Raw genomic sequence first — 45,233 nt, forward strand, 5'->3', positions numbered from 1 at the left:
GCACACACCCCTGACCCCCGTGTTCGTCGGCCTGCGCATCGGCCTGCACGTGCTGGTCGCCGCGCTCCTCGCGCTCGTGGTGCTACGGGTGCTGCTCGTCCCGTCGCCGTTCGGCTGGGTCGCGCTGCTGCTGGCCCTCCTGTTCGCCGCCGTCTACGTCGCGGGCGCCGTCGTCGCGCGCCAGTCCGCGGACCGCCGCCGGGTGGGCGGCGTGCTGTGGATCTCGGCACTCACCCTGGTGTGGGTCGCCCTCGTCTTCCTCGTGCCGGAGGCGGCCTACCTGGTCTTCCCGCTCTTCTTCCTCTACCTGCACGTGCTGCCCCCGAGGATCGGACCGGTCGCGGTGGTGGTCGCGACCGTCGTCGCCATCGTCGCGCTCGGCCTGCACTCGGGCTTCACTCTCGGCGGCGTCATCGGGCCGCTGGTCGGCGCGGGGGTCGCCCTCCTGATCGGCCTCGGGTATCGCGCGCTCGCCCGGGAGTCGGCCGAGCGGGAGGCCCTGCTCGCCGAGCTGCTGGCGACCCGGGACCGGCTGGCCGCGTCCGAGCGCGAGCAGGGCATGCTCGCGGAGCGCTCCCGCCTGGCGCGCGAGCTGCACGACACCGTGGCGCAGAGCCTGTCGAGCATCCGGCTGCTGCTCTTCGCGGCGGAGCAGGCCGACGACGGCCGGCCCGGGATCGAGCACGTCCGGCTGGCCCGCGAGACGGCGGCGGACGCGCTCTCGGAGACGCGGCGCTTCATCCGGGAGCTGACCCCGCCGTCCCTCGACCAGGGCCTCGGGCCCGCGCTGCGGCGGCTGGGGGACCAGTGGACGCGCGACGGACTGACCGTCACCGTCACCGCCGTGGTCGACGACCGCATCCCGATGGACGCGCAGACCGCGCTGCTGCGGATCGCCCAGGGCGCGGTGGCGAACGTCGCGCAGCACGCGGGCGCCGCGAACGTGCGCATCGAGCTCGAGGCCGACGGATCCCGCATCCGCCTGGTCGTGGCCGACGACGGGTCCGGCTTCGACCCTGCCGCCGCGCGCGCCGTCGCCGCGTCGACCGACTCGTTCGGGCTGCGCGCCATCCAGGAGCGGGTGGATCAGCTCGGGGGAGAGCTGCGCATCGACAGCGCTCCGGGCCGCGGCACGACCCTCACGGTCACGCTCGGGACGGGGGAGCGATGATCCATGTCCTGATCGCCGACGACCATCCGGTCGTGCGCGCCGGCCTGCGCGCGCTGCTGACGGCGGCGGAGGACGTGACCGTGGTCGGCGAGGCGGCGACGCCGGACGAGGCGGTCCAGCTCGCTGAGCGGCTCGCCCCGGAACTGGTGCTGATGGACCTGCAGTTCGGCGAGGCCGACACCGGAGCGGATGCGACCCGCCGTATCCGGTCGCTGGATGCGGCGCCGTACGTGCTCGTCCTCACCAACTACGACACCGACGGCGACATCCTCGGCGCTGTCGAGGCCGGAGCGAGCGGCTATCTGCTGAAGGACGCGCCGCCGCACGAGCTCGTGGCCGCCGTGCGGGCGGCGGCGCGCGGGGAGAGCGCCCTCGCCCCCGCCATCGCCGGCCGCCTGCTCGCCCGGATGCGCGCCCCGCAGGTGAGCCTGTCGGCGCGCGAGATCGAGGTGCTCCAGCTGGTCGCGGAAGGCGCGTCGAACGGCGAGATCGCGGCGAGACTGCATGTCACGGACGCGACGGTGAAGTCCCACCTCGTGCACGTCTTCTCGAAGCTCGGCGTCGGTTCGCGGACGGCCGCGGTGGCGGAGGCGCGGGGGCTGGGCATCCTGCGCTGACGCCGGCCGAAGCGAATGCGCTCGTTGGCTTTTCGTTGCGCATGGCGGACAATTGGGGTGTGACGTCGGCGGGGCGGACGGTAGCCCCCAGCCGAGCGACGGCCCGTCGGCGTCTCTCGACCGGAAGACCCCGGCTTTCCCGCGGCGATCAGCGCAGCGCCATCCCGGGCACGCGGCGGCGGATGGCCTCGAGCGTCGCCTCGTCGGAGACGCCCTGCCAGTCCCACCGCGGTGTGTACGGTGCGGTGAGGGCGGTGACCTCGTCATCGGTGAGCTCCACGTCCAGGGAGGCGATGGCCTCGTCGATCTGCTGCGTGGTGTTGGCGCCGACCAGCGGAGCGGTCACGACCGGCTGGCGGTGCAGCCAGGCGAGGGAGATGGTCGCCCGGCTGACCCTGTGCGCTGTGGCGACCTCGCCGACCGCGTCGATGATGGCGTGGTTCGACTCCTCTTCGGCGGGCGTGTAGAGCAGGTCGGCGTAGTCGCCGTCGCTCTCGGATCGCACGGTAGTGCGCGCCTCGTCCCAGGCGCGGGTCAGACGGCCCCGGGCCTGCGGGCTCCACACGATCGTGCCGACGCCTTCGTCCAGGCAGAGCGGGATCATCTCGCGCTCCTCCTCGCGGGCGAGGAGGTTGTAGTGGTCCTGCATGCTGACGAACCGGGCCCAGCCGTGCTGCTTCTGCAGGTTGAGCACCTTGGCGAACTCCCACGCGAACATGGACGACGCGCCGAGGTAGCGCACCTTGCCCGCCTTGACGAGGTCGTGCAGCGCCTCCAGGGTCTCCTCCAGCGGGGTGGAGTGGTCGTTGCGGTGGATCTGGTAGAGGTCGATGTAGTCCGTGCCCAGGCGGCGCAGCGAGTGGTCGACCTCGGTCATGATCGCTTTGCGGGAGAGGCCCCGGCCGTTCGGCCCTGGCCGCATCGGGTGGCGCAGCTTGGTGGCGATGACGACGTCGTCGCGGTCGGCGAAGTCGGCGAGCGCCCGGCCGAGGATCTCCTCGCTCGAGCCGTTGGAGTACATGTTGGCGGTGTCGAAGAAGTTGATGCCGGCTTCCAGCGCGTGCTTGATGAGCGGCCGCGCCTCTTCCTCGCCCTTGGACCAGACGGGGTGGCCGCGGTCGGGCTCGCCGTAGGTCATCGCGCCGATCGCGATGGGGGAGACGTCGAGGCCGGTCGTGCCGAGCTTGCGATACTGCATGGGATCTCCTTGCGGGTATAGTCGGAGAGTTCTCCGCTTGTGGGAGGGACGCTACCGGAGAGTTCTCCGTTTTGCAAGAGAGGATGGCGCATGGCACCGGAATCGTCGTCGGGAGGTCGCCGATCGGACGCGCAGCGCAACCGCTCCCGCATCCTGGAAGTTGCTTACCGGGCGTTCTCGGACGACCCTGACGTCTCGCTCAACTCCATCGCCAAGCTGGTCGGCGTCGGCGCCGGCACCCTGTACCGGCACTTCCCGACCCGCGAGGCGCTCCTGCTGGCGGTCTACCAGGAGGAGGTCGAGCAGCTGGTGGGCTCGGTCGATCGGATGCTCGAGCACGAGGAGCCGCTCGACGCCTTCCGCTCCTGGGCGAGGAAGCTCGCCGCCTACGCCCGGATCAAGCACGGCATCGGCGAGGCGCTCACGAGCCCCGAGGCGCAGGAGGTCATCGGGGCCACCTGGACGCCCGTGAGCCGGGCCATCGCGCGACTGCTCGCCGCGGCCGCCGAGCGCGGGGAGGTGCGCGAGGGTGTGGATCCGGACGATGTCATCCTGCTGCTCAGTGCCCTGTGGCGGGTGCCGGAGGGTGAGGCGGGCCTCGCGCAGGCGGATCGGCTGCTCGAGCTGATCGTCGACGCCCTCCGCCCCCGAACTGGGGTACAAGTCCGTCCTCCAAAGTGAGGACAATTCAGGAATCCCGAGGTAGCCTGACGAATAGATGAGCAAAGCTCACCTCCAAGAACCCGACGATGCGTCCCCGATCAGACGCGAAGGAGGGATGGGGCCTTGGTCTCCTATTCGGTTCACCACCACCACCATCACCACCCGACGGCCCGGCGGCCGCACCACGCGTGGTTCGTCGCGCTGGCGGCGGTCGTCGTCGCCGTGGCGGTCGCGGTCGTCGTCGCTGTGGGAGGCGGTGCCGTCTACGTCGGCTCCGTCGCCTCGACGTTCGACTCGCACGTCTCGCACATCCAGCGCGCCTTCCCCGCCGACACCGTCCGGCCCGCTGCGACCTCGACCGGGGCGATGAACATCCTGCTCCTCGGGTCGGACTCGCGCGGCGCCCCGACGGAGGTCGGGCAGACGGGCGTCTCGAACCAGCGGGCGGACACGATGATGCTCGTCCACATCGACGCCGACCGGCGGAACGTCTACCTGATCTCGATCATGCGCGACCTCTGGGTGCCCATCCCGGGCAACGGCACGGCGAAGATCAACGCGGCGCTCGCCTGGGGCGGCACGCCGCTGGTGGTCCAGACCGTCGAGCAGCTGCTCGGCGCCCGCATCGACCATGTCGCCATCGTCGACTTCGCCGGTCTGACGAACATGACGAACGCGCTCGGGGGAGTGGATGTGGACAGCCCGGTCGCCTTCACCACCGTGAAGTCGCCGCACTACAGCTTCGTCAAAGGGATGAACCACCTCGACGGGGCGCAGGCGCTCGCCTTCGCCCGGGAGCGCTACGCGTTCCCGACGGCCGACTACCAGCGCGTCGCCGACCAGCAGGCCCTCATGCGCGGTTTCGCCGCCAAGCTGATGAGCCTCGACGTGCTCGCCGACCCCGGCAAGGTCACCTCGTTCGCCGCGGCCGCCGGCTCCTCCGTGAAGGTCGACCAGGGCTTCGGCATGCAGGAGATGCTCCAGCTGGCGGCGAGCATGCGGCTCTCGGGTGCGTCGAGCATCCACTCCTTCACCCTCCCGACCGCCGGGACAGGCACCTCGGCGGACGGTCAGTCGATCGTCAATGTGGACCAGGGCGCGGTGGCCCGGCTGCGGACGGCGCTGGCCGACGACGCGCTCGCGTCCTTCGGCGGTTGAGCGTGCCACGATGGGTGGCATGGAGACGACGAATGCACGCCTGCCGCGCTACCGCCTGCTGACCGGCGTCGACGACTCGGTGTTCTGCGAGCGCGTGTCGCAGGCGCTGGACCTCGGCTACGAACTGCACGGCGGCCCGGCCCTGACCTGGAACGGGACGACGGGCTACGTGGCCCAGGCCGTCATCTGGCGCCAGGAGGGTCCGACGCCGGAGAAGTGACCGGGAGATTCGAACGTTCGACTGCTCGGTTCGGCGTCGCTGGCGCTCAGTCCGTGTGATCCCGCCAGGCGGCGAGCACGTCCGCGGCCGGACGGCTCGCGATGTCGGCGCGCACGGCGGCGAGGAGGCTGTTCGCCTCCTCCGCCCCGCCGGCGTCCATCCGGTGCAGCTCGTGCGAGCCGCTCCGCAGCACGAGGTCGAAGTCGCCCGTGTGCTCCGCCGTCCCGTCGAAGAGGGCGGAGACGACGCCGCCGATCATGCCGATGAGGCGGCCTGTCCGTCCCTGGCGGCGGGGCTCGAGCGTCGCGGTCAGCATGCGAGGTGCGCGCGGATCAGCCGTGGTTGACCTGGATCTGCCCGTTCGCCGCCGCATTCGCGAACAGGACGAGCACGAGGATCAGCCAGAGCACGGTGATGACGACGGCGACGAAGCCGATGACGATCCCCGCGATCGCGAGTCCGCGACCGCGCTCACCGGTGCGGCGGATCTGCGACAGCGCGATGAAGCCGAGGATGATGCCCAGCAGCGAGACGAAGAAGGAGCCGACGAAGCCCACGATCGCGAGGACATTCCAGCGCTCGGAGGTGGGGCCCGGGTTGGTCGCAGGCTGGACGGGCGGGAACGGTGCGGACACGGGGATCCTCTCCTCGGGGTCGTGATGGGGCCACTCTGTCAGATCGCCGGCACAACGGCCGGCGCCCCCGGAAGCCCGAATCCGAGGGCGCCGCTGAGCCGCTACGGGGGGAGGCGGCTCCTGCAAGTCTTCGGGTGTCCCACAGACGCCGCCCCGGCTCGTCACCAGGGTGGCGTCCCCAGCGCGGGGGCGTCGCCGCGGTCCGGGTGGTTCAGGGGGTGAATCGGAGGGTGAATTCTCCGCCCGACGGGGGTGCCGGTGGCGGAGGGGTGGAAGGTCGGCGTGCTTACAATCGGGCGTGGAAGGCGAGAGTTCCGGGACGGGCGCACGCCCCGAGCTGCCCGGTGCCGTACGGGCCGCCGACGAGCTGCTCGAGCTCGTGGAACGGGGCACGACCCGCATCCCGCCGCTCCTGCTGCAGCACGTCGCCCTGTTCGACCCGGCTTCCGTCCCGCGTTCGCGCGGTGCGGCCAGCCGGCGCCTGACGGCCGCCGTCATCGTCGCGCTGACGCGGCTCGGTCGCCTGGACGCCGCGGTCGAGCAGGCGCGACGCGAACTGGGGGCCGTCGGCGCCCTGCTGGAGGGACGCGGGGTCGAGAGCGCGGAGGCCGTGCTGTGGTCGGCCGTCGCCGAGGCCTTCGCTTCGGCGGGGTGGTCCCGCGAGGGCGCCTCCGCCGCATTGCGCGCGCTCGACATCGCGGACGGCGGGTGGGTCGCCGGCCGCGCCCGCGCCCTCCTCGCGGTCTGTCGCGCGATGAACGGCGAGTACGTCGGCGCCGAGCGGGTGATCCGGGAGGGCGGGATCGCCGACGACGTCACCCGAGGGGACGCTGAGGCGACGGTCAACGACTATCCGTTCTTCCTCGCTGCGATCCTGGTCGCGTCGGCCGCGTTCGACGGCGCCCGGCTGCGGTCGCTCTCGGCGCGGGTGCGTTCGATCGACCCGGAGGACGAGACGATGGAGGTCACCGCCCGGGCGGCGGAGGCGATGGCACTGCTGGTCGAGGGGCGCCTCGACCAGGCCGCCGCGGCCGTGGCGGCGATCACGCACGGCACGGCCGTCGACCAGCGGCAGTACATGGTCCGCGGGTTCGCCCTCGGAATGCAGGCCGATATCCTCCTCGCTCGGGGCGATCCGCGTCGAGCGCTGCGCCTGCTGGAGGGCGTGGACTCCACCGGGAGCCACTCGCTGTGCTTCGACATGCAGCGCGCCTCGGCACACCTCCAGCTCGGTCAGGAACGGGAGGCCCTCGCCGCGACGGCGGGGTGTATCCGGGTGGGGGCGGAGCACTGCCTGCGCACCCTGCCGCCCATCCTGCTGCGCCGGGCGATCGCGCTGGAGCGGCTCGGGCACGAGGCGCGAGCGGATGCGGCGTTCGCGGAGGCGTTCCACCACATCCTGTCGTCCGGCTCGGCGACGCCGCTCCTGACGCTGCCGCGCGCCGAGACGCTGAGGCTGCTGCACCGCCTGAGGGAGGCGAATCCCGACCTGGCCGCGCAGGCCGCCGAGATCGCGGCGCGGGTCGAGGCGGTGCCGCGCGATCCGGAGGAGCCGCCGTCGCTGCCGAGGCTGTCGCCGCGGGAGCAGGCGCTCGCCGAGAGGCTGCGTTCGGGCGCAACGCTCACGCAGATCGCCCAGGACGGTCACGTGTCCATCAACACCATCAAGTCGCAGGCGCGCAGCCTCTACGCCAAGCTCGGTGTCTCGGGCCGCGACGAGGCCGTCTCCCTCCTGGAGCGCCGGGGCTACTTCTGACCGGCGGCCGGCGTCGGGGTCAGCGGGCGAAGGCGATGGCGACGACCACGGCGATGCTCACCACTGCGGCCACAGCGACGAAGGACGCCGTCGCCGCGATGAGCACGCCCTCCGCCACCGGTGCGAGATCGCCGTCGGTGAGCAGCCGGCGGTGATGGCGCCGGTAGCGGAGCTGGATCGCGCACAACAGGGCACCCGCCGCGGCTACACCGGAGAAGCCGAGCAGCGCGGCCCACGGCCCGAGCGTCTCCGGCAGCACGCGGGCCGCGACCAAGGAGCCGGCGAACAGTGCGAGCCCGGTCCTGCGCCAGGCGAGCACGGTGCGCTCCGGCTGCAGGCCGGGATCGAAGAGTTCGCTCACCGGTAGACGACGCCGAGCAGCACAAGGACGCCGACCGCCAGCACCACGACGGTCAGCACCAGGGTGAGGGGTGCGCTGGGAAGCGGGGTGCCGGCACGCAGGGCGCGCTCCGTCGCCTTCCAGCCGATCCAGGCCTGGAGCGGGGTGAGCAGGCCGGCGACGAGGAGCAGGAGCGACGCCGTGAGGCGGAAGCCGGGATGGATGCCGAGTCCGAGCGCCTCGAGGGCGACGCCGCCGGCGAGCAGGGCCAGGCCGGTGCGGATCCAGGCGAGGAACGTGCGCTCGTTGGCCAGGCTGAAGCGTGCGTCGGGCTCCTCGCCCGTGGCGAAGACGGAGGCGGGGAAGCGTCGAGCGGCGCTCACGTGTCGGCCGGGCGTTCGGCAGCCGGCTGCAGGAACGCGGCCCGCCCGGGAGCGCAGCAGTCCGCCGGCTGGTCCGAGGGCTCGACGGTGGGGGTGTCGTCGTCGGTCATGATGGTCCTTTCGGTCAGGCGCCCAGCGACACGGTGCGGAAACCGGCGTTCGACATGGCGGAGTCCGGCGTGTTCTGGGAGCGCGCGGAGTTGCGGTAGCGGTTGCAGTACGAGTCGTGGCAGAGGAACGAGCCGCCACGGAGGACGCGCTGCTGGCCGGAGACCGGCCCGGTCGGCGATGTCTCGGGCGAGACCGGGTAGTACCCGGGGTCGTACCAGTCCTGGCACCACTCCCACACGTTCCCGACCGTCTGGTAGAGCCCGTAGCCGTTCGGCGCGAAGTGCCGGGCCGGCGCGGTGGTGAGGTAGCCGTCCTCCAGCGTGTTCGTCGCCGGGAAGTCGCCCTGCCAAATGTTGCAGTTCCAGGCGCCGTCGACCATGAGGTCGTCTCCCCACGGGTACCTGGCGCCTTCCAGGCCGCCGCGCGACGCGTACTCCCACTCCGCCTCCGTCGGCAGTCGCCGGCCGGCCCACGCGCAGTAGGCCTGCGCGTCGTTCCAGCTGACGTGCACCACGGGGTGGTCGCCGAGACCTTCGAGCGTGGAGTGCCGGCCTCCCGGGTGCCGCCAGTCGGCGCCGGCGACGCCCATCCACCACGGCGTCTGCGGCGGCCGGCCGAGGATGTCCTTCTCGTCGCCTGCGAAGGCCAGATGGAAGACCGCCGAGTACCCGAACACCTCCGACTCGGTTCGATAGCCGGTCGCGTCGGCGAAGACGGCGAAGTCGTCGTTGGTGACGGTGTGGACGTCGATGCCGAAGGCGGGCAGGCTCACGCCGTGCAGCGGGCGCTCGCCGTCGGCGGCGCGGCCGTCGCCCGTGCGGTCGCCCATCACGAACGATCCCGCCGGGATGTCCGCCTGTGCGATGCGGTGCTGTGCAGTCGTCATCTCACCGGCCGACCGGCTGGGCGACGGCCCGTTCGCGGACCGAGCGTCGCTCCCGGATCAACTCGCGCAGCTCTTCCAGGCGCGCCACGAGCGTGTCCATGGCCTCCGCTCCCGCCTCGTGCTGGTGGTCCTCGATCGCCGAGGCCAGGTCCACATCGAACCCGGAGTCGGGATCGGCGTGGATGGTGCGATCGCGGAACCGGTACTTGGCGATCTGCCGCCTGCGGGAGTCGATCTCGGTCGTGATGAGGTCGATCGCGGCCTCCTCGTCGAGGAAGCCGGAGAAGAACAACCGGGCACGGAACTCGTAGTTGACCGCCTCCAGCGTCGGCTGGAACGGGCTGGTCAGCCAGTGCATGAACACCTCGCGCCCGAGAGGCGTCGTCTGATAGATCTTCGCGTCCTGCGCCCCCGGCCGGGTGCTGACGGTGTAGGTGACCCACCCGCGCTCGGCCATCTGGCTGAGGGAGCGGTAGATCTGACTCATCTGGGTGCGCGGGCGCATGAACACGCCCTCCATCTCCATATACCGGGTGAGGTCGTAGCCGGTGCGCGGTCGCACGAGGAGGACCCCGAGTAGCAGGTGCTCCAGTTTCATGGCGTCCCCTCTGCGTCGATGGACTGGCGGATTCCAGCGTAAGCCGCCGGTGAGCCGTGAGGAAAGTATTCCACAAATCTAGTTTTTTTTACTCAACTTGTGGAATCCTCCGCGAAAAGCTGTTACCTTCGCCGGAAGGTCGGTCCACGGTGGACCGCACGGCACCGGAAGAGACAAAGATGTTCAACTTCAGGAAGCGATTGGTGACGGCGCTCGCCGCGTCCGCGATCGCTGCGATCGCACTATCCGGCTGCAGTCCAGCAGCCTCCTCCGCCGGCTCGTCCTCGAAGGCCACCGGCGGGACGCTGACGATCGGCACGATCGTGGCCTCCACCACGTTCGCCGTAAACAACTCGGCCTGGGCGAACGAGTCGCCCTACCTGCAGGCCGTCTACGACACGCTCCTCCACGCCGATCCGGACGGGACGGTGAAGCCGTGGCTCGCGACCAAGTGGTCGTACAACGCGGACAACACCGTCCTCACCATGAAACTGCGCGACGACGTGACGTTCACCGACGGCACCAAGTTCGACGCCGATGTCGCCGCGAAGAACCTCCTCCGCTTCCGCGACGGCACCTCCCCGCAGAAGGCGTACCTCGCCACCCTCGCGGACGCGAAGGCGGTCGACCCCACGACGCTGCAGCTGACCCTCAGCGCGCCGAACCCGTCGCTGCTGTCGTTCCTGTCGCAGAACCCCGGCCTCCAGGAGAGCCCGGCGGCCTTCGGGACCCCGGACGAGAAGACGACGCCGGTCGGCTCCGGCCCGTACGTGCTCGACAAGAAGGCCACCGTGGTCGGCTCGACCTACGTGTTCACCAAGAACCCGAAGTACTGGGCGCCGCAGCAGCAGCACTACGCCAAGCTCGTCATGAACGTCTACTCGACCCCGACCGCGATCCTCAACGCCATCAAGGGCCGCCAGATCAACGGTGCACCGCTCACCGACAACTCCACCATCCCCCAGATCAAGGGCGCGGGCTACGCCGCCAATGGCCAGCAGCTGAACTTCTTCGGCCTCCTGCTGTTCGACCGTGCCGGCACGACGACACCGGCCCTCGGCGACGTGCGGGTGCGGCAGGCGATCAACTACGCGTTCGACCGCAAGGCGATGCTGAAGGCGATCGGCCAGGGGTACGGCACGGTGACCTCCTCGATCTTCTCGCCGGACTCCTCCGGCTACGACAAGGCGATGGACGGCTACTACACCTACGACGTCTCGAAGGCGAAGGCGCTGCTGAAGGAGGCCGGTTACGGAGACGGCCAGATCACCCTCACCATGCCCACCTCGTCGGGCTTCACCCCCGCCACCTACGCGCTCACCAAGCAGTACCTCGGCGACATCGGCATCAAGGTCGACGAGGTCAACGTCGCCCCCACGAGCTTCCTCGGCGATCTGCTGGCCGCCAAGTACGGCAGTACCGTCATGCAGCTGAAGGCCGCACCGACCACGTGGGAGACCCTCACCCTGGACGTGCTGCCCAAGGCCGGCTGGAACCCGTTCCACACCACGGACCCCACGGTGGACTCGCTCGCCAAGACCATCCAGAGCGGAAGCAAGGACGACGCGGCGAAGGCAGCGAAGCAGCTGAACGAGTACATCGTCAAGCAGGCCTGGTTCGCGCCCTGGTACCGCCCGCAGCAGACCTACGCGACCGACCCGAACACCTCGGTCCAGACCCAGACCGGGAACGCATACCCCTACCTCTGGAACTTCGTTCCGAAGAAGTGACGCTCCGGGGCGGGGGTCCGCGCCCCCGCCCCGGCCGTTCGAAGGACTCCCATCATGCTCGCATTCATCGCCAGACGGATCCTGTCCGGCGTCGTCCTCGTGGTCGCCATCTCGGTGATCGCGTTCCTGCTCCTCTACGCCGGCGGCGGGGACATCGCCCGCCGGCTGCTCGGCGAGGACGCGTCCGCCCAGACCGTCGCTCAGAAGGCGCACGAGCTCGGCCTCGACCGCCCGCTCTTCGAGCAGTTCGGGAGCTGGGTCTCCGGCGTCTTCCACGGCGATCTGGGAACCTCCTGGTTCACCAGCCAGCCGGTGGGGGATGCCATCCTCAGCCGGCTCGCCGTCACCCTCTCGCTCGTCTTCGGCGCGACCATCCTGATCGCGGTCGTGTCCGTGGTGCTCGGCGTCCTCGCCGCGACCCGGGGAGGCTGGATCGACGGACTGGTGCAGGTCATCTCGCTGATCGGCACCGCCATCCCCGGCTTCCTCATCGCCCTCGGCCTCGTCGTGGTGTTCGCGATCAATCTCGGCTGGTTCGCGCCGACCGGGTACGTGCAGTTCGGCGACTCGCCGCAGGGCTGGATCGCATCCGTCACGCTGCCGGTCATCGCCCTGTCGCTCGGCGGCATCGCGGGGGTCACCCAGCAGATCCGCGGCTCGATGCTCGACTCGCTGCGCCAGGACTACGTGCGCACGCTGAAGAGCCGCGGCCTCTCCACGCGATCGGTGGTGCTCAAGCACGCGCTCCGCAACGCGGCAGGCCCGGCGCTCGCCGTCCTCGGCGTCCACTTCGTCGGTCTCCTCGGCGGCGCCGTCATCATCGAGCAGATCTTCGCGATCCCGGGCGTCGGCCAGGTGGCCGTGACCGCGACTTCCCAGGGCGACATCCCGCTCGTCATGGGCCTCGTGATCGCCACGGGGATCCTCGTCGTCCTGCTCAATCTGATCGTCGACCTCGCCCAAGGTTGGCTCAATCCGAAGGTGCGCCTCTCATGATCGACCCCCTCGCCGCGGATCTCACGGAAGAGATCCACGCCGCGGCCACACGCTCGTCGCGGTCGCTGCTGCGTCGTCTCCTGAAGAAGCCGATCGCGGTCGTGTCGCTGTCCTTCCTCGTCTTCATCGTGCTGCTCGCCGTGTTCGGGCCGCTCCTGGCTCCGCACGACCCGGATGCCGCCTCCGCCGTGGACGTGCTCGGGCCGCTCAGCCCGGCGCACCCGTTCGGCACCGACAGCGCGGGACGGGATGTGCTCTCGCGCCTGCTCTACGCCACGCGCTTCAGCATCGCCGGGGCGGCCCTCGCGCTGGTCGTCGCCGCGATCGTCGGCGTGACGGGCGGTCTCATCGCCGGCTACTACGGCCGGTGGTTCGAGGGACTGTCCTCGTGGGTGGTCGGCCTGCTCCAGGCCCTCCCCGGCATCGTGGTGCTGCTCGCCGCCCGGGCCGTGCTCGGCCCGTCGCTGTGGACGTCGATGGCCATCTTCGGCGTGCTGCTCTCGCCGGCGTTCTACCGCCTCGTCTACTCCACCGTCTCGGCCGTGCGGGACGAGCTGTACGTCGACGCCGCCCGCGTGTCCGGGCTGACGGACGCCCGCATCATCTCCCGGCACATCCTGACGGTGGTCCGCGGCCCGGCGCTCGTGCAGGCCTCGTTCGTCGCCGGGATCGCGATCTCGATCCAGGCGGGACTGGAGTTCCTCGGCCTCGGCGATCTGTCGATCCCCACCTGGGGATCGATGCTCAACGAGGGCTTCTCGAACATCTACACCGACCCGACGCTCATGCTCTGGCCGAGCCTCGCCATCGGGCTCACCTGCGTCTCGCTGGTCCTGCTCGCCAACGCTCTGCGCGACACGCTGGAGCAGAGCGGGCGGACGCGCCGTCGTCGGCGCCGGACCGCCGCCGCGGTGCCGGTGATCGAGCGTCAGCCGGTCGTGGTCCACGGCGCCGACCACCGCTTCGACGAGGCGGAGGTGCTGCTCTCGGTCGACTCGCTCGCCGTCGGCTACGCGCAGGAGGACGGCTCGGTGACGACCGTCGTCGAGGACGTCTCCCTGACCGTCCACCGCGGCGAGGTTCACGGGCTCATCGGCGAGTCCGGGTCGGGCAAGACCCAGACCGCGTGGTCGGTGCTCCGTCTGCTGCCCGACGGCGGCCGGATCGTCGGCGGCTCGATCACCTTCGAGGGACAGGACCTCGCCACCCGCAGCGAGGCCCAGATGCGCGGCCTGCGCGGCCTCAAGATCGCCTACATCCCCCAGGAGCCGATGTCGAACCTCGACGCCTCGTTCACGGTCGGCAGCCAGCTGGTCGAGCCGATGCGGGCGAACCTCAAGATCAGCAGGGCGGAGGCGAAGAAGCGGGCGCTGGAGCTGCTCCGCCGGGTCGGCATCCCGAACCCGGAGCGCACCTTCAACGCCTACCCGCACCAGATCTCGGGCGGCATGGCCCAGCGGGTTCTCATCGCCGGCGCCGTCTCCTGCGACCCCGACCTGCTCATCGCGGATGAGCCGACCACCGCGCTCGACGTGACGGTGCAGGCCGACGTGCTCGACCTGCTCCGGAGCCTGCAGAGCGAGCTGCACATGGGGATGATCCTCGTGACGCACAACTTCGGGGTCGTCGCCGACATCTGCGACACGGTCTCGGTGATGCGGTCCGGCCGGATCGTCGAGACCGGACCGGTACGCGACCTGTTCGCCCGGCCCGAGCATCCCTACACCCGATCCCTTTTCGATGCGGTGCTGGAGGAGACCGGGACGTCGGTCGACGCAGCCACCCCGCCGGAGACCGTGGACACGAATGGAGCACTCCGATGAGCGAGACCCTCGTCGACATCCGGGACGTCGTCGTCGAGTACCCCGCGAAGGGCCTCGGCAAGAAGCCCTTCCGCGCCCTCAAGGGCGTCTCCCTCGACATCAAGGCGGGCGAGACCGTCGGGCTGGTGGGGGAGTCCGGCTCCGGGAAGACGACGCTGGGCCGGGCGCTGCTCGGCCTCGCGCCGGTCACCGGCGGCTCGATCACGTACGACGGCCGCGATCTCGCGACGCTCTCGAAGAAGGCCAGGCGCGGCCTGGCGCACGAGATTCAGGTCGTTTTCCAGGATCCGTACACGTCGCTGAACCCGTCGATGACGATCGAGCAGATCCTCATGGAGCCGCTGACCGCCCGGGACATGCCGGCGAAGGACGCCCGTGCGCGGGTGCGCAACCTGCTCGACGAGGTGCGGCTGCCGAGCAACGCCGGGCAGAGGCTACCGCGCGAGTTCAGCGGCGGCCAGCGTCAGCGGGTGGCCATCGCCCGCGCGCTCGCGCTGCAGCCCCGCCTGATCGTCTGCGACGAGCCCGTGTCGGCGCTCGACCTGTCGACCCAGGCGCGCGTGCTCGAGCTGTTCAAGGAGATCCAGGAGCGCACCGGGGTGGCCTACCTGTTCGTCTCCCACGACCTGGCGGTGGTCCGCCACCTGAGCCACCGGGTCGCCGTGATGTACCACGGCGAGATCGTGGAGTGGGGGGAGGCGGAAGCCGTCACCACCCACCCCCAGCACCCCTACACCCAGCGGCTGTTCCTGGCGGCGCCCGTTCCCGACCCGGTGCTCCAGCAGAGGCGGCGTCAGGAGCGGCACGAACTGCTCGCCAGCCAGAACCGCGATTCGACCAGCACCGTGGCTGTCGCCGCCGTCTGATCCAGAGACCAGGAGACCTCCATGCGCGCCATCATCCTGATGTTCGACAGCCTCAACCGGCACATGCTCCCGCCCTATGCCGACACGCTCGTCGACGCCCCGAACTTCGCGCGGCTGGCGCGGAAGGCGGTCACGTTCGACAACTTCTACGCCGGCTCCATGCCGTGCATGCCGGCCCGGCGCGAGTTGCACACCGGACGCCACAACTTCCTCCACCGCAGCTGGGGTCCGCTCGAGCCGTTCGACGACTCGATGCCGGAGATGCTCAAGGACGCCGGGGTGCACACCCACCTGGTCTCGGACCACCAGCACTACTGGGAGGACGGCGGCGGCACCTACCACACGCGCTACAACACCTGGGAGTTCTTCCGCGGACAGGAGGGCGACAACTGGAAGGGCGACGCCGACGCACTGCGCGGCGTGCGCTTCCCCGCCACCCTCCGGACGCAGGACGCCGTCAACCGCCGGTACATGACGACCGAGGCCGAGCATTCCCAGACCAGGACCGTCGACGCGGGCATCGAGTTCCTCGACACCAATGTCGATGCGGACCGCTGGATGCTGCAGATCGAGCTCTTCGACCCGCACGAGCCCTTCTTCGTCCACCAGAAGTACCGCGACCTCTACCCCGAGAGCTACGACGGCCCGGAGTTCGACTGGCCGGACTACGCGAAGGTCGTGGAGCCCGCGGACCAGGTGGAGCACGCGCGCACCCAGTACGCGGCGCTCGTCTCGATGTGCGACCACTCGCTCGGCCGCGTGCTCGACTACATGGACGAGCACGACATGTGGGACGACACGATGCTCGTCGTCAACACCGACCACGGGTTCCTACTCGGCGAGCACGGCTGGTGGGCGAAGTCGGTGCAGCCGTGGTTCAACGAGCTCGTGCACCTGCCGATGTTCCTGTGGGATCCGCGGTCGAAGGGCGCGGACACGCGGCGCGGCGATCTGGCTCAGACCATCGACATCGCGCCGACCGTGCTGAAGTTCTTCGGCCTCGAGCCGACTCCGGACATGCTGGGCAAGGACCTCGCGCTGGCGGAGGGGAAGGACGGCGCGCTGTTCGGCATCCACGGCGGTCACGTCAACGTCACCGACGGCCGCTACGTGTACATGCGGGCGAGCGTCGACGAGGAGAACGGCCCGATCGAGGACTTCACCCTCATGCCGACGCACATGCGCAGCCGGTTCGGCGTCGCGGAGCTGCGCGACTGGCAGCCGGCCGAACCGTTCCCCTTCACCAAAGGCCTGCGCACCATGCGGATCGACGCGGTGGGCACGTTCCGCATCAACTCGTGGCAGCACGGGACTCTGCTCTGGGACCTGGCCACGGACCCCGGTCAGAACGACCCGATCGTGGACGACGACGTCGAGCTGCGGATGATCTCGCTCCTGCTGGACCTGCTGCGCGAGAACGACGCGCCGCCGAGCGTGTCCGAGCGGCTGGGCCTTCCCGTGGAAGGGCCGGCCGATGCCCGCCACCTGCGTGCCCGGGCGGACGCCGACCGGGCGCGGGCCGTGGCGGAGCCGCTGCCCGACCTCGCGACCGTCCCCGCCCTCCCGCTGCTGCAGACCCCGGTCCACGCCCTGCTCGCCGACGACGCGACGCGCTCTGTGCTCGACCGCCACCTGCCGTGGCTCGGGACCACCGAGCTGGTGGCCTCCACCCCGTGGGCCAGCATCCTCGGGATGGCCCGCGCCGGCTCCATCGACGCCGCCCGGTTCCGGGCCATCGCCGACGAGCTGGCACAGGCCGCCGAGGTCGGCGTCGCCTCATGACGGACGACGGACGCCGCCCCAACATCGTCTGGATCAGCACGCACGACATCAACCCCGACCTCGGTTGCTACGCAGGCGTCTGGCCGGGGGCCGAGTACGCCGTGACGCCGAACCTGGACGCGCTCGCCGCGCGCGGCGTCCGGTTCGACAACGCCTTCGCCGCGGCGCCGATCTGCGCACCGTCGCGGTCGGCGATCATCACCGGATGCTTCCCGACGGCGATCGGGACCATGCACATGCGGTCGAAGGCGGTGCCGCCGCCCGAGGTGCGCCTGCTGCCGGAGATCCTGCGCGGCGCCGGGTATTACTGCACCAACAACTGGTTCACCGATTTTCAGCTGGAGCTGCCGGAGATCGCCTTCGACGACTGCAGCCCGACGGCGCACTGGAGGAACCGGCCGAGCGAGGACACCCCGTTCTTCGCGGTCTTCCACGGCATGGCGACCCACGAGTCCCAGCTGTACCTCGACGACGACGCGTTCGCGGCCGCGACCGCAGACGTCCCGGACGACGCGCGGCACGACCCGGCCGCGGCGCCCCTCCCTCCGTACTATCCGGACGAGCCGGAGTTCCGGACGGCGTGGGCGCGGTACTCCGACCTGATCACCCAGATGGACCACTGGGCCGGGGGGATCCTGCGGGAGCTGGAGGAGGACGGCCTGCTGGAGGACACGGTCGTCGTGTTCTGGAGCGACCACGGCAAGGGGATGCCGCGCGCAAAGCGCTGGCCGAACGAGTCCGGGCTCCGCGAGCCGCTGATCGTCAGCTGGCCGGGGCGGGTCCCCGCCGGTGCCACCGCGGAGGGGCTCGTCCACACGATGGACCTGGCGCCGACCATGCTCGCGCTCGCGGGCGTCGAAGTGCCGGAGGCCATGCACGGCGTGCCCTTCCTCACCGCCGACGGCGCAGTCGTGGCCGAGCCCAACGCCTACACGTTCGGCGGCCGCGACCGGCAGGGCGAGGCCGAGGACCGCGCACGGACCGTTCGCGACGCCCGGTTCCGGTACATCCGCAACGACTTCCCGGAGAAGCCGGCGATGATCCACACCGACTACTCCGACCGGTTCCCCACCTGGGCGGCGTACCGCAGGCTCGCCTCCGCCGAGGCGCAGCAGCGGGCCAAGGGCGTCCGGCCGTCGGCGCTGGACCCGCTCCAGCGCACGGTCGTGGCCCAGTCGAAGCCGCCGGAGGAGCTCTACGACATCCTCGCCGACCCGCACGAGACGAGGAACCTGGCGACCGATCCCGCTCACGCCGCGGACGTCGCGCGGCTGCGCGGCGCTCTCGACGACTGGACCGAGCGCTACGGCGACCTCGGACTGCTGCCGGAGGACGAGCTGGAGGAGCGGTGGCGACCGGGCGGAGTCCGGCGTCGCACCGCGGAGCCGGTCGCCGCCGTCGTGGGCGTCATCCTGACGGTCCGCAGCGACACCCCCGGGGTCATCCTCGGCTGGACCGTCGACGGCCCCCGGCGCGAGGCGCCGGCCGAACCCGCCCGCGGGGAGTTCGGGTCGGTCCCGCAGGACCCCCGCCGCTGGCACCCCTACTCCGGACCGGTCGCCGTCCAGGCGCCCGTCCGCGTGAGAGCGTGGCGGCTCGGCTACGAGCCGAGCCCTGAGATCCCGGTCGGCGAGAGCGCGGCCGCAGAACGAACGGACACCGTATGAACCCCCTCACCGAGCACTCGCCCGAGATCGAGTCCCGGCTCGCCGCCCTCACCCTCGAGGAGAAGGTGCAGCTGCTGACCGGACGCGACTTCTGGACGACCTGGCCGCTGGAGAAGATCGGCCTGCGCCGCATCCTCGTCTCCGACGGACCGAGCGGGGTGCGCGGCGAGGTCTGGGACGAGCGCTCGCCGTCGCTGAACCTCCCGTCCGCCACCGCGCTCTCCTCCTCCTGGGACCCGGAGATCGCCCGGCGCTACGGGGCCGCCTCCGCGGTCGAGGCCCGGCGCAAGGGGGTGGACGTCGTCCTCGGCCCGACGATCAACCTGCACCGGTCGCCGCTCGGCGGCCGGCACTTCGAAGCCTTCAGCGAGGACCCCGTCCTGACGGCCCAGCTCGCCGCCGCCTACGTGCGCGGCGTGCAGGAGAACGGCGTCGGCGCCACCCCGAAGCACTACGTCGCCAACGACTTCGAGACCGACCGCTTCACCGCCGATGTGCGGGTGAGCGATCGGGCGCTGCGCGAGCTCTACCTCCGGGCGTTCGAGGACGCGATCACCGAAGCCGGTGCCTGGCTCGTGATGAGCGCCTACAACGCGATCAACGGCGCGACGGCGACCGAGAACGAGCTGCTGGAGACCCCGCTGAACTCCGAGTGGGGCTTCGACGGGGTGGTCATCAGCGACTGGACGGCCGTGCGGTCCATCGAGAGCGCTCGCCACTCCCAGGATCTCGCGATGCCCGGCCCGCTCGGCCCCTGGGGCGACGCGCTGGTCGCCGCCGTCCGCAGCGGTGAGGTGGAGGAGGCGGCGGTCGACCGCAAGGTGCGCCGGATCCTGCTGCTCGCCGCCCGGGTGGGCGCCCTGGAGGGGGTCGAACCCGCGGTGACCGCGCCGGTGCTCGTCGAGGACGGCATCGCCTTCGCCCGGGAGGCGGCGGCCGAGGGGTCGGTGCTCGCGGTCAACGACGGCATCCTGCCGCTCGGCCGGCCCGGCCGCATCGCGGTGATCGGACACAACGCGCTCCACGCGCGCACCCAGGGCGGCGGCAGCGCCACCGTGCTGCCGGAGCGGGTGATCTCGCCCGTGGACGGGATCCGGGCGGCCTTTCCGGACGCCGAGGTCGTCTACTCGCTCGGCGCGATCGTCCAGGAGGGCCTGGCGGAGCTCGAACGCGACGCTATGACGAATCCCGCCACGGGAGGACCCGGCGCGCGGGTCGAGTTCCTCGACGAGTCGGGGGCGAGCGTCTTCACCGAGGACCGCCTGGCGAGCGCGCTGGTGTACTTCGGCGGCGATGCGCCCGTCTCCTCCCTCGGGACGCTGGTGTTCGAGACCGACCTGACGATGCCGGAAACCGGCGCCGTCCGGCTGGGCTTCGCCTCGGTCGCCACGGGCCGCCTGATCGTCGACGGCGAGCTTGTGCTCGAGGCGACGCCGGAGGCGCTCGGCGCCGACCTCGGGGCTGCCTTCCTCGCCCCGCCCGCCGCCTCGGCGCCGGTGGACTTCCAGGCCGGAAGGAGCAGACGCGTCCGCATCGAGCTGCAGCCGCGGAAGCTGGAGGGCGGACTCGGCAACGCGCTCAGCGTGACCATCGGCACCGAGCCGGTCGAGACCGATGCGGAACGCCTGATCGCCGACGCCGTCGCGGCCGCAGCGGCGGCCGACGTCGCGATCGTGGTCGTCGGCACGAACGCGCGGGTCGAGTCGGAAGGATTCGACCGCAGCGATCTGCGCCTGCCGGGTCGGCAGGACGATCTGGTCCGCGCCGTGCTGGCCGCCAACCCGCGCACCGTGGTCGTCGTCAACTCCGGCTCGCCCGTCGAGCTGCCGTGGCGGAACGAGGCCGCCGCCGTGCTCCTCACCTACTTCGGCGGCCAGGAGTACGGCAACGCCGTCGCCGACATGCTCACCGGCGAGCGCGAGCCCGGCGGTCGCCTCCCCACCACCTGGCCCGCCGCGATGGCGGACGTGCCCGTGCTGGAGGTGACCCCCGTCGACGGCGTCGTGCGCTATGACGAGGGCGTCCACATCGGGTACCGCGCGTGGCTGCGGTCGGGCGCCGCCCCGGCCTTCCCGTTCGGGCACGGGCTGGGCTACACCAGCTGGAGCCTCGACCACGCCGCGACGAACGGGTTCGACGGGGACACGGCCGTGGTGCGGGTGACGGCGACCAACACCTGCGACCGGCCGGGGAAGCACGTCGTGCAGGTATACGCCGAGAAGGCCGATTCCGCGGTCGACCGGCCGGTGCGCTGGCTCGTGGGGTCCGCCGTCGTCCGGGCCGGCGCCGGTGAGAGCCGTGAGGTGACGGTCGCCGTGCCGCGGCGCGCGCTCGCCCACTGGGACGACGGCTGGCAGCAGGAGGCGGGCGACTTCGTGCTCCGCGTCGGCTCGGCCGTGACCGACCTGCCCCTCGCCGTCACCGTGACTCTGTGAACCGCGCCGACACCACCTTGGAGGAGCCTCCCATGACCCGACCGAACATCATCTTCATCATGTCCGACGACCACGCGGCCCACGCGATCTCGGCCTACGGCAGCCGGGTCAACTCGACCCCGAACCTGGACAGGATCGCCGCCGAGGGGATGCGGATGGACGCGGTGTACTGCACGAACTCCATCTGCAGTCCCTCCCGCGCCACCATCCTCACCGGCACCTACAGCCACGTGAACGGCGTGTCGTCCATCTGGACCGAGCTCGACTACCGCGTGCCGACCTTCATCGACGTGCTCCACGACAACGGCTACGCCACCGCCATGTTCGGCAAGTGGCACCTCGGCGAGCACGGGGTGTCCGTGCCGCGCGGCTTCGACGCGTGGAAGATCTTCCCCGGTCAGGGCGACTACGTCGACCCGGAGATGATCGACGCGCACGGCACACGCGTGGTGCCGGGCTACGCCACCGACATCGTGACGGACCTGTCCATCGACTGGATCGACGGCCTGGACGCCGAGCAGCCCTTCTGCATGATGGTGCACCACAAGGCGCCCCACCGGCCGTGGGTGCCGGACGAGAAGCACAAGCACCTCTACGCCGACGGGAACATCCCGGAGCCGGAGACCTTCTTCGACGACTATGCGACCCGCAGCAAGGCGGTGCGCGGCGTGCGGATGACGATCGCCGACGACATGGGGGCGGACGACCTGAAGACCGAGGTCCCGGAGCACCTGCGCGGCCCGGAGAACCGCGAGGCGCGGATGAGCTGGAAGTACCAGCTCTACATGCGCGACTACCTCCAGTGCATCCAGTCCATCGACGACAACGTCGGCCGGCTGCTCGATCACCTGGAGGAGACGGGTCAGGCCGAGAACACCCTCATCGTCTACACCTCCGACCAGGGGTTCTTCCTCGGCGACCACGGCTGGTTCGACAAGCGGCTGATGTTCGACGAGTCGCTGCAGATGCCGATGCTCGTGCGCTGGCCGAAGCGGATCGAGCCGGGCACCAGGTGCGAGGCGATCATCACCAACGTCGACTTCGCCGCCACCTTCCTCGACGCCTGCGGGGTCGCACCGTCGCAGCTCGCCACCTCGCAGGGGCGCAGCTTCCTCCCGCTCCTCCAGGGCGAGCGGCTCGACGACTGGCCGGACGCTATGTACTACCGGTACTGGGAGCACGACGACCCGATCCACGCGGCGCCCGCGCACTACGGCATCCGCACCGCCGACTTCAAGCTCATCTACTACTACGGCGCGGGGATGGGGGTTCCCGGAGCGTCCGACCGGATCCTGGAACCGGAGTGGGAGCTGTACGACCTCCGGAACGACCCGTCGGAGGTGCGGAACGTCGCCGACGATCCGTCGTACGCCGGCATCCGGGCCGAGCTGGAGACGAAGCTGGCGGAGTACCAGCGTCACTACAGCGACGAGCCCTACGTCGGCCCGGACACCCCGCAACCGGTCTGGGGCCCGTACGACGTGGAGCTCTTCGAGCGAGTGCAGCGGTACGTGGAGGGCATCCGGGCGAGCAGTTGAGGGACGATGGCGTGGTGATGGATTCGCACGTCGCAGAGTACGTCGCGCTCGGCAGCTCGTTCGGTGCCGGCCCCGGCCTGCGGCCCCGCGCACCGGGCGGCCCCCGGCGCTCCGGACGCTCCGCAGTGAACTACCCTCACCTGTTCGCGGCGACGGCGCGGCTGCGCCTGCGCGACGTCACCTACTCGGGCGCGACGACCGCCGACCTCCTCGGCCCGGGCGCCGGGGGAGTGCCTGCGCAACTCGACGCCGTCACCGCGGAGACGCGCCTGGTGACCATGAGCATCGGCGGCAACGACATCGGCTACGTGGGCGGACTGTCGATCGCAAGCCTGCCGCGCCCGGTGCAGGCGCTGCCGAGGATGCGCCGCCGCCTCGGCGACGCGCTCGACCCCGGCACGCTGGACGCGCGCTTCGACGGTCTGGGCGCCCGGCTCGGCGACATCGTCGGCCGGATCCGCCGGGTCGCGCCGGAGGCGCGCGTCGTTCTCGTCGACTACCTCACGATCCTCCCCCCGAGCGGCACGGCAGCCGACCTCGGGCGGCTCCCCGAACCGGTCGCGGACTGGGGGCGGACGGTCGCGGAGCGCCTCACCGCGACCTTCCGCTCGGTGGCCGACGAGCTCGCGTGCGAGGTGGCGCCCGCTGCCGCGGCGTCGCGAGCGCACCACGCCTGGTCCGCCGACCCGTGGACCCGCCGATTCCAGCTCGGCTCGCGGGGCGGAGCGCCCTACCACCCCAACGACGCCGGGATGCACGCCGTGGCCGCGCTGCTGACGGAGCTCATCGCACCCGTCGGAGAATAGATCGCTCAGGGCCGCGCGGCGACGAGCGCCACGGCGATCACACTGACGGCGCCCGCGGAGGCGGCGAGGATCGCCAGCGCGGCGATCAGGCGACCGTCGGCGAGGGCGACGCGGTCGCCGTGCGCGTGGAGCCTGCGGTGATGGGAGCGATAGCGCCGGTGGACGGCCGCAAGCAGGGTCGCCGCCGCGACGGCTCCGGCGATGCCGAGCAGCGCCGACCACGCGCCGAACAGCTCGGGGAGGATGCGCGCGGCGACCAGAGAGCCGGCGAGCACCGCGAGGCAGGTCCGGCGCCAGGCGAGTGCGGTGCGTTCGGGTTGCAGACCCGGGTCGAACGGCGTGCTCACCGGAGGAGCACCCCGAGGAGCACGAGTGCGCCGACCGCGCAGACGACGACCGCGAGGAAGACCGTCAGCGGTGCGCTCGGGAGAGGCGTCTCCGTGCGCAGCGCGGCCTCGGTGCGCTTCCAGCCGTACCAGGCCTGGATCGGGGTGACCAGGCCAGCGACCAGGAGCAGGAGCGACGCGGCGAACCGGAACCCGGGATGGATGCCCAGGCTCAGCGCCTCGAGCGCGACGCCGCCGGCGAGGAGAGCGAGCCCGGTGCGGATCCAGGCGAGGAAGGTGCGCTCGTTGGCGAGGCTGAACCGCGCATCGGGTTCGCCGCCCACGGAGAACAACGTCCGCGGGAAGCGCCCGTCGGCGGCCGGCATGGGGGAGCGCCTGTTCTCTTTCACGCTCTCGCGGCCCGGACGTCCGACCGACTGAGGATGCGGGTGCGGAAGGTCTTGGTCTGCGGATCGCCGTGGTCGGCCATCCAGTCGCCGATGCGCTGCCGGAAGTCGTTCAGCACGTCCGCGTGTGCCGGGTCGTCGGCCAGGTTGCGCAGGCCGAACGGGTCGGTGCTGAGGTCGTAGAGCTCCTCCGGGGCGCGATCGAGGTAGAACTCCGCACGCGCGGCCACCTCGGGCGCATCCGTCGCCGCCGTCGCCATGGCCGCCCAGCTGAGGCCGTCCATGTTCTCCGCGACATAGGTGCGGCCCGTCCCCGCCCACTGGTTCCAGATGTAGCCGTAGCGGCGGTCCTGGGCGCAGCGCATCTCGAAGCGTCTCTTGCCGGAGGTCTCGTGGAAGACGGTGAACATCGTGTCGCGCGCCAACTCCTCGCCGTCTTCCAGCAGGCCCTGCAGGGGCAGCCCGTCGAGGTCTTCGTCGACAGGGAGGCCGAGGATGCCGGTGATGGTGGGGAAGAAGTCGAGCGAGGACACGAGCGACCGCTCGTCGACGGTGCCGGCGGCGATGCGCCCGGGCCAGCGCATGATCAGCGGCGTGAGGGTGCTCCGGAGGTAGCAGTTGGCCTTGGCGAACGGGAACGCCATCCCGTTGTCGGACAGGAAGATGACGAGCGTCTGCTCCCGCTGACCGGAGGCGTCGAGCGCCGCGAGGACGGCGCCCACGACGTCATCGCAGCGCCGCACCGAGGCCAGGTACTGCGCGTACTCGGTGCGCACCCCTTCCAGATCGGGGAGGAACCCGGGCGGGGTGGACTCCGCCGCGTCGAAGGTCCGAGAGGGGGCGGGGATGGCGCCGCGTGCGTCCTCCGGCCATTTCGCGGCCTCGTCGGCGCTGCCGTGGAAGGGCCGGTGGGGGTCGTGCGCGTTCGCCATCAGGAACCAGGGCCTGCCGTCGGCCCCGGCCAGGAACTCCGCCGTCGCCGCTCCGTACTTGCCGGGGTCGCGGCCGAGCCCTAGCTCCTCCATCTGGCGGATGAAGTCCCAGCCGAAGCGCTCGACGGGGGCGATATGCCCCACCTTGCCGAGGATGCCCAGCTCGTAGTCCTGGTCGGCCAGCAGCTCGGTGAGGAGGGTGACCCCGTCGTTGATCGGCTCGAAGCCCTCCGCGCCGTTTCTGTGGGGGACCAGGCCCGTCATGATCGCGGAGCGGCTGGGCTGGCACACCGCCGCCACGACGTGGGCGCGGGTGAACCGGATGCCGTCTGCAGCCAGCCGGTCGAGATTCGGGGTGATCCCGGCGGGACCTCCGAACGAGGACGGCGAGCCCGCGTCCATGTCGTCCGCGGTGATGAGCAGGATGTTGGGGCGGTCGGAACGGGTCATGAGTAGTGCAGGACCTCCAGAGCGATGGCGGCCGCGCCGCGGATGAGGGCGTCGTCGCTGCCGTCCGCGGGCTCGACGCGCAGGCTGTCGCGCAGCAGCGGGAAGATCCGCTCGCGCGTCCCTTCGCGGAGGCGGGCGATGACCTCGGCCGGGGCGGAGGAGAGCGAGCCTCCCACCAGTAGGAGTTCCGGCGTGAAGAGGTTGACGATGATGGCCATCGAGCGCACGAGCTGGTCGATCACCGTGTCCTCGAGCTCGGCGACCGCCGGGTCGCGCCGGGCGCGTGCTCGCATCTCCGACATGACGTTGGCGTCGGGCGGGAGGGGATCGCCCAGCTCGGCGAGACGCGCGGCGATCGACGGCTCGGACACGACGGTGTCGAGGCACCCTCTGGCTCCGCAGGAGCACGGTCGGCCGTCCTCGACGACCCGGGTGTGCCCGATGTAGCTCTCGCCGCCGGTCCCGTGTCCGCCGTAGAACGGCTCGCCCTTGACAGCGACACCCAGGCCGACGCCGGTGCGGACGTACAGGTACGCGAGGCTTTCCGCGTCATGACCGCCGTACCGGGCCTCGCCGAGAGCGAGCGACCGGACGTTGTGGTCGACGACGACAGGGATCCCCAGGCGATCCTCCAGGAGATCCGAGATGGGGACGTCGCTCCAGCCGAGGTTGACCGACCGGATGTTGGTGCGCCGCGCCAGGTCGACCGGCCCGGGCGCCCCGACGCCGATCCCGATGCATGCCGGCCCGGAGTCGGCCGTGAGCAGAGAGCGGACGTCGGCGGCGATGAGATTCATCACCTCTTCGGCGGGAAGGGACGGGTCGAAGGTGGAGACGATCCGGCTGCGCACCTGCGACCGGGCGTCCGTCAGGCCGACGCGGTACTTGCCCACCCCGAGCTGGACGCCGGCGACGGTAAGTGCCTCCGGAACGGGGACGAGGGAGATCGCGGGTCGCCCCAGCCCGCCGTACTCGTCGGCTCTCTCGGTAAGCAGCCCGAGCTCGATCAGCGGCGCGACCGTCTTGGTGATGGTGGTGGGGGACAGCCCGGTGATCGCGGACAGCCGGGTGCGTGAGGTGGGCCCCTCGTCGCGGAGGATCTTGAGCACCATCCCTTCGTAGGGGCCCCGGTGCCGGGTGGGTTCGAGCAGCGTCATCGCGTCCAGATTTCCATTCCTCGGGTTGACAGGTGCAGCCTACCGCATTACTTTCTCCATTGGAGAAAAAATGTAGCGAGGCCCTCGCTTCCCCCGATCTCCTGATCCTTTCGCGACGCTCCGCACCAGGACGTCCCACTCAATGAAGAGGAGCAACGATGCCCAGCAAGGATCCATCAACCCGACGAAAGTGGCTCACGCCGCGCAAGGCGCTCGTGGCCGGCGTCGCCGTCGCTCTCGCGCTGACCGGCTGCACCTCGGCCCGCAGCGTGGGCCAGAACACCGGAGACGGCAAGCCGGTGGACGGCGGAACGCTCACGGTCGCGATGGCGCTGGACGCCCTTCCCAGCGGCCTCTTCGGAACGCTGGACCGCAACTGGCCGTGGGTGGACAACGTCTTCGAACCCCTGATCCGGCTCGAGCCCGGCACCCGCAAGGTCGACCCGGTGCTCGCCACCAAGGTCGACGTCGCGGCCGACGGGAAGAGCGCGAAGGTGAGCCTCCGCAAGGGGGTCAGCTTCCAGAACGGCCAGCCCTTCACCGCCGACGCCGTCAAGTTCACCATCGAGAAGTCGATCGACCCCGCCAGCGGCGACAACCTCGCCTTCGTGGCCAAGCAGTTCACCGACGTGACGGTCGACAGCCCGACCAGCCTCACGATCACCTTCGGAAAGGTGCTCGGCGACTCCTTCCTCGACTACCTGAACCAGACCGAGATCGTCGACCCGTCCTCCTTCGCCGGGCTCGCAGACGGATCGCAGGTCGTGGGCACCGGCCCCTTCAGCTTCGGCGACTGGCGTCCCGGCGCGGGATTCACGCTCAGCAAGTACAAGGACTACTGGGACGCCAAGCAGGTGCACCTCGACAAGATCGAGTACGTCGTCACGACCGATCCGACCGCAGAGATCAACGCCGTGAAGAGCGGCCGTGCCCAGGTCGCCTACGGAATGGCCCCGGTCAATGCCGCCACCTTCCAGAACAACAAGCAGTACGACTTCGTCAAGGGCGGCGGCTCGATCTACCCGATCGGCCTGAACATCCAGAACGCGCCGCTGAACAACAAGGCGGTACGGCAGGCGATCGCCTACGCCATCGACCGGAAGCGACTCAACTCGCAGGTCTTCGCCGGGCTCGGCACGGTCACCGACCTGCCGTGGGCGCCGGGGTCGGCCGGCGTCGGGAAATCCCGCGAACAGCACTACACCTACGACCCGGACAAGGCCAAGAAACTGGTCAAGGACGCCGGCGCAGAGGGAGCTGAGGTCACGATCACGTACAACCGCTCGAACGCCACCGTCAACGCGGAGTACCAGATCATCGCCAACAACCTGACCGCGATCGGCCTCAAGCCCGTCGCCGACGGCCGGGACCAGCCGAACTACCAGGCCGCGCAGAGCCAGGGCACCATCCCTGGCGCCTTCCTCACGCTGCACGGTCAGGTCGGACTCTCGCCGTCGACCATCGCCCAGGCGCTCCCGACCCTGCGTAAAGGCAACACCTCGCACATGGCGACGCCCGAGTATCTGGAGCTGAGTGCGGCTCTGGCCGACGCGACGAACTCGAAGGACAGCGAGAAGGCGCTCGGTGAGCTGTCGGACTACATGCTCGACCAGGCGTTCCTCAACACCATGATCCAGTCGCCCGGTGCGGTCGTCGCCTCCACCTCCGTCAAGAACATCGACGTCTCCATCCGCGGGCTGTTGCTGTTCAAGAGCGCGTATGTGAGCAAGTGATGGCCCGGTTCCTGCTCAGCAAACTCCCGTCGTTCATCCTCGTGGTCGTGGTCAGCTCGGTCATCGCGTTCCTGCTGCCGCGACTCGCCCCTGGCGATCCGGCCGTGGTGCTCGCCGGTCCCGACGCGTCCCCGGAGGTGATCTCGAAGATCCGCGACGACCTGGGACTGGATCAGCCGATCTGGACCCAGTACTTCAAGTGGATCGGCGGCGTGCTGCACGGGGACCTCGGCCAGTCGTACGTGCTGAAGCGTCCGGTCGGCGAGTTGATCGCCAGCCGGATCGACAGCACCCTCGAGCTCGCCATCCTGGCGGCGATCATCATGATCGTCGTCGGGGTGGGGCTCGGGGTCCTCGGCGGGGCGAAGCGCTCCCCGGCCATCCGCGGCCTGGTGGACACCTTCAGCACCATCTTCCTTGCGACCCCGCCGTTCCTCACGGGTCTGCTGCTCATCCTGCTGCTCGGCTTCGCCATCCCGATCCTCCCGATCAGCGGGGAGACCTCGCTGCTGACCGATCCCGGGATCGGCATCCAGTTCCTCATCCTTCCTGCGATCGCCCTCGCGCTTCCGCAGGCGGCGGTGATCGCCCGGATGCTCCAGACCTCGATGCTGACCACCCGGGGCGAAGACTTCGTCGACCTCGCGAAGGCCAAGGGCGTGCCGCCCACCCTCATCACCCGGCGGCACGTGCTGCGCAACAGCTTCGGCTCGGTCGTGGTGGTGATCGGCCTCCGCATCGGCGAACTGCTCGCCGGAGCGATCGTGGTCGAGTCGATCTTCGCCCGCAACGGTCTCGGCAGTCTGGCGGTCTCATCCGTCCAGAGCCGCGACTACCTGGTCGTCCAGGCCCTCGTCCTCGGAGCCGTGATGATCGCCGTGATCATCCAGCTGCTGTCCGAGGTCGTCCTGGCGGCCCTCGATCCCCGCGTCCGACTGGGAGACTGACATGAGCACCGCAACCACCACACCGGCCGCCGCCGTCGGCCGCCCGGAGCGGGCGCGACGACTCGGCCCGACCGCCCGCCGCTACCTGAGTGCGTTCAAGACCGCCCGGGGGATCATCGCCCTCGTCCTGATCGTCGCCATGACGCTCCTCGCCTTCCTCGCACCCGTGCTGTTCCCCGGAGGCTACGACGCCCAGAGCGACCAGACCCTCCAGGGAATGTCGCTCCAGCACCCGTTCGGAACCGACGAACTGGGCCGGGACATCTTCGTCCGGAGCATCTACGGTCTCCGCACCGACCTCGCCCTGGTGTACATCGCCGTGCCGATCACCATGGCGCTCGGCACCTTCATCGGCTTGCTGGGCTTCGTCTGGAAGTGGCTGGGGACCGCCACGCAGCGGGTGCTGGACATCATCCTGGGCTTCCCGAGCCTGATTCTCGGAATCTCGGTGGTCCTCGTCCTCGGGTCCGGGTTCGCCGGGCTCCTCGTGTCGATCATCATCATCGGACTTCCGCAGTTCGGCCGGCTCGCCCGTCAGACGATGCTGGCCCAGCAGCAGCGCGAGTACGTGACGGCGGCCAGCACCCTCGGCATCGGCCGCTGGCGCATCATGGGCAGGCACATCGTGCCGAACACCGTCGACCCGGTCATCGTGCAGGGCGTGGTGTTCCTGGTCCACGCGGTGTTCCTGGAGGCCGCCCTCAGCATCGTGGGCCTCGGCATCCAGCCCCCGGAGCCGTCGCTCGGCGCGCTGCTGGACACCGGGATGCGCTACATCAACCAGTCGCCGACCTACATCCTCGGGCCGATCATCATCCTCCTGCTCATCGCGTTCGCGTTCACCCTGCTGACCGACGCGCTCAACGAAACGGTGAACCGCAAGTGACCGCCACAGCCCCCGACCGCAGCGCGCCGTCGAGTTCGACCCCCGCGCCGCTGCTCGACGTCCGCGAACTCGCCGTCGCGTTCGACCTCCCCACCGGCACGGTCGACGCCGTCAAGAACGTCTCGTTCCAGGTCCAGCCCGGCCGGATCCTCGGCATCGTCGGGGAGTCCGGCTCGGGGAAGTCGGTGACCTCCCGCGCGGTGATGCGCATGCTGCGCGAACCCGGCAGGGTCGTGAACGGCAGCGTCGAGTTCGACGGCCGCGACATCCTCGCCCTGCCCGAGCGGGAGATGCGCTCGGTACGCGGTCGGGACATCGCGATGGTGTTCCAGGACCCGCAGGCGGCGCTCAACCCGTCCATGCGGGTGGGAGAGCAGGTGGCCGAGGCGCTCGAGACCCACGGCGTGGGCAAGGCCGAGGCCCGCGAACGCGCCAGGGAGCTGTTCCATCAGGTCGGCATCCCGGACGTCGACCGCACGATCGAGCTGTACCCGCACGAGTTCTCCGGCGGCATGCGGCAGCGTGTCGTCATCGCGATCGCGCTCGCAAACCGGCCCAAGCTCCTGATCGCCGACGAGCCGACGACCGCGCTGGACGTCACCATCCAGGCGCAGATCCTCGCGCTCCTGAAGGACCTCCAGGAGCAGTTGGGCATCGCCGTGCTCTTCATCACCCATGACATGGCGGTGGTCGCAGAGCTGTGCGACGACGTCATCGTGATGCGGCACGGCGAGATCGTGGAGCGCGGCGACGTCCGGTCGATCCTCGCCCGGCCGCAGCATCCGTACACGATCGCGCTGATGGACGCGATCCCCAAGATGGACTCCGCGCTGCGGGACGACGCCCCGGACGACCGTGCGCGGCCCGTGCTCGAGGTCCGCGATCTGAAGACGGACGTCAACACCCGGCGCCGCGGGCTGATCGCCCGTCCCGTGCCGTTCTTCGCAGTCGACGGCGTCTCGCTCCGCGTGGAGCCCGGCGAGACGCTCGCGCTGGTCGGCGAGTCCGGCTGCGGCAAGTCGACGCTCTCGCGCACCATCGTCGGCATCAACGACCCGGCTGCCGGCGAGATCCTGCTGGACGGCGAGCGGGTGTCCGGACCGGCCAGCGGCAGGCCCCGGCGACTAACCCGGATGGTCCAGTACGTCTTCCAGGACCCGTACTCGTCGCTGAACCCGCGCCGGACGGCCGGGCAGTCGCTGGAGGAGGCGCTGTCGGTGGCAGGCGTCCCCAAGCGGGAGACGCGCGCCCGCAGCCTGGAGCTCCTCTCCCGCGTCCGGCTCGGGCCGGAGTACCTCGACCGCTACCCGTACGCGTTCTCCGGCGGACAGCGTCAGCGCATCGGCATCGCCCGGGCACTGGCGACGGACCCGCGGCTGATCATCCTCGACGAGCCGGTCTCCGCCCTCGACGTCTCGATCCAGGCGGAGATCCTGGAGCTTCTCACCCAGCTCCAGGAGGACTTCGGGGTCGCCTACCTCTTCATCTCGCACGACCTCGCGGTCGTCCGCGAGATCAGCCACCGCGTCGCCGTGATGTACAAGGGCCGGATCGTGGAGCAGGGGACGACCGAGGAGATCTTCGACCGGCCCCAGCACGCGTACACCAAGACGTTGCTGAGCGCGACGCCTGACCTCGGAAAGGCCTTCGCATGACCCGGGGACGGAATGCGCAGGAGCAGCGGCCGAATGTGATCGTGATCCTCGCGGACGACATGGGGTACTCCGACCTCGGCTGTTTCGGCGGCGAGATCGCGACCCCCAACATCGACCGGATCGGACGCGAGGGGATCCGCTTCACGCAGTTCTACAACACCGCGCGCTGCAGCCCCTCGCGCGCCAGTCTGCTGACCGGGCGGCATCCGCACGAGGTCGGCATCGGCGTTCTGACCGACGACGAACGGCCGCACGGCTATCCCGGGTCGCTGGACCCCCGCTTCCCCACGCTCGCCGAGCGACTGGGAGACGCCGGATATGCGACCTGCCTCTCCGGCAAGTGGCACCTGTCCAGCAACGTCAGGGAGCCCGACGAGTCCTGGCCGACCCGGCGCGGGTTCGACGAGTTCTACGGGATCATGCCAGGGGCCGACGACTACTTCCACCCGCGCGCGCTCTGGCACAACGAGGAGCGGCAGCCGGTGCCGACCGAGCCCGGCTACTACTTCACGGACGCCATCTCCGATCACGCGGCCGAGTTCGTGACCGGTCACGCCGGAGGCTCGCCGTTCTTCCTCTACCTCGCCTACACGGCCCCGCACTGGCCGCTGCATGCCCCGGAGGCGGACATCCACGCCTACGAGCACACCTTCGACGAGGGCTGGGACGCGCTGCGACCCCGGCGGCTGGCCCGCCTGGTGGAGGAGGGCATCCTGCCGAAGGGGTCGGAGCTCTCCGAGCGCGACCCGTCCCAGCCCCCGTTCGCAGAAGTGGCCGATCCTGAATGGGAGGCCCGGCGCATGGCCGTCTACGCGGCCCAGGTGGCCGCGATGGACCGTGGCGTCGGCCGCGTGCTCGACGCTCTCGAGGCGGCAGGCGAGTCGGACAACACGGTCGTCCTGTTCCTCTCCGACAACGGTGCATGCGCCGAGCAGATGCCCCCGGAGGACGCCACCCACTTCCGGGAGCGCCAGCCCACCCACACCCCGGCCGGTGTGCCTCTGCGCATCGGCAACGAGCCGTCGATCCGTCCGGGAGCCGACGACACCTTCTCCAGCTACGGACGCGCCTGGGCGAACCTCAGCAACGCCCCGTTCCGGCTCTACAAGCGGTGGGTGCACGAGGGCGGGATCTCGACGCCGCTGCTCGTCCGCTGGCCGGAAGGGCTGACGGAGCCGCGGATCGTGCCGGACCCGTTCCAGCTGACGGACATCACGCCGACCGTGCTCGAGGCCTGCGGGTTGGCCCCGGCCGACGGCCCGGGGGTCAGCATGCTCCCGGCAGCGCGATCGGAGTCGGCGTCCGGCGAGCACGCCCTCTTCTGGGAGCACATCGGCAACGCCGCCGTGCGCCGCGGACGCTGGAAGCTCGTCCGTGAAGCGGGCCTGCCCTGGGAGCTGTACGACATCCACGCGGATCGGACAGAGCTCCACGACCAGGCGGGCGACTTCCCGGACCTCGTCCAAGAACTCCGGTCGCGCTGGGAGGAGTGGGCCGATTCGGTCGGCGTCCTTCCGCGGATCGTGAGGTGATAACCGTGACACAGAAAGAGAACACGCAGATGACCGGAGCACGACGGCCCAACATCGTCATGATCCTGACCGACGACCACGCGTCGCACTCGATCGGCGCCTACGGGTCCGCCGTCAATACGACGCCGAGGATCGATGAGATCGCCGCGCGGGGCGTCCTGTTCGAGAACTGCTTCGCCACGAACGCCCTGTGCTCCCCGAGCCGCGCGAGCATCCTCACCGGCACGTACAGTCACGTCAACGGTGTCACCACGCTGGTCACCCCGATCGACGCGTCCCAGCCGACCTTCGTCTCGCAGCTCAAGGCTGCGGGCTATCGCACCGCCATGATCGGGAAGTGGCACATGGGCCACGGCGCCGGCCACGACCCCGAGTCGTTCGACTACTGGGATGTGCTCAGCGGATCGGACGGCCAGGGCGAGTACTGGAACCCGCTCTTCCTCTCGAAGCAGGGAGAGCGCGTCGAAGAGGGCTATGCCACCGACATCATCACCGACCTCGCCCTGAACTGGGTCGAGGGGCTCGAGGGCGACGACCCGTGGTGCGTGCTGATATACCACAAAGCGCCCCATCGGCCGTGGCACCCGAAGCCGGAGCACGCGCGCCGCTACACCGAGCCGATCCCGCTCCCGGAGACCTTCGACGACGACTACGCCACGCGGTCGTCGTCCGCCCGCCGCGCGGCCATCCGTCTCGCCGAGAACCTGAACCGCGAGGACCTGAAGACGGACCCACCCGCGGGGCTCACCTACGAGGAGGCCGCGATCTGGAAGTACCAGCGCTTCATGGAGGACTACCTCGCCTGCGTCGACAGCGTCGACGAGAACGTCGGCCGGGTCATCGACTGGCTGGATGAGCGCGGCGACCTGGACGACACCATGCTGATGTATGCCTCCGATCAGGGGTTCTTCCTCGGCGACCACGGCTGGTTCGACAAACGGCTCATGTACGAGGAGTCGCTGCGCATGCCGTTCCTGCTGAGCTACCCCGCCCGGGTGCCGGCCGAGCAGGTTCACGACGGCATCGTGACCAACGTCGACTGGGCGCAGACCATCCTGGATGCGGCCGGCGTCGCCGCCCATCCGCGGATGCAGGGGAGGAGCTTCTGGGGGGACCTGACGGGGTCGCCCAGCACCCCTCCGGCCGAGGGGATGTACTACCGCTACTGGGAGCACGACGACACCTTCCACAAGGCGCCGGCCCACTACGGCTACCGCAGCGACCGCTACAAGCTGATCTACTACTACAACGACGGTCTCGGACTGCCCGGCACGGGCCCGTTCACCTACCCGCCGGAGTGGGAACTCTACGACCTCCACACCGACCCGCACGAGCTGCGGAACGTCTACGACGACCCCGGTTACGCCGACATCCGCGAGGACCTGAAGCGCCGCATGTGGCAGGAGCAGCAGCGCCTTCAGGACGCCCCCCACCCCAGCCAGCCTGTCCCGGAAGGCGTGGACGCCCTCGCCGTCTGAGAGACGCCGTCGGAGATCCGGCCGCATCCGGTGCGAATCTCCGACGGAAGGCGGCCCAGCAGGGGATTCGAACGTTCGACTGCTCACCTCGGCGGCGCTACTCGCGGGTGAAAATGGCGGAGAATGGGGGATTCGAACCCCCGAGGGCTTGCACCCAACACGCTTTCCAAGCGTGCGCCATAGGCCACTAGGCGAATTCTCCTGGCGCTGCCTTCCGCTCTCGCGGCCGGCGGCTCACAGTATCTTACTCGATCAGCGGAGGCCCCGACGCACACGCCTCCCAGCCGCACCCGCTACACTGGTTCCCGGCTCCCCACGTGGCGCCATCCAGGCCAACTCCCCCAGGGCGGAAACGCAGCAAGGGTAACCGGGCTCTGGCGGGTGCGTGGGGGGTCTTTTTTCGTCCAGCCGAGCGTCACCCGCTCCGCGTATCCTGTGGCCAGGAGCACCGGGCTTCTACAGCTTGTAGAATAGCTGTCGAGTTGGACGGACGGGGTGCGCAGTGACCGAAGAGCTGACCGAGCTCGCGACCGAGGCCTACGTGGTGGGCTTCCCTCTCGTGTTCGACCTGGAGCAGGTGGTCCGGTTCGTCGAGGAGGGCATCGGCAGCGTCCCGCCCACCCCGTTCAACGTGTTCGGGCACGCGCGTGAGCTCGCCGGTCCGGACGACACCTTCGTCTCGATCAATAACGACACGGTCTACTCGATCGCCCAGATCGACCTCGGCGTCGGCCCGATCCGGCTCTCGGTGCCGGCGGCCGGTGACCGCTATCACGTCCTCCAGTTCGTGGATGCGTGGACGGACAACTTCGCCTATGTCGGAACGCGCGCGACCGGAGGCGCGGGCGGCGAGTTCCTGCTGCTCCCGCCCGACGCCGACCAGCCAGACGAGACGGCGTCCGGTGTTCGGGCGATCCGCTTCCCGACCCGCGTCGGCACCATCGTCGGCCGCTGGGCCGTGGACGGAGAGGACGACCTCCCTGCGGTGCACGCCCTCCAGGACGCCCTGACGCTGACCCCGCTGCATCAGACGCTCGTGCCGCCGGAGGGCGTTCCCGCCGCACCTTCCGGGCGGGGAGAGGCGCTCGACTTCTTCGAGAAGCTGCGCGTCTGGTCGCAGGCGTTCCCGCCCGCCGAGCGCGACCGGCCGGCGTTGGAGTCGTACGCGCCGCTCGGACTGCTCAGCCCGTATCCGCTCGCCGAGCAGCCGGAGTCCGTGCGAGCGGCCCTGACCGACGGCTACGCCCTCGGCAAGGAAGCGCTGGAGTCGGCGCTGCGCACCGCGGGCACCGTCGTGGACCACTGGCAGACCGACCTGCACGTTTTCGACTACAACCTCGACTTCTTCGAGATCGGCGCCATCGACTCTCCGGAGTGGAAGCTGACCGACCCCCGCACCCGCTACGCCCACCGGGCCGGCGCCGCGCTCGGCGGCCTCTGGGGCAACCACGCCTACGAGGCGGCCTACATCATGACCTACGAGGACGCCGCGGGCGAGCCGCTCAGCGGCGACCGCACCTACCGGCTGCGACTGAGCCCGACGCCGCCTGTCGGCGCGTTCTGGTCGCTGACCATGTACGACCTCCCGCGCTACTACCTCGTCGCCAACCCGATCGGACGCTACTCGATCGGCGACAGGACGCGCGGGCTCGAATACGACGACGACGGAGGACTGACCATCACGATGAGCGCCACCCGACCGGCCGACGAGAAAGCGGCGGCCAACTGGCTGCCGGCGCCCACCGGGCGGTTCCGCCCCATCCTGCGTCTGTACCAGCCGGGCGCGGAGGTGCTCGACGGCACGTACGCCATCCCCGCGATCGAGCGGGTCGGCTGACGTGGCGCGGTCCATCTACATCACCTCCGCCGAGGGGCACACGGGCAAGTCGACCGTCGCGCTCGGCGTGCTCGAGGCGTTGCGTCACTCGGTCGGCCGGGTCGGCGTCTTCCGCCCGATCGCGCGCACGACCGCAGAGCGGGACTACGTGCTCGAGCTGCTGCTGCAGCGCACCACCGCAGGCATCCCGTACGAGGAGGCGGTCGGCGTCGGCTACGAGGACGTCCATGCCGACGCGGACGCGGCGCTCGGTGAGATCGTGCGACGCTTCCGGGCCGTGGAGGCGCGCTGCGACACGGTCGTGATCCTCGGCTCCGACTACACCGACGTCGGCAGCCCGACCGAGCTCGGCTACAACGCGCGCATCGCGGCCAACCTCGGCGCTCCCGTGCTGCTGGTGCTCGGGGGACGTGTCGGGCAGGGGCTCGGCGAACGCCTCGGCCAGGCCGACCCGCGCTCGCCGGAGGAGCTCCGGCAGCTGGCGGAGATCGCCATCGCCGAGCTGCGCACCGAGCACGCGAGCCTGCTCGCGGTGATCGCGAACCGGGCCGACGCCGAGAAGCTGGAGCCGATCGTCGCCGCGGTGGCCTCCGTGGTCGGCGCCGCAGCGGCCGCCGCCGGCACCTCCGACCGCCCGCCGGTGTGGGCCATCCCGGAGGACCCGTTCCTGGTCGCACCGAGCATCCGGTCGATCCTGGAGGAGACCGGCGCCACGCTGATCTCGGGCGAGGAGGCGCTGCTCACGCGCGAAGCGCTCGGCGTCGTCGTCGCCGGCATGTCGATGAACAACGTGCTGCCGCGGCTGGTCGAGGGTGCCGTCGTCGTCGTCCCCGGCGACCGCACCGAGGTGCTGCTCGCGGTGCTCATGGCGAACGCCTCCGGCACCTTCCCGTCGATCGCGGGCATCGTTCTCAACGGCGGCTTCGAGCTGCCGGAGCCGATCGAACGGCTGCTCGCCGGGCTGCGGTCGCCGCTGCCGATCGTGCGGACGGGTCTCGACACGTACGAGACGGTGGTCCGCATCACGCACGCCCGCGGACGGCTCGCGGCCGACTCGCAGCGCAAGTACGACACCGCCCTCGCGCTGTTCGAACGGCACGTGGATGCGGACGCCCTGCTCGCGCGCCTCAACGTCTCGCGGCACGAGGTCGTCACGCCGCTGATGTTCGAGTACGACCTGATCGAGCGGGCCCGCGCCGCGAAGAAGCACATCGTGCTGCCGGAGGGCGAGGACGACCGCATCCTGCGTGCCGCCCACACCCTGCTGGCGCGCGGCGTCGCGCGGCTGACGATCCTCGGCGAGCCGTTCGAGGTGCGCTCGCGCGCGATCGAGCTGGGCCTCGACCTGACCGGCGCCGAGGTGCTCAGCCCCTTCGACGACGTGCTGCGGGTGCGCTTCGCGGAGGAGTACGCCCGGCTCCGCGCCCACAAGGGCATCACCGTCGACCAGGCGGCCGACACGGTCACCGACGCCTCGTACTTCGGCACGATGATGGTGCACCTCGGCCTCGCCGACGGGATGGTGTCGGGCGCCGCCCATACGACGGCGCACACCATCCGCCCGGCGTTCGAGATCATCAAGACGACTCCGGGTGTGTCCGTCGTCTCCAGCGTGTTCCTGATGGCGCTCGCCGACCGCGTGCTGGTCTACGGCGACTGCGCCGTCATCCCGGACCCGACGGCGGAGCAGCTCGCCGACATCGCGATCTCGTCGGCGACGACGGCCGCGCAGTTCGGCATCGAGCCGCGCGTCGCCATGCTGTCGTACTCGACCGGCGACTCCGGCGCGGGCGCCGACGTGGAGAAGGTGCGGACGGCGACCGCCCTCGTGCGCGAGCGCGCGCCCGAGCTGGCGGTGGCCGGTCCCATCCAGTACGACGCGGCGGCGGATGCGGCGGTCGGAGCCGCGAAGATGCCCGGGTCGGAGGTGGCAGGTCGCGCGACGGTGTTCATCTTCCCGGACCTGAACACCGGCAACAACACCTACAAAGCGGTGCAGCGCAGCGCCGGCGCGGTCGCGATCGGACCGGTGCTGCAGGGTCTGCGCAAGCCGATCAACGACCTCTCCCGGGGTGCGACGGTCGACGACATCGTCAACACGGTGGCCATCACGGCGATCCAGGCGGCCCTCTCGTGAGCGCCGTCCTCGTCGTCAACAGCGGATCGTCGTCGTTCAAGTACCAGCTGATCGACAGCGAGACGGAGGAGTCCCTGGCCTCCGGGCTGGTCGAGCGGATCGGCGAGCCTAGCGGGCACACGACCCACCGCGGGCCGAACGGGAGCACGGAGCGCACGCTCGCCATCCCGGACCACACCGCCGGCTTCCGGGCCATGCTCGACGCCTTCGAGGCGGAGGGGCCGAGCCTCGCGGACAACCCGCTCGACGCGGTCGGCCACCGGGTGGTGCACGGCGGCAAGCGCTTCTTCGAGCCGACGATCGTCACCCCGCTCGTCGAGATCAACATCGAGGATCTCTCCGACCTCGCGCCGCTGCACAACCCGGCGAACCTGCAGGGCATCCGGGCCGCGAAGAAGGCGTTCCCGGACGTGCCGCACGTGGCGGTGTTCGACACCGCGTTCCACCAGACCCTCCCGCCCGCCGCGTACACCTACGCGATCGACGCCGGCCTCGCGGAGCGCCATAGGGTGCGCCGCTACGGGTTCCACGGGACCTCGCACAAGTACGTCTCCGAGACGGCCGCGGAGTTCGTCGGCCGCCCCCTCGGCGAGCTGCGGCAGATCGTGCTGCACCTCGGCAACGGCGCCTCGGCCGCAGCGATCGACGGCGGACGATCGGTCGACACCTCGATGGGGATGACCCCGCTCGAGGGCCTCGTGATGGGCACCCGGTCCGGCGACCTCGACCCGGCGGTGCTCCTCCACCTCGCACGGCGGGCGCACCTCTCGACCGACGAGCTCGACGAGCTCCTCAACCGGCGCAGCGGCCTTCTCGGGCTCTCCGGCCGCGGCGACATGCGCGACGTGCGTCAGGCGGCAGGCGGCGGCGACGAGGAGGCGCGGCTGGCGCTGGATGTCGCCGTCCACCGTCTCAAGCACTACATCGGCGCGTACACCGCGTTGCTCGGCGGCCTCGACGTCCTCACCTTCACGGCCGGCGTCGGAGAGAACGACGCCGCCCTGCGCGCGGAGGTGCTGACCGGGCTGGAGGTGCTCGGCATCCGGCTCGACCCCGAGCGCAACGCGGACCCGTCGCACGACGCGCGGGTCATCTCGGCCGACGGGTCGCCGGTCACCGTGCTGGTCGTGCCGACGAACGAGGAGCGCGAGATCGCCCGGCAGTCCCTGCAGGCCGTGCGGGAGTCCACCGGGAGCTGATCGGAGAACGACCATGCGGCGACGGCGCGGCGGGGACGGAGGGCGCAGGAGCCCTCGGCGGCCGCTCCTGGCGCGCCTGGTGCGCCTCGCGGCGGTGGTCGCGGCCGGCGCGCTCGCCGTGTGCGCCCTGGCCGCCTGCGGCCCGTCCGACGCCGGCGCCGCCGGTCCCCGCTTCGTCACGCCGCCGCTCGTGCGGTACAGCGCGGTGCTCTGGCCCGTGCCTCTCCAGCTGGTCGGCGCAGAGCCCGGCGCGCGCCTCCGGGTGACGGCACGCCTCGCGACCGACCGCGGCACCTGGACGTCGGGGGCGACCTACACGGTGCCCGCCTCCGGAGTCCTCGACCTCGCAAGGGCCCGGCCGCAGCTCGCTCCCTTCGCCGACGCCGACTCCGCCGGGCTGTTCTGGTCGCTGCGGGGCCCGAAGCTCGGCGTCGAGGCGGCCGCCCGGCAGTGGATGCGCGACTCGACCGCCGTGACCCTCACCGCCTCCGGGGACGGCCGCGTCGTGGCCTCCCGGCGGTTCGACCTGGTCGGGCTCGCCGCCGGGATCTCGGTCCGTACCCTGTACACGCGCGACCTGCGGGCGGCGATCGATCCGCGGCTGCCGCGCCAGACGCATGAGGACGTGCCGCTCGGCACCTATTACAGCGCGGCGTCGCTGGAGCGGCCGCAGACGCCGGCCGTGCTCATGTTCGACGACCCGTCGGAGGGGGCGTCGTCCGAGTTCACCGCTCCGCTGATCGCCCAGCTCGGAGCCTCCGTGCTGAGCGTGCCGGTCGCGGCGTCGGCCGACGGCGTCCACTCGACCGGCATCATCTCCGCGAGCACCGTCTCGGCCGTGTTCGACTGGCTGCAGCGCCGGCCCGACATCCAGCACGACAAGGTGTTCGTCTACGGCACGGGCGTCGCCGAGCAGCTCGCGGTCTGGGCCGCGACGCGGTTCCCGTCGCAGGTCTACGGCCTGTTCGTCGCCTCCGGGACGCCCGCCCTGCTGTGCCTGCCGGCCGCCCAGGTCGCGCCGGCGTTCGAGGACGCGGACGGCCTGCGCTGCCTGTCCCGCTCCGGGACCGTCGTGCCCGACGCCGTCCCGAGCGTCGACGGCATCGAGGGCCCGGTCGTGATCGCCTGCGGCGAGAGCGATGAGGTGCTGCAGAACGCGTGCGACTGGCAGCGTGCGCTCGCCGCGACGCGCGGTCCGCGCGCCGGCGACGCGACGATCTACGCCGACGGCTCCTCGCACGCCGTCTCGGTCCCGCCCGGACTGCCGATCGGCCTGCCCGCGGCGGGCGGCCAGCCGACCGAGAGGGCGCGCGTGGCCTTCTGGAACGCGGTGGGCCGCGCCGTGCTCAGGGCGGTGCTCGGATGAGGCGCCGGCTGCTCCGGGCGCTGGTGGCCGTCGTCGCGGTCGCGGCCGTGCTGTCGGGCTGCGCGGCGGTGGGCGGCGGAGGCGGCGCGCGCATCCAGTTCAGCCTGTTCGGCGACGGGATGTCGCAACCGTTCGGCGTGCGGCTGACCGGTCTGCAGCCGGGCGAGCCGGTGGTCGTGTCCGTGCGGGCGCACACCGCCGCGGGCTGGCTGTCGTCGCGCGCGGTGTACGCCGTGCCGCCGGACGGCCGCGTGCAGCTGTGGTCGCAGGAGCCGATCTCCGGCCCCTACCCGCGGCCGGACGGCGCTGGGCTGCTCTGGAGCCTCACCGGGCCGTCGCTCAGCCAGCGGCAGCTGGAGCAGCAGTGGGTCCGCGGCGCGCTCGATCTGCGCTTCCGGGCGGAGCAGGCCGGCCTCAGCGTGGCGACCGCCGTGCTGCACCGTGCGCCGCTCGCCGCGGGCACCAGCGACCGGGACGTGCTCGGCAGCGACCTGATCGCGACAGGAGACCCGGAGGCCGCGGGCCTGGCCGCACCCGAGAAGGTCGGCCTGCTGGTCGAGTCCGTCCCGACGCCGGTGGACCTGCGGCCCGGCGTGATCGTGATCGACGGGGACGACGACGGAGGCTCCGGCGCCTTCGCGGCCCATCAGATCGCCGCGGCGGGCTTCCCGGTGTTCGTGCTGCCCGCGTTCGTGCCGGAGGGACGCATCGCCGGGTCGGCGGCGCTCTCGGTCGAGACCTTCGATGCGGCGCTGACCTGGTTCTCCTCCCTGCCGATCGTCGATGAGGGCCGCATCTTCGTCTACGGCACCGGGCCGTCGTCCTCGCTCGCCCTCTGGTTCGCCTCGCACGACCCCGAGCGCGTGCACGGCGTGTTCGCCGCGAGCGGTGCGACCGCGCTGCAGTGCACGTCGGAGGCGGGTAGTCCGCTGCTGATCCAGCACGACCTCCCGCTGCCCTGCGCGAACCCGGAGCGCACGATCGCGGGCACCGACATCCTCCCGCTGCAGCGCATCCCCGGTCCCGTCGTGCTGGCGTGCGGCACGGCCGACCAGCTGCTGCCCACCGCGTGCGACTGGACCCGGGCGGGCGAGCAGGCGCGCGGGAAGAAGGACGGGGACGCGTTCCTCTACTCCGAGGGCGCGGGCCACGAGATCTCCACACCTCCGGAGCTGCCGATCGGGCTGAGCGACCTGCCGCCGGCGACGGCGCAGGCGACGGAGGACGCCAGGGTCGCCTTCTGGCAACTGGTGCTCGCGCGGCTGGCGGGGGCGATGCGGCCGTGAGGCGCCCGGCGGCGCTCGTCGCCCTGCTCGGCCTGGTCGCCGCGCTGCTCGCCGGCTGCAGTCCGGCGCCCGCAGCGGCCGGCCCGCACTTCGAGGTGAGCGAGGAGCCGAGCCGCGTGTGGGAGCCGGTGCACCTCCGCCTGGTCTCCCTTCCTCCCGGCGGCCGGGTCACGATCACGGCGAACGCGCTGACCGGCGGCAGGTGGACCTCGCGGGCCGAGTACTCGGTGCCCTCGTCGGGCATCGTCGACCTCGACCACGACGTGCCGGTCGAGGCGCCCTTCACCGGTGCGGACGGGATGGGCCTGTTCTGGTCGCTGAGCAGCGCCGGCGGCGCCTCGGCCACGTCGCCGGAGCAGTGGGGCGGGTCGACCGTGGCGGTCGACCTCGCCGCGACGATCGACGGCAGGCGCGTGGCCGCGCGGCGGCTGCACCGGGTGGGGCTCATCTCGGCCGCGCCGTCGCGGGCGGTGTCCGAGGGCGACGTCGTGGGCGACTACTTCCGCCCGGTCGCATCGTCGCCCGCGCCGCGTCCGGCGGTGCTGGTGTTCGACGACACCGACCCCGGCACCCCGACCGGTGTGCTCGCCGCCTCTACGCTGTCCGCGATGGGCTATCCGGTCCTCCTGCTGTCGACATACGGGTCGGAGGACCGGCTCGACCCGGTCCGCACGCTGCCGGGGGAGCGCGCGGTCGCGGCGCTCGCCTGGCTCCGCTCGCAGCCCGGGGTCGACGCGCGGCGCATCTTCGTCTTCGGTACCTCGCGCGGCGCGCAACTTGCGCTGTGGGCGGCGGTCGCGCATCCCGAGCTGGTGTACGGCGCCATCGCCCCGGCTGGGACGACCGGACTGGTCTGCCCGTCGCCCGTCCCGGGTCCGGCGGTCACGGTGGGAGGGGACTGGGTGCCCTGCCTGAGCGGCAACCGCGACCCGAGCCCGGCCGCGGTGCTGGAGCTGAACCGCATCCCCGGTCCCGTCGTCCTCGGCTGCGCCGGACAGGACGAGCAGCTGGAGACGGCGTGCGGCTGGATGGACGCCGCCGCGAGCGTCCGCCCGCCCCACGGCGGCGACGCCTACGTGCGCGCACCCCGGGCCACGCACCTCTTCTACGTGCCCCCGTACACACCGCTGTACCTCCCGCCGCCGCCCGCCGCGCAGGCGACGGAGGACGCCCGCGTCGCTCTGTGGTCGGCCATCGGGCGGGCGCTGAACGTGCGGGGGCCGTGACGCACGGCGGAGCCCAGCCGAATGTCGGCGGCGGTGAGTACCATGTGTGAGTGGTAACCGCCCTGTATCGCCGCTACCGGCCCGACACCTTCGCCGAGATGATCGGCCAGTCCCAGGTGACCGAGCCGTTGATGACGGCACTCCGCACCAACCGGGTCAACCACGCCTACCTGTTCTCCGGTCCGCGCGGCTGCGGGAAGACCACGTCGGCGCGCATCCTCGCCCGCTGCCTCAACTGCGCAGAGGGGCCGACCGACACCCCGTGCGGAAAGTGCTCCAGCTGCATCGAGCTGAGCCGCGACGGCGGCGGGTCGCTCGACGTCGTCGAGATCGACGCCGCGAGCCACAACGGCGTCGACGACGCCCGCGACATCCGCGAGCGGGCCATCTTCGCCCCGGCGCGCGACCGCTACAAGATCTTCATCCTCGACGAGGCGCACATGGTGACGCCGCAGGGCTTCAACGCGCTGCTCAAGATCGTGGAGGAGCCGCCGGAGCACGTGAAGTTCATCTTCGCGACGACCGAGCCCGAGAAGGTGATCGGCACCATCCGGTCGCGCACCCACCACTATCCGTTCCGGCTCGTGCCGCCGGCGCAGATGCTGGAGTACGTGCAGAGCCTGTGCGACAGCGAGGGCATGACCGTGGCCCCCGGCGTGCTGCCGCTCGTGGTCCGCGCGGGCGGCGGCTCGCCGCGAGACACCCTGTCGCTGCTCGACCAGCTGATGGCCGGCTCCGAGGGCAGCGCCATCGAGTACGAGCGCGCGGTGGCCCTGCTCGGCTACACGCACGCGGCTCTGCTCGACGAGGTCATCGACGCGATCTCGGCGCGGGACGCGGCGGGAGCCTTCGCGGCGGTCGACCGCGTCATCCAGACCGGCCAGGATCCGCGCCGGTTCGTCGAAGACCTGCTCGAGCGCCTGCGCGACCTCATCGTCGTCGCGGCGACGAGCGTGGAGGGCGCAGCGGCCGTGCTCCGCGGCGTCCCGCAGGACGAGCTCGATCGTATGGGCGTGCAGGCGATGAAGTTCGGCGCGGCCGAGCTCAGCCGCTCCGCCGACATCGTGAATGCGGCCCTGACCGAGATGACCGGTGCGACCTCGCCCCGCCTCCACCTGGAGCTCATGATCGCGCGTGTGCTCGTGCCGTCGAGCGACGAGAGCGAGCGCGGCGCCCTCGCCCGCGTCGAGCGGCTGGAGCGCCGGGTCGGTGTGAGCGACGCGGTCGGCGGCTCCGCTGCGGAGCCGGCGGCGCCGGTGCGACCGGCAGCGCCGGCAGCGCCTGCGGCGCCGGTGCGCCC

General features: G+C 71.1%; 39 protein-coding genes, 1 tRNA gene and 1 other RNA gene (1 of these 41 running past the window's edge). 29 read left to right on the plus strand and 12 right to left on the minus strand.

Translation table 11 applies throughout. The features are described 5' to 3' along the window. Positions 1-1,171 carry the 3' portion of a sensor histidine kinase gene (locus P5G59_RS20100; RefSeq protein ID WP_301220803.1) on the plus strand. It extends 5 nt beyond the left edge of the window, so the window shows 1,171 of its 1,176 coding nt (coding positions 6-1,176); the start codon falls outside the window, past its left edge; its stop codon occupies positions 1,169-1,171. Then, entirely contained in the window at positions 1,168-1,788 is a 621-nt protein-coding gene (locus P5G59_RS20105) for a response regulator (protein WP_301220804.1), read from the plus strand. Before P5G59_RS20100 ends, P5G59_RS20105 begins: the two co-directional genes overlap by 4 nt. A gap of 148 nt (positions 1,789-1,936) precedes the next feature. Here P5G59_RS20105 and P5G59_RS20110 read toward each other — a convergent pair whose 3' ends face one another. Beyond that, positions 1,937-2,986, minus strand: coding sequence for an aldo/keto reductase (locus P5G59_RS20110; protein WP_301220805.1), 1,050 nt, complete (start codon positions 2,984-2,986; stop codon positions 1,937-1,939). A gap of 90 nt (positions 2,987-3,076) precedes the next feature. Between P5G59_RS20110 and P5G59_RS20115 the strand changes: the two genes are divergently transcribed. The 3 genes from P5G59_RS20115 (at position 3,077) to P5G59_RS20125 (ending at position 5,027) form a co-directional block, all read left to right on the plus strand. Beyond that, the gene (locus tag P5G59_RS20115) at positions 3,077-3,667 is read left to right on the plus strand and encodes a TetR/AcrR family transcriptional regulator (protein WP_301220806.1); all 591 of its coding nucleotides are present in this window, start codon (positions 3,077-3,079) and stop codon (positions 3,665-3,667) included. Positions 3,668-3,772: 105 nt separating this feature from the next. Continuing rightward, a complete protein-coding gene (locus P5G59_RS20120; RefSeq protein WP_301220807.1) occupies positions 3,773-4,807 on the plus strand; it encodes an LCP family protein in 1,035 nt (344 codons plus the stop codon). A 19-nt stretch (positions 4,808-4,826) separates the two neighbouring features. After that, the gene (locus P5G59_RS20125; protein ID WP_301220808.1) at positions 4,827-5,027 is read left to right on the plus strand and encodes a DUF1737 domain-containing protein; all 201 of its coding nucleotides are present in this window, start codon (positions 4,827-4,829) and stop codon (positions 5,025-5,027) included. A 46-nt stretch (positions 5,028-5,073) separates the two neighbouring features. On the opposite strand, the gene P5G59_RS20130 is transcribed toward P5G59_RS20125, so the two are convergent. Continuing rightward, a complete protein-coding gene (locus P5G59_RS20130) occupies positions 5,074-5,343 on the minus strand; it encodes a hypothetical protein (protein WP_301220809.1) in 270 nt (89 codons plus the stop codon). 16 nt (positions 5,344-5,359) lie between these two features. Further along, positions 5,360-5,662 (minus strand): DUF4190 domain-containing protein, encoded by a 303-nt coding sequence (locus P5G59_RS20135; RefSeq protein ID WP_301220810.1) that lies wholly within the window; start codon positions 5,660-5,662, stop codon positions 5,360-5,362. A gap of 298 nt (positions 5,663-5,960) precedes the next feature. On the opposite strand from P5G59_RS20135, the gene P5G59_RS20140 reads away from it, so the two are divergent. Beyond that, entirely contained in the window at positions 5,961-7,418 is a 1,458-nt protein-coding gene (locus P5G59_RS20140) for a helix-turn-helix domain-containing protein (protein ID WP_301220811.1), read from the plus strand. A gap of 19 nt (positions 7,419-7,437) precedes the next feature. On the opposite strand, the gene P5G59_RS20145 is transcribed toward P5G59_RS20140, so the two are convergent. From P5G59_RS20145 to P5G59_RS20160, 4 genes are all read right to left on the minus strand, one after another. Further along, positions 7,438-7,779: a DUF202 domain-containing protein gene (locus P5G59_RS20145; protein ID WP_301220812.1), complete on the minus strand. Its 342-nt coding sequence runs from the start codon at positions 7,777-7,779 to the stop codon at positions 7,438-7,440. Beyond that, positions 7,776-8,141 carry a YidH family protein gene (locus P5G59_RS20150; RefSeq protein ID WP_301220813.1) on the minus strand — a complete coding sequence of 122 codons (366 nt, stop codon included), beginning with the start codon at positions 8,139-8,141 and terminating at the stop codon, positions 7,776-7,778. The genes P5G59_RS20145 and P5G59_RS20150 overlap by 4 nt, the downstream gene beginning before the upstream one ends. Before the next feature lie 124 nt (positions 8,142-8,265). Beyond that, positions 8,266-9,138 (minus strand): formylglycine-generating enzyme family protein, encoded by an 873-nt coding sequence (locus tag P5G59_RS20155; protein WP_301220814.1) that lies wholly within the window; start codon positions 9,136-9,138, stop codon positions 8,266-8,268. Between the two features lies 1 nt (position 9,139). Beyond that, complete coding sequence (locus P5G59_RS20160) at positions 9,140-9,736, minus strand: PadR family transcriptional regulator (RefSeq protein ID WP_301220815.1); 597 nt, start codon at positions 9,734-9,736, stop codon at positions 9,140-9,142. Between the two features lie 179 nt (positions 9,737-9,915). Here P5G59_RS20160 and P5G59_RS20165 point away from each other — a divergent pair, with 179 nt between their 5' ends. The 9 genes from P5G59_RS20165 to P5G59_RS20205 are packed head-to-tail and all read left to right on the plus strand — an operon-like array spanning position 9,916 to position 23,379. Then, on the plus strand, positions 9,916-11,466 hold the full coding sequence (locus P5G59_RS20165) for an ABC transporter substrate-binding protein (RefSeq protein WP_301220816.1): 1,551 nt from the start codon (positions 9,916-9,918) through the stop codon (positions 11,464-11,466). 54 nt (positions 11,467-11,520) lie between these two features. Beyond that, entirely contained in the window at positions 11,521-12,462 is a 942-nt protein-coding gene (locus P5G59_RS20170; protein ID WP_301220817.1) for an ABC transporter permease, read from the plus strand. Beyond that, entirely contained in the window at positions 12,459-14,285 is a 1,827-nt protein-coding gene (locus P5G59_RS20175) for a dipeptide/oligopeptide/nickel ABC transporter permease/ATP-binding protein (RefSeq protein WP_301220818.1), read from the plus strand. Before P5G59_RS20170 ends, P5G59_RS20175 begins: the two co-directional genes overlap by 4 nt. After that, complete coding sequence (locus P5G59_RS20180; RefSeq protein WP_301220819.1) at positions 14,282-15,151, plus strand: ATP-binding cassette domain-containing protein; 870 nt, start codon at positions 14,282-14,284, stop codon at positions 15,149-15,151. Before P5G59_RS20175 ends, P5G59_RS20180 begins: the two co-directional genes overlap by 4 nt. Positions 15,152-15,172: 21 nt before the next feature. Then, positions 15,173-16,933, plus strand: coding sequence for a sulfatase (locus P5G59_RS20185; RefSeq protein ID WP_301220820.1), 1,761 nt, complete (start codon positions 15,173-15,175; stop codon positions 16,931-16,933). Then, entirely contained in the window at positions 16,930-18,600 is a 1,671-nt protein-coding gene (locus P5G59_RS20190) for a sulfatase family protein (RefSeq protein WP_301220821.1), read from the plus strand. Before P5G59_RS20185 ends, P5G59_RS20190 begins: the two co-directional genes overlap by 4 nt. Next, the gene (locus tag P5G59_RS20195) at positions 18,597-21,035 is read left to right on the plus strand and encodes a glycoside hydrolase family 3 protein (protein WP_301220822.1); all 2,439 of its coding nucleotides are present in this window, start codon (positions 18,597-18,599) and stop codon (positions 21,033-21,035) included. The genes P5G59_RS20190 and P5G59_RS20195 overlap by 4 nt, the downstream gene beginning before the upstream one ends. 32 nt (positions 21,036-21,067) lie before the next feature. After that, a complete protein-coding gene (locus P5G59_RS20200; RefSeq protein ID WP_301220823.1) occupies positions 21,068-22,573 on the plus strand; it encodes a sulfatase family protein in 1,506 nt (501 codons plus the stop codon). A gap of 17 nt (positions 22,574-22,590) precedes the next feature. Then, a complete protein-coding gene (locus tag P5G59_RS20205; RefSeq protein ID WP_301220824.1) occupies positions 22,591-23,379 on the plus strand; it encodes an SGNH/GDSL hydrolase family protein in 789 nt (262 codons plus the stop codon). A gap of 5 nt (positions 23,380-23,384) precedes the next feature. Here P5G59_RS20205 and P5G59_RS20210 read toward each other — a convergent pair whose 3' ends face one another. The 4 genes from P5G59_RS20210 to P5G59_RS20225 are packed head-to-tail and all read right to left on the minus strand — an operon-like array spanning position 23,385 to position 26,651. After that, a complete protein-coding gene (locus P5G59_RS20210; RefSeq protein WP_301220825.1) occupies positions 23,385-23,726 on the minus strand; it encodes a DUF202 domain-containing protein in 342 nt (113 codons plus the stop codon). Next, positions 23,723-24,091 (minus strand): YidH family protein, encoded by a 369-nt coding sequence (locus P5G59_RS20215; protein WP_301220826.1) that lies wholly within the window; start codon positions 24,089-24,091, stop codon positions 23,723-23,725. Before P5G59_RS20215 ends, P5G59_RS20210 begins: the two co-directional genes overlap by 4 nt. 20 nt (positions 24,092-24,111) lie before the next feature. Next, a complete protein-coding gene (locus P5G59_RS20220) occupies positions 24,112-25,494 on the minus strand; it encodes a sulfatase family protein (RefSeq protein WP_301220827.1) in 1,383 nt (460 codons plus the stop codon). After that, positions 25,491-26,651: an ROK family transcriptional regulator gene (locus P5G59_RS20225; RefSeq protein ID WP_301220828.1), complete on the minus strand. Its 1,161-nt coding sequence runs from the start codon at positions 26,649-26,651 to the stop codon at positions 25,491-25,493. Before P5G59_RS20225 ends, P5G59_RS20220 begins: the two co-directional genes overlap by 4 nt. A 158-nt stretch (positions 26,652-26,809) precedes the next feature. Here P5G59_RS20225 and P5G59_RS20230 point away from each other — a divergent pair, with 158 nt between their 5' ends. Genes P5G59_RS20230 through P5G59_RS20255 form a run of 6 tightly spaced genes read left to right on the plus strand, consistent with a single transcriptional unit; the run spans position 26,810 to position 34,882 of the window. Further along, positions 26,810-28,384 (plus strand): ABC transporter substrate-binding protein, encoded by a 1,575-nt coding sequence (locus tag P5G59_RS20230; RefSeq protein WP_301220829.1) that lies wholly within the window; start codon positions 26,810-26,812, stop codon positions 28,382-28,384. After that, positions 28,384-29,331, plus strand: coding sequence for an ABC transporter permease (locus P5G59_RS20235; RefSeq protein ID WP_301220830.1), 948 nt, complete (start codon positions 28,384-28,386; stop codon positions 29,329-29,331). Before P5G59_RS20230 ends, P5G59_RS20235 begins: the two co-directional genes overlap by 1 nt. 1 nt (position 29,332) lies before the next feature. Then, positions 29,333-30,217: an ABC transporter permease gene (locus P5G59_RS20240; protein WP_301220831.1), complete on the plus strand. Its 885-nt coding sequence runs from the start codon at positions 29,333-29,335 to the stop codon at positions 30,215-30,217. Then, on the plus strand, positions 30,214-31,872 hold the full coding sequence (locus P5G59_RS20245) for an ABC transporter ATP-binding protein (RefSeq protein ID WP_301220832.1): 1,659 nt from the start codon (positions 30,214-30,216) through the stop codon (positions 31,870-31,872). Before P5G59_RS20240 ends, P5G59_RS20245 begins: the two co-directional genes overlap by 4 nt. Continuing rightward, the gene (locus tag P5G59_RS20250; protein ID WP_301220833.1) at positions 31,869-33,404 is read left to right on the plus strand and encodes an arylsulfatase; all 1,536 of its coding nucleotides are present in this window, start codon (positions 31,869-31,871) and stop codon (positions 33,402-33,404) included. Before P5G59_RS20245 ends, P5G59_RS20250 begins: the two co-directional genes overlap by 4 nt. A gap of 5 nt (positions 33,405-33,409) precedes the next feature. Further along, complete coding sequence (locus tag P5G59_RS20255) at positions 33,410-34,882, plus strand: sulfatase family protein (RefSeq protein ID WP_301220834.1); 1,473 nt, start codon at positions 33,410-33,412, stop codon at positions 34,880-34,882. Between the two features lie 114 nt (positions 34,883-34,996). Here the strand turns inward: P5G59_RS20255 and P5G59_RS20260 are convergent. Beyond that, positions 34,997-35,084, minus strand: a tRNA-Ser gene (locus P5G59_RS20260). 102 nt (positions 35,085-35,186) lie between these two features. Between P5G59_RS20260 and ffs the strand changes: the two genes are divergently transcribed. The 8 genes from ffs to P5G59_RS20300 form a co-directional block, all read left to right on the plus strand. Further along, positions 35,187-35,283: signal recognition particle sRNA small type (gene ffs / locus P5G59_RS20265), an RNA gene on the plus strand. 101 nt (positions 35,284-35,384) lie between these two features. Next, the gene (locus P5G59_RS20270) at positions 35,385-36,719 is read left to right on the plus strand and encodes a DUF1254 domain-containing protein (RefSeq protein ID WP_301220835.1); all 1,335 of its coding nucleotides are present in this window, start codon (positions 35,385-35,387) and stop codon (positions 36,717-36,719) included. A 1-nt stretch (position 36,720) separates the two neighbouring features. Further along, positions 36,721-38,856, plus strand: coding sequence for a phosphate acetyltransferase (pta, locus tag P5G59_RS20275; protein ID WP_301220836.1), 2,136 nt, complete (start codon positions 36,721-36,723; stop codon positions 38,854-38,856). Next, positions 38,853-40,055, plus strand: a complete 1,203-nt coding sequence (locus P5G59_RS20280) for an acetate/propionate family kinase (protein ID WP_301220837.1) — start codon at positions 38,853-38,855, stop codon at positions 40,053-40,055. Before pta ends, P5G59_RS20280 begins: the two co-directional genes overlap by 4 nt. Before the next feature lie 13 nt (positions 40,056-40,068). Continuing rightward, positions 40,069-41,421 carry an acyl-CoA thioesterase/BAAT N-terminal domain-containing protein gene (locus P5G59_RS20285; protein WP_301220838.1) on the plus strand — a complete coding sequence of 451 codons (1,353 nt, stop codon included), beginning with the start codon at positions 40,069-40,071 and terminating at the stop codon, positions 41,419-41,421. Then, positions 41,418-42,707: an acyl-CoA thioesterase/bile acid-CoA:amino acid N-acyltransferase family protein gene (locus P5G59_RS20290; RefSeq protein ID WP_301220839.1), complete on the plus strand. Its 1,290-nt coding sequence runs from the start codon at positions 41,418-41,420 to the stop codon at positions 42,705-42,707. The genes P5G59_RS20285 and P5G59_RS20290 overlap by 4 nt, the downstream gene beginning before the upstream one ends. Further along, on the plus strand, positions 42,704-43,933 hold the full coding sequence (locus P5G59_RS20295; protein ID WP_301220840.1) for an acyl-CoA thioesterase/BAAT N-terminal domain-containing protein: 1,230 nt from the start codon (positions 42,704-42,706) through the stop codon (positions 43,931-43,933). Before P5G59_RS20290 ends, P5G59_RS20295 begins: the two co-directional genes overlap by 4 nt. Positions 43,934-43,983: 50 nt before the next feature. Then, the coding region (locus tag P5G59_RS20300; protein ID WP_301220841.1) for a DNA polymerase III subunit gamma and tau at positions 43,984-45,233 on the plus strand (1,250 nt) is incomplete at its 3' end.

The organism is Leifsonia virtsii (assembly GCF_030433675.1).
In the GTDB taxonomy this organism is placed as follows: Bacteria; Actinomycetota; Actinomycetes; order Actinomycetales; family Microbacteriaceae; genus Leifsonia; species Leifsonia virtsii.

Coding starts and splice junctions, on each gene's coding strand:
- P5G59_RS20105 (WP_301220804.1), top strand. CDS start 1,168: ATGATCCATGTCCTGATCGCCGACGACCATCCGGTCGTGCGCGCCGGC.
- P5G59_RS20110 (WP_301220805.1), bottom strand. CDS start 2,986: ATGCAGTATCGCAAGCTCGGCACGACCGGCCTCGACGTCTCCCCCATC.
- P5G59_RS20115 (WP_301220806.1), top strand. CDS start 3,077: ATGGCACCGGAATCGTCGTCGGGAGGTCGCCGATCGGACGCGCAGCGC.
- P5G59_RS20125 (WP_301220808.1), top strand. CDS start 4,827: ATGGAGACGACGAATGCACGCCTGCCGCGCTACCGCCTGCTGACCGGC.
- P5G59_RS20130 (WP_301220809.1), bottom strand. CDS start 5,343: ATGCTGACCGCGACGCTCGAGCCCCGCCGCCAGGGACGGACAGGCCGC.
- P5G59_RS20155 (WP_301220814.1), bottom strand. CDS start 9,138: ATGACGACTGCACAGCACCGCATCGCACAGGCGGACATCCCGGCGGGA.
- P5G59_RS20160 (WP_301220815.1), bottom strand. CDS start 9,736: ATGAAACTGGAGCACCTGCTACTCGGGGTCCTCCTCGTGCGACCGCGC.
- P5G59_RS20165 (WP_301220816.1), top strand. CDS start 9,916: ATGTTCAACTTCAGGAAGCGATTGGTGACGGCGCTCGCCGCGTCCGCG.
- P5G59_RS20170 (WP_301220817.1), top strand. CDS start 11,521: ATGCTCGCATTCATCGCCAGACGGATCCTGTCCGGCGTCGTCCTCGTG.
- P5G59_RS20175 (WP_301220818.1), top strand. CDS start 12,459: ATGATCGACCCCCTCGCCGCGGATCTCACGGAAGAGATCCACGCCGCG.
- P5G59_RS20180 (WP_301220819.1), top strand. CDS start 14,282: ATGAGCGAGACCCTCGTCGACATCCGGGACGTCGTCGTCGAGTACCCC.
- P5G59_RS20185 (WP_301220820.1), top strand. CDS start 15,173: ATGCGCGCCATCATCCTGATGTTCGACAGCCTCAACCGGCACATGCTC.
- P5G59_RS20190 (WP_301220821.1), top strand. CDS start 16,930: ATGACGGACGACGGACGCCGCCCCAACATCGTCTGGATCAGCACGCAC.
- P5G59_RS20195 (WP_301220822.1), top strand. CDS start 18,597: ATGAACCCCCTCACCGAGCACTCGCCCGAGATCGAGTCCCGGCTCGCC.
- P5G59_RS20200 (WP_301220823.1), top strand. CDS start 21,068: ATGACCCGACCGAACATCATCTTCATCATGTCCGACGACCACGCGGCC.
- P5G59_RS20205 (WP_301220824.1), top strand. CDS start 22,591: ATGGATTCGCACGTCGCAGAGTACGTCGCGCTCGGCAGCTCGTTCGGT.
- P5G59_RS20215 (WP_301220826.1), bottom strand. CDS start 24,091: ATGCCGGCCGCCGACGGGCGCTTCCCGCGGACGTTGTTCTCCGTGGGC.
- P5G59_RS20220 (WP_301220827.1), bottom strand. CDS start 25,494: ATGACCCGTTCCGACCGCCCCAACATCCTGCTCATCACCGCGGACGAC.
- P5G59_RS20225 (WP_301220828.1), bottom strand. CDS start 26,651: ATGACGCTGCTCGAACCCACCCGGCACCGGGGCCCCTACGAAGGGATG.
- P5G59_RS20230 (WP_301220829.1), top strand. CDS start 26,810: ATGCCCAGCAAGGATCCATCAACCCGACGAAAGTGGCTCACGCCGCGC.
- P5G59_RS20235 (WP_301220830.1), top strand. CDS start 28,384: ATGGCCCGGTTCCTGCTCAGCAAACTCCCGTCGTTCATCCTCGTGGTC.
- P5G59_RS20240 (WP_301220831.1), top strand. CDS start 29,333: ATGAGCACCGCAACCACCACACCGGCCGCCGCCGTCGGCCGCCCGGAG.
- P5G59_RS20250 (WP_301220833.1), top strand. CDS start 31,869: ATGACCCGGGGACGGAATGCGCAGGAGCAGCGGCCGAATGTGATCGTG.
- P5G59_RS20285 (WP_301220838.1), top strand. CDS start 40,069: ATGCGGCGACGGCGCGGCGGGGACGGAGGGCGCAGGAGCCCTCGGCGG.
- P5G59_RS20290 (WP_301220839.1), top strand. CDS start 41,418: ATGAGGCGCCGGCTGCTCCGGGCGCTGGTGGCCGTCGTCGCGGTCGCG.